The sequence below is a fragment of the Streptosporangium sp. NPDC004631 genome, from assembly GCF_053601935.1.
In genome coordinates this window covers 1-56,467 of record NZ_JBSGCR010000003.1, presented here as the reverse complement: position 1 = coordinate 56,467, position 56,467 = coordinate 1, and the positions used below count along the sequence as shown (strand labels likewise).

55 protein-coding genes (1 of these 55 cut by a window edge) are annotated in these 56,467 nt (G+C 70.0%); 29 read left to right on the top strand and 26 right to left on the bottom strand.

The window, feature by feature from the left end; all coding sequences use genetic code 11:
• Together ACWEF2_RS03580 and dprA are read left to right on the top strand one after the other, a co-directional pair.
• On the top strand, positions 1–1,403 hold the 3' portion of the coding sequence (locus ACWEF2_RS03580) for a YifB family Mg chelatase-like AAA ATPase (protein ID WP_453811535.1). Its footprint begins 166 nt before the window's first position; 1,403 of the gene's 1,569 nt are visible here — the last part of the coding sequence; the start codon falls outside the window, past its left edge; the stop codon is at positions 1,401–1,403.
• Positions 1,400–2,653 carry a DNA-processing protein DprA gene (gene dprA, locus ACWEF2_RS03575; protein ID WP_453811533.1) on the top strand — a complete coding sequence of 418 codons (1,254 nt, stop codon included), beginning with the start codon at positions 1,400–1,402 and terminating at the stop codon, positions 2,651–2,653. Before ACWEF2_RS03580 ends, dprA begins: the two co-directional genes overlap by 4 nt.
• Before the next feature lie 629 nt (positions 2,654–3,282).
• Here the strand turns inward: dprA and ACWEF2_RS03570 are convergent.
• Together ACWEF2_RS03570 and ACWEF2_RS03565 are read right to left on the bottom strand one after the other, a co-directional pair.
• The gene (locus ACWEF2_RS03570) at positions 3,283–3,669 is read right to left on the bottom strand and encodes a murein hydrolase activator EnvC family protein (RefSeq protein ID WP_453811532.1); all 387 of its coding nucleotides are present in this window, start codon (positions 3,667–3,669) and stop codon (positions 3,283–3,285) included.
• Positions 3,670–4,250: 581 nt separating this feature from the next.
• Positions 4,251–5,492, bottom strand: coding sequence for an MFS transporter (locus ACWEF2_RS03565; protein ID WP_453811530.1), 1,242 nt, complete (start codon positions 5,490–5,492; stop codon positions 4,251–4,253).
• Between the two features lie 94 nt (positions 5,493–5,586).
• On the opposite strand from ACWEF2_RS03565, the gene ACWEF2_RS03560 reads away from it, so the two are divergent.
• From ACWEF2_RS03560 to ACWEF2_RS03535, 6 genes are all read left to right on the top strand, one after another.
• On the top strand, positions 5,587–6,189 hold the full coding sequence (locus ACWEF2_RS03560; RefSeq protein WP_453811529.1) for an ArsR/SmtB family transcription factor: 603 nt from the start codon (positions 5,587–5,589) through the stop codon (positions 6,187–6,189).
• Positions 6,190–6,648: 459 nt separating this feature from the next.
• Positions 6,649–7,596: a 30S ribosomal protein S2 gene (gene rpsB, locus ACWEF2_RS03555; protein WP_453811527.1), complete on the top strand. Its 948-nt coding sequence runs from the start codon at positions 6,649–6,651 to the stop codon at positions 7,594–7,596.
• 115 nt (positions 7,597–7,711) lie between these two features.
• The gene (tsf, locus tag ACWEF2_RS03550) at positions 7,712–8,545 is read left to right on the top strand and encodes a translation elongation factor Ts (RefSeq protein ID WP_453811525.1); all 834 of its coding nucleotides are present in this window, start codon (positions 7,712–7,714) and stop codon (positions 8,543–8,545) included.
• Positions 8,546–8,666: 121 nt separating this feature from the next.
• Positions 8,667–9,365 (top strand): UMP kinase, encoded by a 699-nt coding sequence (gene pyrH / locus ACWEF2_RS03545; protein WP_355595469.1) that lies wholly within the window; start codon positions 8,667–8,669, stop codon positions 9,363–9,365.
• A 244-nt stretch (positions 9,366–9,609) separates the two neighbouring features.
• Entirely contained in the window at positions 9,610–10,167 is a 558-nt protein-coding gene (gene frr, locus ACWEF2_RS03540; protein ID WP_453811522.1) for a ribosome recycling factor, read from the top strand.
• A gap of 69 nt (positions 10,168–10,236) precedes the next feature.
• Complete coding sequence (locus ACWEF2_RS03535; protein WP_453811520.1) at positions 10,237–11,061, top strand: phosphatidate cytidylyltransferase; 825 nt, start codon at positions 10,237–10,239, stop codon at positions 11,059–11,061.
• 202 nt (positions 11,062–11,263) lie between these two features.
• Here ACWEF2_RS03535 and ACWEF2_RS03530 read toward each other — a convergent pair whose 3' ends face one another.
• A complete protein-coding gene (locus ACWEF2_RS03530; RefSeq protein ID WP_453811518.1) occupies positions 11,264–12,346 on the bottom strand; it encodes a suppressor of fused domain protein in 1,083 nt (360 codons plus the stop codon).
• 73 nt (positions 12,347–12,419) lie between these two features.
• On the opposite strand from ACWEF2_RS03530, the gene rlmN reads away from it, so the two are divergent.
• A complete protein-coding gene (gene rlmN, locus ACWEF2_RS03525) occupies positions 12,420–13,544 on the top strand; it encodes a 23S rRNA (adenine(2503)-C(2))-methyltransferase RlmN (RefSeq protein ID WP_453811516.1) in 1,125 nt (374 codons plus the stop codon).
• Between the two features lie 110 nt (positions 13,545–13,654).
• Here rlmN and ACWEF2_RS03520 read toward each other — a convergent pair whose 3' ends face one another.
• The gene (locus ACWEF2_RS03520; protein WP_453811514.1) at positions 13,655–15,043 is read right to left on the bottom strand and encodes a polysaccharide biosynthesis tyrosine autokinase; all 1,389 of its coding nucleotides are present in this window, start codon (positions 15,041–15,043) and stop codon (positions 13,655–13,657) included.
• 363 nt (positions 15,044–15,406) lie between these two features.
• Between ACWEF2_RS03520 and ACWEF2_RS03515 the strand changes: the two genes are divergently transcribed.
• Complete coding sequence (locus ACWEF2_RS03515; protein ID WP_453811512.1) at positions 15,407–16,624, top strand: O-antigen ligase family protein; 1,218 nt, start codon at positions 15,407–15,409, stop codon at positions 16,622–16,624.
• A gap of 74 nt (positions 16,625–16,698) precedes the next feature.
• On the opposite strand, the gene ACWEF2_RS03510 is transcribed toward ACWEF2_RS03515, so the two are convergent.
• The 4 genes from ACWEF2_RS03510 to ACWEF2_RS03495 form a co-directional block, all read right to left on the bottom strand.
• The gene (locus tag ACWEF2_RS03510) at positions 16,699–18,018 is read right to left on the bottom strand and encodes a lipopolysaccharide biosynthesis protein (protein WP_453811510.1); all 1,320 of its coding nucleotides are present in this window, start codon (positions 18,016–18,018) and stop codon (positions 16,699–16,701) included.
• 190 nt (positions 18,019–18,208) lie between these two features.
• Complete coding sequence (locus tag ACWEF2_RS03505; protein WP_453811508.1) at positions 18,209–19,357, bottom strand: glycosyltransferase; 1,149 nt, start codon at positions 19,355–19,357, stop codon at positions 18,209–18,211.
• A gap of 240 nt (positions 19,358–19,597) precedes the next feature.
• Complete coding sequence (locus ACWEF2_RS03500) at positions 19,598–20,269, bottom strand: hypothetical protein (RefSeq protein WP_453811506.1); 672 nt, start codon at positions 20,267–20,269, stop codon at positions 19,598–19,600.
• A gap of 49 nt (positions 20,270–20,318) precedes the next feature.
• Positions 20,319–21,041: an ATP-binding cassette domain-containing protein gene (locus ACWEF2_RS03495; protein WP_453811504.1), complete on the bottom strand. Its 723-nt coding sequence runs from the start codon at positions 21,039–21,041 to the stop codon at positions 20,319–20,321.
• Between the two features lie 154 nt (positions 21,042–21,195).
• Between ACWEF2_RS03495 and ACWEF2_RS03490 the strand changes: the two genes are divergently transcribed.
• A complete protein-coding gene (locus tag ACWEF2_RS03490) occupies positions 21,196–21,402 on the top strand; it encodes a hypothetical protein (RefSeq protein ID WP_453811502.1) in 207 nt (68 codons plus the stop codon).
• Positions 21,403–21,412: 10 nt separating this feature from the next.
• Here ACWEF2_RS03490 and ACWEF2_RS03485 read toward each other — a convergent pair whose 3' ends face one another.
• Together ACWEF2_RS03485 and ACWEF2_RS03480 are read right to left on the bottom strand one after the other, a co-directional pair.
• Positions 21,413–21,745 carry a hypothetical protein gene (locus tag ACWEF2_RS03485; RefSeq protein WP_453811500.1) on the bottom strand — a complete coding sequence of 111 codons (333 nt, stop codon included), beginning with the start codon at positions 21,743–21,745 and terminating at the stop codon, positions 21,413–21,415.
• Positions 21,742–22,134 carry a hypothetical protein gene (locus tag ACWEF2_RS03480; protein WP_453811498.1) on the bottom strand — a complete coding sequence of 131 codons (393 nt, stop codon included), beginning with the start codon at positions 22,132–22,134 and terminating at the stop codon, positions 21,742–21,744. Before ACWEF2_RS03480 ends, ACWEF2_RS03485 begins: the two co-directional genes overlap by 4 nt.
• Before the next feature lie 166 nt (positions 22,135–22,300).
• On the opposite strand from ACWEF2_RS03480, the gene ACWEF2_RS03475 reads away from it, so the two are divergent.
• The 5 genes from ACWEF2_RS03475 (at position 22,301) to ACWEF2_RS03455 (ending at position 26,850) form a co-directional block, all read left to right on the top strand.
• A complete protein-coding gene (locus ACWEF2_RS03475) occupies positions 22,301–23,542 on the top strand; it encodes a transcriptional regulator (protein WP_453811496.1) in 1,242 nt (413 codons plus the stop codon).
• 183 nt (positions 23,543–23,725) lie between these two features.
• Positions 23,726–24,673, top strand: a complete 948-nt coding sequence (locus ACWEF2_RS03470) for a hypothetical protein (RefSeq protein WP_453811494.1) — start codon at positions 23,726–23,728, stop codon at positions 24,671–24,673.
• 361 nt (positions 24,674–25,034) lie between these two features.
• The gene (locus ACWEF2_RS03465) at positions 25,035–25,442 is read left to right on the top strand and encodes a YciI family protein (protein ID WP_453811492.1); all 408 of its coding nucleotides are present in this window, start codon (positions 25,035–25,037) and stop codon (positions 25,440–25,442) included.
• A gap of 8 nt (positions 25,443–25,450) precedes the next feature.
• A complete protein-coding gene (locus ACWEF2_RS03460) occupies positions 25,451–26,596 on the top strand; it encodes an RNA polymerase sigma factor (protein ID WP_453811490.1) in 1,146 nt (381 codons plus the stop codon).
• Between the two features lie 29 nt (positions 26,597–26,625).
• The gene (locus tag ACWEF2_RS03455; RefSeq protein WP_453811488.1) at positions 26,626–26,850 is read left to right on the top strand and encodes a hypothetical protein; all 225 of its coding nucleotides are present in this window, start codon (positions 26,626–26,628) and stop codon (positions 26,848–26,850) included.
• 142 nt (positions 26,851–26,992) lie between these two features.
• Here ACWEF2_RS03455 and ACWEF2_RS03450 read toward each other — a convergent pair whose 3' ends face one another.
• Positions 26,993–27,487 (bottom strand): Lrp/AsnC family transcriptional regulator, encoded by a 495-nt coding sequence (locus tag ACWEF2_RS03450; RefSeq protein WP_355599858.1) that lies wholly within the window; start codon positions 27,485–27,487, stop codon positions 26,993–26,995.
• 193 nt (positions 27,488–27,680) lie between these two features.
• On the opposite strand from ACWEF2_RS03450, the gene ACWEF2_RS03445 reads away from it, so the two are divergent.
• From ACWEF2_RS03445 to ACWEF2_RS03415, 7 genes are all read left to right on the top strand, one after another.
• A complete protein-coding gene (locus tag ACWEF2_RS03445) occupies positions 27,681–29,138 on the top strand; it encodes a gamma-aminobutyraldehyde dehydrogenase (RefSeq protein ID WP_453811485.1) in 1,458 nt (485 codons plus the stop codon).
• A 26-nt stretch (positions 29,139–29,164) separates the two neighbouring features.
• Positions 29,165–30,310 carry an ABC transporter ATP-binding protein gene (locus tag ACWEF2_RS03440; protein ID WP_453811483.1) on the top strand — a complete coding sequence of 382 codons (1,146 nt, stop codon included), beginning with the start codon at positions 29,165–29,167 and terminating at the stop codon, positions 30,308–30,310.
• An 8-nt stretch (positions 30,311–30,318) separates the two neighbouring features.
• Positions 30,319–31,560: an ABC transporter substrate-binding protein gene (locus tag ACWEF2_RS03435; protein ID WP_453811481.1), complete on the top strand. Its 1,242-nt coding sequence runs from the start codon at positions 30,319–30,321 to the stop codon at positions 31,558–31,560.
• 13 nt (positions 31,561–31,573) lie between these two features.
• Positions 31,574–32,425: an ABC transporter permease gene (locus ACWEF2_RS03430; RefSeq protein ID WP_453811479.1), complete on the top strand. Its 852-nt coding sequence runs from the start codon at positions 31,574–31,576 to the stop codon at positions 32,423–32,425.
• Positions 32,422–33,273, top strand: coding sequence for an ABC transporter permease (locus ACWEF2_RS03425; protein ID WP_453811477.1), 852 nt, complete (start codon positions 32,422–32,424; stop codon positions 33,271–33,273). Before ACWEF2_RS03430 ends, ACWEF2_RS03425 begins: the two co-directional genes overlap by 4 nt.
• 174 nt (positions 33,274–33,447) lie before the next feature.
• Positions 33,448–34,842, top strand: a complete 1,395-nt coding sequence (locus tag ACWEF2_RS03420) for an NAD(P)/FAD-dependent oxidoreductase (RefSeq protein ID WP_453811475.1) — start codon at positions 33,448–33,450, stop codon at positions 34,840–34,842.
• Between the two features lie 272 nt (positions 34,843–35,114).
• A complete protein-coding gene (locus tag ACWEF2_RS03415; protein ID WP_453811473.1) occupies positions 35,115–36,284 on the top strand; it encodes a DUF418 domain-containing protein in 1,170 nt (389 codons plus the stop codon).
• Between the two features lie 47 nt (positions 36,285–36,331).
• Here ACWEF2_RS03415 and ACWEF2_RS03410 read toward each other — a convergent pair whose 3' ends face one another.
• Both ACWEF2_RS03410 and ACWEF2_RS03405 read right to left on the bottom strand, forming a co-directional pair.
• Positions 36,332–39,040: a PEP/pyruvate-binding domain-containing protein gene (locus tag ACWEF2_RS03410; protein ID WP_453811471.1), complete on the bottom strand. Its 2,709-nt coding sequence runs from the start codon at positions 39,038–39,040 to the stop codon at positions 36,332–36,334.
• Positions 39,009–39,485 carry a MarR family winged helix-turn-helix transcriptional regulator gene (locus tag ACWEF2_RS03405; protein ID WP_453811469.1) on the bottom strand — a complete coding sequence of 159 codons (477 nt, stop codon included), beginning with the start codon at positions 39,483–39,485 and terminating at the stop codon, positions 39,009–39,011. Before ACWEF2_RS03405 ends, ACWEF2_RS03410 begins: the two co-directional genes overlap by 32 nt.
• 384 nt (positions 39,486–39,869) lie before the next feature.
• On the opposite strand from ACWEF2_RS03405, the gene ACWEF2_RS03400 reads away from it, so the two are divergent.
• Positions 39,870–41,087, top strand: a complete 1,218-nt coding sequence (locus ACWEF2_RS03400; RefSeq protein WP_453811467.1) for an MFS transporter — start codon at positions 39,870–39,872, stop codon at positions 41,085–41,087.
• Here ACWEF2_RS03400 and ACWEF2_RS03395 read toward each other — a convergent pair.
• From ACWEF2_RS03395 to ACWEF2_RS03385, 3 genes are all read right to left on the bottom strand, one after another.
• Positions 40,987–41,385, bottom strand: a complete 399-nt coding sequence (locus tag ACWEF2_RS03395; protein WP_453811971.1) for a DUF4143 domain-containing protein — start codon at positions 41,383–41,385, stop codon at positions 40,987–40,989. The genes ACWEF2_RS03400 and ACWEF2_RS03395 overlap by 101 nt on opposite strands.
• A gap of 175 nt (positions 41,386–41,560) precedes the next feature.
• Positions 41,561–42,493, bottom strand: a complete 933-nt coding sequence (locus tag ACWEF2_RS03390; protein WP_453811465.1) for an acyl-ACP desaturase — start codon at positions 42,491–42,493, stop codon at positions 41,561–41,563.
• Positions 42,494–42,766: 273 nt separating this feature from the next.
• Positions 42,767–43,480, bottom strand: a complete 714-nt coding sequence (locus tag ACWEF2_RS03385; RefSeq protein ID WP_453811463.1) for a DUF998 domain-containing protein — start codon at positions 43,478–43,480, stop codon at positions 42,767–42,769.
• 490 nt (positions 43,481–43,970) lie between these two features.
• Between ACWEF2_RS03385 and ACWEF2_RS03380 the strand changes: the two genes are divergently transcribed.
• On the top strand, positions 43,971–44,369 hold the full coding sequence (locus tag ACWEF2_RS03380) for a lipocalin-like domain-containing protein (RefSeq protein ID WP_453811461.1): 399 nt from the start codon (positions 43,971–43,973) through the stop codon (positions 44,367–44,369).
• Between the two features lie 114 nt (positions 44,370–44,483).
• On the opposite strand, the gene ACWEF2_RS03375 is transcribed toward ACWEF2_RS03380, so the two are convergent.
• From ACWEF2_RS03375 to ACWEF2_RS03355, 5 genes are all read right to left on the bottom strand, one after another.
• Entirely contained in the window at positions 44,484–45,116 is a 633-nt protein-coding gene (locus ACWEF2_RS03375) for a DedA family protein (RefSeq protein WP_453811459.1), read from the bottom strand.
• A gap of 256 nt (positions 45,117–45,372) precedes the next feature.
• Positions 45,373–45,846, bottom strand: a complete 474-nt coding sequence (locus ACWEF2_RS03370) for a TspO/MBR family protein (RefSeq protein ID WP_453811457.1) — start codon at positions 45,844–45,846, stop codon at positions 45,373–45,375.
• Positions 45,847–45,999: 153 nt separating this feature from the next.
• On the bottom strand, positions 46,000–46,647 hold the full coding sequence (locus tag ACWEF2_RS03365; RefSeq protein ID WP_453811455.1) for a VC0807 family protein: 648 nt from the start codon (positions 46,645–46,647) through the stop codon (positions 46,000–46,002).
• Positions 46,648–46,981: 334 nt separating this feature from the next.
• Positions 46,982–47,671: a leucine efflux protein LeuE gene (gene leuE, locus ACWEF2_RS03360; RefSeq protein ID WP_453811452.1), complete on the bottom strand. Its 690-nt coding sequence runs from the start codon at positions 47,669–47,671 to the stop codon at positions 46,982–46,984.
• Between the two features lie 73 nt (positions 47,672–47,744).
• The gene (locus tag ACWEF2_RS03355) at positions 47,745–48,218 is read right to left on the bottom strand and encodes an Lrp/AsnC family transcriptional regulator (RefSeq protein ID WP_453811450.1); all 474 of its coding nucleotides are present in this window, start codon (positions 48,216–48,218) and stop codon (positions 47,745–47,747) included.
• A 302-nt stretch (positions 48,219–48,520) separates the two neighbouring features.
• Here ACWEF2_RS03355 and ACWEF2_RS03350 point away from each other — a divergent pair, with 302 nt between their 5' ends.
• The gene (locus ACWEF2_RS03350; RefSeq protein ID WP_453811448.1) at positions 48,521–48,700 is read left to right on the top strand and encodes a hypothetical protein; all 180 of its coding nucleotides are present in this window, start codon (positions 48,521–48,523) and stop codon (positions 48,698–48,700) included.
• A gap of 47 nt (positions 48,701–48,747) precedes the next feature.
• Here the strand turns inward: ACWEF2_RS03350 and ACWEF2_RS03345 are convergent, their stop codons facing one another.
• Positions 48,748–48,999, bottom strand: a complete 252-nt coding sequence (locus ACWEF2_RS03345) for a lipopolysaccharide assembly protein LapA domain-containing protein (protein WP_453811446.1) — start codon at positions 48,997–48,999, stop codon at positions 48,748–48,750.
• Between the two features lie 125 nt (positions 49,000–49,124).
• On the opposite strand from ACWEF2_RS03345, the gene ACWEF2_RS03340 reads away from it, so the two are divergent.
• The gene (locus ACWEF2_RS03340; RefSeq protein ID WP_453811444.1) at positions 49,125–50,516 is read left to right on the top strand and encodes a hypothetical protein; all 1,392 of its coding nucleotides are present in this window, start codon (positions 49,125–49,127) and stop codon (positions 50,514–50,516) included.
• Between the two features lie 132 nt (positions 50,517–50,648).
• On the opposite strand, the gene ACWEF2_RS03335 is transcribed toward ACWEF2_RS03340, so the two are convergent.
• From ACWEF2_RS03335 to ACWEF2_RS03325, 3 genes are read right to left on the bottom strand one after another with little or no spacing between them, the layout of a single operon-like run.
• On the bottom strand, positions 50,649–51,314 hold the full coding sequence (locus tag ACWEF2_RS03335) for a DUF6597 domain-containing transcriptional factor (RefSeq protein WP_453811442.1): 666 nt from the start codon (positions 51,312–51,314) through the stop codon (positions 50,649–50,651).
• A gap of 9 nt (positions 51,315–51,323) precedes the next feature.
• Entirely contained in the window at positions 51,324–52,001 is a 678-nt protein-coding gene (locus ACWEF2_RS03330; RefSeq protein WP_453811440.1) for an ABC transporter ATP-binding protein, read from the bottom strand.
• Positions 51,998–52,993, bottom strand: coding sequence for an ABC transporter permease (locus ACWEF2_RS03325; RefSeq protein WP_453811438.1), 996 nt, complete (start codon positions 52,991–52,993; stop codon positions 51,998–52,000). The genes ACWEF2_RS03330 and ACWEF2_RS03325 overlap by 4 nt, the downstream gene beginning before the upstream one ends.
• A 166-nt stretch (positions 52,994–53,159) precedes the next feature.
• Between ACWEF2_RS03325 and ACWEF2_RS03320 the strand changes: the two genes are divergently transcribed.
• The gene (locus ACWEF2_RS03320; protein WP_453811436.1) at positions 53,160–54,242 is read left to right on the top strand and encodes a sensor histidine kinase; all 1,083 of its coding nucleotides are present in this window, start codon (positions 53,160–53,162) and stop codon (positions 54,240–54,242) included.
• Positions 54,239–54,856 (top strand): response regulator, encoded by a 618-nt coding sequence (locus tag ACWEF2_RS03315; protein WP_453811434.1) that lies wholly within the window; start codon positions 54,239–54,241, stop codon positions 54,854–54,856. Before ACWEF2_RS03320 ends, ACWEF2_RS03315 begins: the two co-directional genes overlap by 4 nt.
• On the opposite strand, the gene ACWEF2_RS03310 is transcribed toward ACWEF2_RS03315, so the two are convergent.
• Positions 54,819–55,874, bottom strand: a complete 1,056-nt coding sequence (locus ACWEF2_RS03310; RefSeq protein ID WP_453811431.1) for an AI-2E family transporter — start codon at positions 55,872–55,874, stop codon at positions 54,819–54,821. The genes ACWEF2_RS03315 and ACWEF2_RS03310 overlap by 38 nt on opposite strands.
• Positions 55,875–56,467: the final 593 nt, after the last annotated feature.

Here is a 56,467-nt window from a genome sequence, read left to right as displayed (position 1 = left end):
GTCGCTGTGCCTGGCCCGACGCCCGGATCACCGTCAGCCTGTTCCCCGCCAGCCTGCCCAAGAGGGGGAGCATGTTCGACCTGGCGATCGCGGTGGCATTGCTCGCGGCGGCCGGGTTCGTGCCCGCGGCGAGGGTCGCCACGCCGTTCTTCCTGGGTGAGCTCGGCCTCGACGGCTCGGTGCGTCCCTTACGGGGCGTTCTCCCCGCCGTGCTGGCGGCTGTCGCGGCCGGTGCCCGTATGGTCGTCGTCCCCGCGCGCAACGCCGCCGAGGCCGGCCTCGTGCCGGAGGTGACGGTGATTCCCGCCTCCAATCTGGGGGAGCTGGTGAGCTGGCTGCGCAGCGACAATCCGGTGAACGTCCCCATGGCCGGAGGCGTCGCGCGGAGCGGGGCCGAGCTCGGCGGCACGTTGCCACCTTCTCCGGGGGAGGCCGGGGAGATCGTCCCCGACCTGGGCGACGTGGCGGGCCAGCCCTTCGCCCGCCGGGCGCTGGAGGTCTGTGCCGCAGGAGGACACAACTTCTGGATGCTGGGGCCGCCCGGCACCGGCAAGACGATGCTCGCCGAGCGGTTGCCCACCCTGCTGCCGCCTCTGGAGCGGGAGCAGGCGCTGGAGGTCACCGCGATCCACTCGGTCGCCGGGACGCTGCCCCTGGACCGCCCGCTGCTTGCCCGTCCACCGTTTGTGGCGCCCCATCACACCGCGACGGTCGCGGCCGTGATCGGCGGGGGCAGCGGCACGATCCGTCCGGGCGCGGTCTCGCTTGCCCATCGGGGAGTCCTGTTCCTCGACGAGGCGCCCGAATATCCGGCGATCGTTCTCGACTCGCTCAGGCAGCCGCTCGAATCGGGCAAGGTGACCGTCTGCAGGGCATTGGGCTCGGTGACGTTCCCGGCCAGGTTCATGCTGGTGCTGGCCGCCAACCAGTGCCCGTGCGCGCAGCCGTCCAGCCCCGGGGACCCGTGCCGATGCACCCCCACGGCCCGGCGTCGCTACCTCGCCAGGCTGTCCGGTCCGCTGCTGGACCGCATCGACGTCAAGACCATGCTGTACCGCTCGACCCGTCGTGAGCTTCTCGCCGACCGCCGATTCATCGAGCCGAGCCGGGTGGTGGCCGAGCGGGTGCGCGCAGCCCGCGCAAGTGCCGCAGAACGCTTCGCGGGCAGACCCTGGCGGTGCAACGCGGAGATGCCGTCGCGGGCGCTCCACACCGACTACCGGCCGGCGCCGAAGGCGATGTCCCCGCTCCTTCGCTGCCTGGACAGCGGGGAGCTGAGCGCTCGCGGACTCGATCGCGTGCTCAGGGTCGCCTGGAGCCTGGCCGACCTCGGAGGCCGGAAGGCGCCCGAGATAACGGAGACCAACGCCGCCCTCGGACTGTGGCTGGGGGAGGAGCGGTGAGCGAGAGGCTCGCGCGGGTCACGTTGATGCGGTTGGCCGAGCCGGGCGACGCGGTGATGGGCAGGCTCGTCGCCGTCCACGGCCCGGAGGCCGCCGTCGAGCAGATTCGCCAGGGGCGCATGGACCCGGAGTTCGTCCGCTGGTTCGCGAGATCCCACGGCCGTGGCTCGCCCGAGCCCCGGGAGAACAGATTTCCGGCCGTCGGCGACCCGTCTCCGGTCGAGGGTGACCGACCCCCGGCTATGAGCGACCGGCTCCTGCCCAAGCTCGAACGACTGCTCGCCTCCTGGACGGCTCGGCTGGAGACGGCCGACCCCGGCCGGGATCTGGCCGAAGGGGAGTGGAGCGGGGCCCGGTTGCTGATTCCCGGCGACTCCGAGTGGCCAACCCAGCTGGACGACCTCGGAGATTCCCGCCCGTATGCTCTCTGGCTCCATGGGCAGGCGAACCTGCGGTTCTCCTGCCTGCGCTCCGTCGCGATCGTCGGTTCCCGGGCCGCCACGCCGTACGGCACGCATGTCGCGGCGGAGTTCGGGGCCGGGTTGAGTGAGCGAGGCTGGAGTGTCGTGTCAGGCGGCGCGTACGGCGTCGACGGAGCGGCCCATCGGGGTGCCCTCGCCTGCGGGACGCCAACCGTCGCTGTGCTCGCCTGCGGCACCGATGTCACCTATCCCAGCGCCCACCATGACCTGTTCGCGATCGTGCGGTCTCAGGGCGTCCTGGTGAGCGAGTGTCCGATGGGCACCCGCCCGACCCGGCCGCGTTTCCTGGTCCGTAACCGGCTCATCGCCGCCCTGTCCAGGGGGACCCTGGTGGTCGAGGCGGCTGTGCGCAGCGGGGCACTCAACACCGCCGGGCACGCGACCTCGTTGAACCGCCTCCTGGCAGCCGTTCCGGGGCCGGTGACCTCTGAGACCTCGGCCGGATGCCATCGGTTGATCCGTCAGGGGGCGGCGATCTGCGTCACCACCTCCGAAGAGATGATCGATCTTGTGGGCGCGCTGGGAGACGACCTGGCCCCCGAAGCACGTGGTCCGGTCTTCCCACGTGATCGGCTGGAGCCGGAGACGCGCCGGGTTCTGGAGGCCATCCCCGTCCGGACCGGGGTGGGCCCGGCCACCATAGCCGTGGCCGCGGGTGTCGACCTGCAGACCGTGCTGTCCTGCCTGGGTGGTCTGGCCGCCGCCGGATACGTCGAGCGCGTCCCCCGAGGCTGGCGCCTACGCCCCGACAGCCCTCCCGCCCTGTAGAGGCCCCGCTCCCGGTTCCAGGCGGACTACCCACGGAGGTGGTTGACAACGACCACATACCTTTACCGGGTTGACCGCCCGTTCCGTATGCGGCTGAGCTGATTTCCCGTTCTTTTTCATCGGGTTGCCCGGCGGGGCTCCGGCGCGTTAGGGGTTTCCCGATTTGTGCCACACGTATGAGCGTGTGCGGAGGCCGAGAGCCGGGGCGACCAAGGGGGCGGTCACGGCGACGCGTAGGGGCCGTGCCGGCGAAACAGATAAAATGGTAACCTTCCGAGACCCTGGGGCGACTACCGGTTTCTGGGGCGATCGCGTGCTTCGCTCTTCATGTCTTGACCAGGCTGGCCGTTCACTTCGATTCTTCGCCGAGTTGGTCGTTTACCCTGCTTTTTCTGAGTCGCCTACGCTGTTTTTCCTGAGTTGGTTTCCCATATCCTCGCAGGATTGGTTGCCGCCCATTTGCCCGTCAGGCTGTCCACCCACTGGGTTGGTTGTCCACTTATCTGTGGGGTTGGTTGTCCGTTTACCGAGCCGGTGCGGTGAGGGGGTCACCGGCCCGCCCGGCGCCGGTGAATGATGCGTAACCCGGTGTACATCATCGGAGAGTCCTGTGGGGCGGCCGCCCCGGTTTATTCGTGGTTTCCTGGCCGGAGAGGCAGCAGTCTGACCTGACCTTGGCCCAGCAGGAGCAGCGGGTCGAGATACAGGTGGTCGCGGAGCAGGCCCCAGTGCAGGCAGGTGGCCGGGCAGTGGCCGGGGACGTCCTGAACGACGCCGATGACCTCGCCCCGGTCCACCACCTGGCCGCGCCGTACGGACGGCTGGACAGGTAGGTAGGTCGTACGCAGGCCACCGGGGTGGAGCACGGTCACCACACCCCGCTCCGCGAACGGTCCCGCGTAGCCGACCGTCCCGGCGCCCGCCGCGCGAACCTCCGCGCCGGGTGTCGCGGCCAGATCGACTCCACGGTGGCCGGTCAGCCACGGCTGCGCGGGAGGAGTGAAGCGGCGGAGCACGCTGGGGCTGCCTGCGAGCGGCCGGCCCCAGCGAGCCGGGGATGTCGAAGGTGCCGGGGATGGCGAGAGCGCCGTGGACGCAGGGGGCGTGGGGAGCGTCGAAGGTGCTGAAGATGCTGGGAGTGATAGGCGTGCTGGAGCCGCTGGAGGCATCGGAGTGGCTCGGGATGCCGGGGCCCTTCGATGGCGTATCGGGGCCTGACTCATCCGGGTGCTCGTGTCGTGTGCGCCTTCGGCGCCCGGAACGGTGAGCAGCAGTGCGGACAGCAGGGCTCGCGCCCCGAAGAGGCGTAGGAAACTCACCTGTCTGAGGGTGGGGGACCCGCGTCGGCTGTGAGTGGGCCGAACCGGATTCTGTGGATGGGCCGTACGGCCCCGCCGATTCTGGGGACAGGGATGTGGGGTTGGAATCTCTGGGGGGCGGTGCGAGGGCGGGGCCGGGGACAACTGCGGGGGCGGGGGACGGGGGACGTTACCCGTCTGCGGACGTCATGGAGTTCGGCTGATTGAGGTGAGGCTGATTGATCGAAGGTGGGAGGTGGCGGGTGCTCGCCGGTTTCATCGCCCTGCCGGTTTCACCGTCATCCCGCTGCGCCGGAACGGCCCAGTGGGGAGAGCCGGATCCACGGGACCGTGAGCAAAACCCCGGCCGCGCCGATCCACAGCACCGGTCGTAGCCCCAGCAGTTCGCCGAGTACGCCGCCGGTGAGGCCGCCGAGGGCGAGAACGCCCTGGATCACGAAGGTGTTGGTGGCGTTGACGCGGCCCTGCAGTTCGGCCGGGGTCTCGCGGAGGACGACGGCGCCGAAGCAGACGGCGAAGGCCACGATGGCCGCGCCGGTGAGCACCGCGCTGGTGGACATGAGCAGGAACGCGGCCCATGGCGGGCCGGAGGCGACCGCCGCGGTCACGTAGTTGAGCGGGAAGAACAGCACCGAGTGGACCAGAATCCGGTTCTCGCCGAACCGTCCGGCCAGGCGCGGGACGGCGGCGGCGCCGAGCAGACCGCCGACCCCGGCGAACGCGGTGAGCGCGCCGATCAGTCCCCCGCTCAGACCGAGCACGTTCAGCGCGTAGATCATGAACACGGCCATGTAGGCGGCGGCGAAGAAGTTGATCGTGATGCCGCAGCCGCAGAGGGTGCGGAGCGTCGGGTGGGTGGCCACCGCGTTCAGGCCCTCGCGGATCTCGGTCCACATGCCGCGCGGGGGAGCGGGGGTGTGCCGCTCCGGCGCCCTGATCTCCCGGATCAGGAACGCCGACACCAGGAACGACACCGCGTCACCCAGGATGGTGAGCGGCGCGCCGATCAGCTGGACGAGCAGCCCGGCCAGCCCCGGGCCTCCGACGCCCGCCAGGGAGTAGACCGACTGGAGGCCCGCGAGGGCTTCGGTCCGCCGGCTCTCGTGGACCACCGTGACGAGGTGCGGGAAGTTCGTGGCGCGGAAGACCACCGAGCAGGCGCCGATGATGAACGCCACCGCGATCAGCCAGGACACGGTCAGCGTCCCGGCGGCCCAGGCCAGCGGGACCGTGGCCGTCGTGGTGGCCGAGAGCGCCTCGCAGGCGACCATGATCGGCCGGCGGCGTCTCACCCGGTCGGCGAGCGCGCCCGCCTGGAGCCCGATCAGCAGATAGGGCAGCGAGGTCGCGGCGGTCAGCATCCCCATCTGGGCGGGGGAGGCGCCGAGCAGGACGGCGGCGGTCAGCGGCAGGGCCAGCCGGGAGATCTCGGTGCCGGTGTCGGAGATGGCGCGGGCCCCGAGCAGCAGCCGGTAGTCGCGCTCCCTCCACAGGGGGGCGGGGTGGAGCACGGGGATCATCTCTTTTTCCGAAGGAAACGTTTCATAACTGTAAAGGTAATCCTTCATAATTATGAAGGCAATCCTTCAGACCTGGAGTGGGTACGGTTTGCGCATGACCGAGGCACGCAGGCCGCTCACCGACCCCAAGGCGATGCGCGCGCTGGCCCATCCGGCGCGGCTGGCGATCCTGAACCGGCTCCAGGCGGAGGGGGCGGCCACCGCGACCGAGGTCGCCGAGGTCGTGGGGGTCACGCCCAGCGCGGCCAGCTACCACCTGCGAATGCTCGCCAAGTACGGCTTCGCCGAGGACGCGCCGGCGCGCGGCGACGGCAGGGAGCGGCTGTGGCGGTCCACCCGGGGCGACATGACCATCACCCCCGAGCCGGACGACCGGCCCGAGGTGCGGGCGGCCAAGGACCTGCTGATCAAGGCGGTGCGCGACCAGGCGGCCGACGAGGCGACCCGCGCCCTGAACAACCTCGACCGCGAGTCCCGCGAGTGGCGGGAGGCGGCGGGGTTCGGCCGTACGGTCCTGCTGGTGGACGCCGAGGAGCTGATGACCTTGAGGCGGCGGATCGACGAGTTGCTCGCCCCCTACTTGATCACCGCCAGGGACCGGGCGGGGGCCCCGGCGGGGGTAAGGATCTCCGAGGCGCAGGTGAACCTCTTCCCGCGCGTCGAGCGGCGGCCGCACGGCCTGCCGGGTGACGCGTGACCGCGCCCGGTGACGTGTGACCGCGCGGTCTGCCCTGTGATGCGTGGCCGTGTGGCGTGTCCTGTGGCGCGTGGCAGTGCGGCGGTTTCCGTGGTGCGTGGGTGTGTGATGTGTCCTGTCGTGTGTGGTCGTGCGGTGGTTTCTGTGGCGTGTGGGCGTGTAGTCGGGTTCCGTGGTGGATGGTCGTACGGATCTCCTTGTCGGCGCGGAGGGGGATCGGTTGACGCGCTGAGGCCGTTGGGGTCCTGTTGAGGTCAGGGTGCGGTCCGGCTGAGGGTAGACTTTTCGATGGCCTGTTACTCACAGGCCAACTTCGCATGCCCCTTCGAGAATCGTCCCCTCGGTCCGGGTGAGAGCCCGGCAGGAGCCGGTTCGGAGCATCAGGGCGGCGACCGCGGGTCGCCGCGCCAACCGAGAACAGCGCCCAGAGATGGGCGCTCCGACCTGGAGGACAATCACATGTCCACCCCCGTCGTCACCATGCGGCAGCTGCTGGAAAGCGGCGTCCACTTCGGTCACCAGACGCGTCGCTGGAACCCGAAGATGAAGCGCTTCATCTTCACCGAGCGCAACGGCATCTACATCATCGACCTCCAGAAGTCGCTGGCCTTCATCGACAGGGCCTACGACTTCGTCAAGGAGACCGTCGCGCACGGCGGCACGATCATGTTCATCGGCACGAAGAAGCAGGCCCAGGAGGCCATCGCCGAGCAGGCCGCCCGGGTCGGCATGCCGTACGTCAACCAGCGCTGGCTGGGTGGCATGCTCACCAACTTCTCCACCGTGCACAAGAGGCTCCAGCGTCTGAAGGAGCTTGAGGAGCTCGACTTCGACAACGTGGCCGCGTCGGGGCTCACCAAGAAGGAGCTCCTCATGCGCCGCCGCGAGAAGGAGAAGCTGGAGCGCACCCTCGGCGGCATCCGCGACATGTCCCGTGTTCCCAGCGCGGTGTGGGTCGTCGACACCAAGAAGGAGCACATCGGGATCAGCGAGGCCCGCAAGCTCAACATCCCGGTCGTCGCGATCCTCGACACCAACTGCGACCCGGACGAGGTCGACTACCCGATCCCGGGTAACGACGACGCCATCCGCGCCGTCGGCCTGCTGACCCGCGTCGTCGCCGACGCCGTCGCCGCCGGCCTCATGGCCCGCGCCGGTGCCGGCCGTGGCGACGACAAGCCGGCCGTCGCCGGTGGCGCCGAGCCGCTGGCCGAGTGGGAGCAGGAGCTGCTCGCCCGGGTTGAGACCGCCCCGGCCGCCGCCGCTGCCGAGGCCCCCGCAGCCGAGACGGTCGAGGCCGCCGAGGTCGTCGAGGTGGCTGAAAGCGCCGAGGCCGCTCCGGTCGCCGAGAACGACGCCGCCGAGGCCGAGGCTCCGGCCGCCGAGGTCGCGGACGCCGGCAAGTAGGTCCAGGCCCTTCTCGTACGGCGCAGCCGTACGACCCGCAAGGCCCTTTCCGGGTGGGTGCGCTCGTCACGAGCGCACCCACCCGATCCACGACGATTCCCACGAGGAAAAGACAATGGCTTCCGTGAACATGGCCGACGTCAAGCGGCTTCGTGAGCTGACCGCCGCCGGCATGATGGACTGTAAGAAGGCTCTTGAGGAGTCCACCGGCGACTTCGACCGCGCCGTCGAGCTCCTGCGCCTCAAGGGCGCCAAGGACGTCGGCAAGCGTGAGGCCCGCACCGCCTCCAACGGCCTGGTCGCCCTGAAGCAGGACGGCGACTCCGCCGCCGCGCTGCTTGAGCTCAACTGCGAGACCGACTTCGTCGCCAAGGGTGAGCGTTTCCAGGAGCTCGCGGCCCAGGTCGTCGCGCACATCCTGGCCGCCAAGCCGGCCGACGTGCCCTCCCTGCTGGAGTCCGAGCTCGACGGCAAGACCGTCAAGGAGCACCTGGACGAGGCCAACGCCGCGCTCGGCGAGAAGATCGAGATTCGCCGGTTCGCGCTGCTTGAGGGCGGCTTCGTCGGCGCCTACATGCACAAGACCGACCCGCAGCTCCCGCCGACGGTCGGCGTGCTCGTCCAGCTCGACAGTGCGAACGCCGAGGTCGCCAAGGACATCGCCCAGCACGCCGCCGCGATGGCCCCCAAGTACCTCAGCCCCGGCGAGGTCCCCGCCGACGTCATCGAGAAGGAGCGCGCGCTCTTCGAGGAGATGACCCGCGAGGAGGGCAAGCCCGAGGCCGCCGTCGGTAAGATCGTCGATGGCCGGATCAACGGCTGGTACAAGGACTTCACCCTGCTTGAGCAGGCGTTCGTCAAGGACAACAAGAAGTCCATTGCGAAGTTCGCCGACGAGAACGGTGTTCAGGTCCAGGCCTTCGTCCGCTTCAAGGTCGGCCAGGCCTAGGTTTGACCCAGCTTCTCTCATCAGAGTGCTAAACGAGGAGGCCGCCGCCGTGCAGGAGAATCCAGGACCCGCTACGTCGGCGGTTTCGTCGTATTCGGGTCCGCTCCGCTGGAAACGCGTCATGCTGAAGCTGTCCGGCGAGGCTTTCGCCGGCGGTGAGCCACTGGGCATCGATCCCGGCGTCGTCGGCCATCTGGCCGACTCGATCGCCGAGGCGGTCCGCGAGGGCGTTCAGGTCTCGGTCGTGGTCGGCGGTGGCAACATGTTCCGCGGCGCCGCCCTGTCCGAGCGGGGTATGGATCGCGCCAGGGCCGACTACATGGGCATGCTCGGTACGGTCATCAACTGCCTGGCCCTCCAGGACTTCCTGGAGAAGCGCGGCATCGACACCCGCGTCCAGACGGCGATCACCATGCAGCAGGTCGCCGAGCCCTTTCTGCCCCGCCGCGCCATCCGCCACCTTGAGAAGGGGCGCGTGGTCATCTTCGGGGCCGGGCTCGGCTCGCCCTTCTTCTCCACCGATACCTGCGCCGCGCAGCGCGCGCTGGAGATCGGCGCCGAGGCGTTGCTCAAGGGCACCCAGGTGGACGGTGTCTACGACGCCGACCCCCGGAAGAACCCCGATGCCGTCCGGTTCGACCACCTCGAATATGGTGAGGTGCTGACCCGTGGTCTCGGCGTCATGGACGCCACCGCGATCAGCCTGTGCATGGACAACGGTCTGCCGATCGTGGTCTTCGACCTCATGGGTGAGGGCAACATCCTGCGGGCGGTGCGTGGTGAGAAGATCGGCACGCTGGTGAGTCCGGCAGGGAAATAGGAAGCGAGCCCGACCGCGGCGAGCAGAGCGGGGGCGATACGTGTCCGCCGGGGGAGTGCCTCCGGTGGGAGGACACCCCGCGAAGCCGCCGGGGAACGGCGCGCGACCCAAAAGACGGGGAGCGAGCCTGACCACGGTGAGCGGAGCGGGGGCGACGCGTGTCCGCTGGAGCGTGCCTCCGGCCGGAGAACACCCCGCGAAGCGAGTGTGCAATGGTGAGTGACCGAGAAGGCAGGGAGCCGCTGTGATCGACGAAACCCTCCTCGAAGCCGAGGAAAAGATGGAGAAGGCCGTTGTGGTGGCGAAGGAGGACTTCGCAGCCATCCGCACAGGCCGAGTCACCCCGTCGATGTTCAACAAGATCAGCGCTGAATACTACGGGACACCCACTCCCATTCAGCAGCTGGCCTCGTTCCACGTCCCCGAGGCTCGCATGGTCATCATCCAGCCCTTCGACAGGAGCTCGATGGCCGCGATCGAGAAGGCGATCCGCAACTCCGACCTGGGCGTCAACCCCGGCAACGACGGTCAGGTCATCCGGGTGGCCTTCCCCGAGCTGTCGGAGGAGCGCCGCAAGGAGTACATCAAGATCGCCCGGACCAAGGCGGAGCAGTCCAAGGTCTCCATCCGGAACATCCGCCGCCATGCCAAGGAGACCCTCGACAAGATGGTCAAGGACGGCGAGGCCGGCGAGGACGAGGTGCGTCGCGCCGAGAAGGAACTCGACGACCTCACCCAGAAGCATGTCGCCAAGATCGATGAGCTGCTCAAGCACAAGGAAACCGAGCTGCTCGAAGTCTGAGCCGTGATCCTTGTCCCGTGCGGGTCCTTCCGCGCGGGACAGGGATTTCGCGTATGAGAGTAGGACCCCTTGGAATCTGCGGCGGGCGGTAGCCGAACCGGCCGGAACCTTCCCGTCGCGATCGCGGTGGGCGCCGGTCTGGGAGCGGTCATCATCGCCTCCCTCTATCTCGTCAAGGTGCTCTTCCTGGCCGTGCTGATCGCGGCGGTGGGCATCGGCGTGACGGAGCTGGTCAGATCGTTCGAGGCCAGGGACATCAAGGTGCCGATGATCCCGGTCCTGGCCGGGATGGCCGCCATGATCGTCGGCGCCTACCTGGGCGGGGCCGCCTGGCTGCTGGGCGTCTTCGCGGCGACCGCGCTGGTGATGATGGTCTGGCGGATGTTCCAGGGCACCGAGGGCTACGTCCGGGACGTCTCGGCCACCCTCCTGGTCACGATCTACCCCTCCATGCTCGCCGGGTTCGTGGCGCTTCTGCTCGCCGATCCGCGCCACGGCGCGGACCTGGTGGTCGTCTTCATCGCCACCACGGTCGCGAGTGACATAGGTGGATATTTCGCAGGAATATCCCTCGGTAAGCACAAGATGTCCCCGCTGATCAGCCCCAAGAAGACCTGGGAGGGCTTCGCCGGGTCGGCGCTGGCCTGCATGGCCGTGGGAGGCTGGCTGGTGGCGTGGCTGCTGCACGGCGCGGTCTGGAAGGGCGTGCTGGTCGGCGCGGTCGTGGTGGTCTTCGCCACCCTCGGAGACCTCGTCGAGTCGGTGATCAAGCGGGACCTCGGCGTCAAGGACATGGGCAGCGTGCTCCCGGGCCACGGCGGTCTGATGGACCGCCTTGACTCCCTCGTCGCCGCGCTGGTCCCGGTCTGGGCGCTGCTCACTCTCTTGCTCTGAGCCCTCACGCCCTGGGCTCCGCAGGGTCCCGAGCTCCGCGGGGGCCCGGCCCGGAGGTTTCGCCTTCTCGCCGTGCGCGGGGCCGGTCCTGACCTGGAGCCCCATCCCCCACCGCGAGCGGGGCGGCTGTCACCGGCACCGAGGCCCTGCCGCGGATGACTCACCTCCTCGCCGCGAGCCGGGAAGGTCCGGCCCGGCGGCCTCACCCTCCCGGTGTGAGCCGGTCGGCCGACAGCCGGGGAAGCAGCGCCCGGTAGTCGGACTCGGCGACCAGGCGCAGCTCCTCCGCGGTGATCGGGACCAGCCAGAGCCACTGCACGGCCTCCCCTCCGAAGGCGAAGCCCGACAGGTCGGGCAGGCCCGGCAGCCCGGTCAGCATGACGACGCCGCTGTAGCCGGAGCCCAGCGGGAACGTCTCAGGACGGTGATACCACTTCGCGGTGTGCCCGTGGCCCAGCCAGGTGACCGAGTGCCAGGGATACTGGCCCAGCCACAGGAAGAGCCTGGCCGCGTCGCGCGGGTCGCCGGGGGTGGCCACGGCCAGCTCCACCCGGGCGTGGGCCTCCGGCTGCTCGATGTACTGCTCCACGGTGGGCATTCGCTGGCAGCTCATTCCCACGGTGGACAGGATCGTGTGCTCGCGCCCCCGCTCCGGCGGCCGTTCGGTGATGCCCACCGTGGGCATCCGCTCGCCGCCCGCGTCCCAGAACCTGCCCGCCGTACCGATCTTCCGGTCCAGATGACCCATCACGAACTGCTGGAACGTCGCCCAGGTGCCGTCGCCGCCACGCCAGTCCCAGTAGGCCCGCGCCTTGGCCAGCCGGGGCGCCAGCCCCTCCAAGGCGTCCTCCAGCGACCAGGCGAAGGGCCACTCGCCCACCGCGTCGAGGGAGTAACCCGGCATGTCCCTGCTCATGTCGGCCCAGCCGGGAATGACCGCCAGCAGCTCGTCGTTCTCGTACAGGGCGACGCCGTCGCCCTCCTCGAACCAGAGCGTCCGCAACCCGGCCGGCGGCGGCCTGCCGCCGGGACGCCGGGTGTTCGCCCGGGGAGCCACCGGGGGCAGCCCGGAGGCCAGGCGGTCCGGGTCGGCGGTCTCCGGGGCCTGGCCGTGATTGGCCAGCCACACGGCTCCGTGCACCGTGCCCTCCGGCCCGCACAGGTAAGCTACCGATGAGGTCTCGTCGCCTTCGACCACCAGGGTGCGGCTCCCATAGGGATTGACGTCGGTGAGCACGATCTCGACGCCGTCTCCCCGCTCACCCCTGGAGCGGATTGTCGCCATACCTCCGGACTCTAGAGCAGGGGCGAGCGCCGCTCCGAGTATTCGCACAACCGTCGAGAGAAGGCTTTTGGACGTGTCGACTGCCAGCCCGACCGGGGCCCCCGTACCCGGCCAGCTCACTTTTGTGGCGCCCCGCAGGGCCAAGCCCGCGCGTCACCTGGCCGACCTGACCATGGCCGAGCGCCGGGCGGCCGTCGCCGAGCTGGGCGAGAAGCCGTTCCGCGCCGACCAGCTCTCCCGGCACTACTTCGAGAAGCTCAACGGCGACCCCGAGCTCATGACGGACCTTCCGGTCGCGGCCAGGGAGAAGCTCGCCACCGCGTTCTTCCCCAGGCTGCTGACCTCCGTCCGGGAGATGACGACCGACGGCGGCACCACGCGCAAGACGCTCTGGCGGCTGTTCGACGGCGCGCTGGTCGAGTCCGTCCTCATGCGCTACACCGACCGCACCACCATGTGCGTGTCCTCCCAGGCCGGCTGTGGCATGAACTGCCCGTTCTGCGCCACCGGCCAGGCGGGCCTGACCCGGAACATGACCACCGCCGAGATCGTCGAGCAGGTCGTCGCCGGAGCGCGGGCCCTGGCCGCCGGCGAGGTCCCGGGCGGTCCCGGCCGGGTCGGCAACGTGGTCTTCATGGGCATGGGCGAGCCGCTCGCCAACTACCGGGCCGTGATCGGAGCCGTGCGCCGGATGGTCGAACCCGTCCCCCACGGCCTGGGCATCTCCGCCCGGGGCGTCACGGTCTCCACCGTCGGCCTGGTCCCCGCGATCGGCAAGCTCGCGGACGAGGGCCTGCCGGTGACGCTGGCGCTCTCCCTGCACGCGCCCGACGACGAACTACGTGACACCCTGGTTCCGATCAACACCCGCTGGAAGGTCGCCGAGGTCCTCGAAGCGGCCTGGGGATACGCCGCCAAGACCGGGCGCCGGGTCTCCATCGAGTACGCCCTGATCAAGGACATCAACGACCAGGAGTGGCGGGCCGACCTGCTGGGCAGGTTGATCAAGAACAGGCTCGTGCACGTCAACCTGATCCCGCTCAACCCGACCCCGGGTTCGAAGTGGACCGCCTCCCGCCCCGAGGACGAGCGGGCCTTCGTCCGCCGCCTGGAGTTCCACGGCGTCCCGGTCACCGTCCGCGACACCCGGGGCCGCGAGATCGACGGCGCCTGCGGCCAGCTCGCCGCCGCCGAATAGGCCCGGTTCAGGTGGGAACGGCGTAGGAGACGACGCCGGTGAGGGGGGACGGCCGGTGCCGCTTCCCCTCCGTTTCCCAGCCGGTCGTCTCCGCGGCCGTCCGCGCTGACTCAGAGGTCCTTCGGAGGCGGAACGGTGGTCAGGCCGGGCTCCGCCGGGGCGCGGGCGGTGTAGTCACGGGCGTCGTCCCGGCGGTTGGGCACGGCGTTCAGCACGGTCCCCACCAGGCGGGCGCCGACGGCGGACAGCAGGTCCAGCGCGCGGGCGATGTCCTGCCGGCACGGCCCGCCGTACCCGGCCACCAGCAGTGTCCCGTCGCAGATCGCCGCGAGCGCCGCCGCGTCGGTGACCGACAGCAGCGGCGGCGTGTCGACGATAACGATGTCACAGGCCCCGGCGAGTTCGTCGATCAGCAGGCGCATCGGCGGGGAGCTGAGCAGTACGCTCGGGTTGGCCGGCAGCGGCCCGCTGGGCAGTACGGACAGACGGCCCGTCGGCCCGTCCCACCGCCGTGTCACCGTGGGCGCCTCGGCTCGACCGGCCAGAACGTCGGTCAGTCCGGGCCGGTCGCCGACCTCCAGGTAGTCGCCGACGCTCGGCCGCCTCAGGTCACCGTCGATCAGGGTTACCCGCCACCCCGCCTCGGCCAGGGTGACGGCGAGGTTTCCGGAGACCGAGGAGACGCCCTCGCCGGGGAGGCAACTGATCACCACCAGCGACCTGGGCCTGTGCTCTGCGTCCATGAACTGAAGGTTCGTCCGCAGAGTGTTGAATGCCTCGGCCCGGGTGGAGGGTCGGTCGCGTCCGGTGATCAGCGGGTACCGCCGGGCGCTCTGCTCGTAGCCGATCTCTCCCAGCACCGGTACCCCGGTGGCCTGCCGCAGCCCCTCATGGGTCTTGATCGTCGTGTCCAGCAGGTCTCTCGCGATGATCGTGCCTCCGGCGACCACCAGGCCGATCAGCGCGCCCAGCGCCACGTTGACCGGCAACCGGGGTCTGACCGGCGCGGACGGCACCTGCGCCCGGTCGACCACCGAGACGCTCACCCTTGCTCCGTCCGGATACTGAGCGGGGCGTTCGAGGTCGTCGATCAGTTCCGCGAAGGCTCGGCTGAGGGAATCGGCCAGCTGCGCCGCGCGGTGTGGATCGCCGTCGGTGACGGTGGCGCGCAGCAGCACGGTGTCGGGTACGGCCTCGGCCACGATGTTCTTACGCAGCTTCTCCACGTCCCCGCCCCCGGCGATGGCCTGGAGCACCCTTCTGCTGGTGAGCAGGTTCGCGTATGACTGCATGCGCTGCTGGGAGAGCAGGGCGGCCTGGTAGGCGGTGACCGTGCCCCCCTCCTGGTTGCTGGCGGAGACCATCATGGAGACACTCGCCGCGTAGGCCGGGGGCATGACGGCGGTCAGGGCCAGCGCCGCCACGATGGACAGCGCCAGTGTTCCGGTGATAAACGGCCAGTTCTTCCGTATGAGCCACAGATAGGAGAGCAGATTCACTGCGGAACTCCGTCTCTCGGGATGGTTGCCGGCGGGAAACGGTGGTGGCCGGAACGAATTTGCTGACACCTATTCCGCTGGTATCGGGTATTCGGTGTTTACCGCGTTTTTCGTGCGCCTGCCGCCGATTGCTCACCTGGCCACACCCGGCGTTGCATTCGTGGTGTGATAGATCGACTGCGATACGTTATAGATCATCGCTTGAGGGCTCCCAGGCAACACGCTGTGTGTGAGCACTCTTTGCGGCGAGATTGACACGGATGAGGAAGGCGTCGAGGCGGTGAAATACCGGCCGTGGTGACAGGAACTGTGCCGCCGAAACGGCCTTTGCCGAATTCCGTCATCATGTCGGCGATATTCGCCGTGCCTTTCCTCATCGCCGGAATGATGTGGTACCCCTGGCCGACGGTCGCGGTGATTCTCGGACCCTGCGTGCTCGCGTTCGTATGGCGTCCGTGGCGCGGCGGGCTGCTCCTGCCGCCGCTGGCCGTCGTCGGCGGCGTGGTGGGGCTGCCCTGGTGGACCACTCCGCTGCTGGCGTTCGTGACGGCTGTCATGTGCCTGAGGTTCCCCGCGCGGGTCAGGGGTGGCCCTGAGCATGTGATCGTGGCGCTCCTCGCCCTGCTGCTGGTGGTCAGCTGGGTCTTTCCCGCCGGAGCGCGGGCCCCGGACTACGACGCCTTCCACAACATGGCGCAGGTGGTGGCCGGACTGCTGGTCCTCGCCGTCTCCGCCGCGGCGCCGCCCTCTCCACGCCGGCTCCTGACGGCGATCGTGATCTCCGGTACGGCTGTCGCGGTTGCGGCGCTCTTCGTCGGCGACGTTCAGACCGGGAACCGGCTGCAGGGGTTCGGGCTGAACCCGAACTATCTGGGGGGCCTGCTGGTCTTCCCCACGGTGGTCTCCTTCGCTGTCGCGGCTCTCCGGCGCGCGCCGCTCTGGGCGACTCCCGGCGTGATCACGCTGTCCGCGCTCATCGCCACCCAGTCACGGGGCGCGCTGTTCGCGGCCATGGCCGGCCTGGCGGCCGTGGCGCTGCTGCGCGGCTCGCGCCGTGCCCGGTTCCTGCTCGTACCGGCGATCGTGGCCATGACGGTGGGGGTCGCCGCCGCGCCCGGGACGCTCAACGTGAGCGGCGTCCGCAGCATGACCGAGCTGGAGCGCAACAACGAGGTCAGGGGGGAGTCCGCCGTCCTCGCCGTCCGGCTGGCCGCCGAGTACCCACTCCGCGGAATGGGCTACGGCAGCTTTCCCGGGCAGGCCGCCCGCTCCCCGGAGCTGGGCATCTTCATCAACACGCACAACGACTACCTGCGGCTGGCCGCCGAGGCGGGCATCGTCTCGGCGCTGCTGCTGGCGCTGGTCATCTGCCGGGGGATCCGCCGGGCCGAGGGCGCGCACGGGCACATTCTCGCCGGGGTGGTGGTGGGTTACGCGGTCGTGCTGCTGTTCGGCAACCCGCTGGCGAATCTGATGGTCAGCACGTCGGCCTGGGTCTGTCTGGGGGCACTGCTCGGCGCCCGGCATTCCGGAGCGGCATACGAGGCACCGCCCGGGACATCGCCGCGCCCGCGCGTATGACCTCGTTCTCCTCCACCTCACGACATGTGGAGGCGGGCCTGGCCGTGACGGGTACGTGTTCCGGCGGGGCCGGGTCAGTCGGCGCGCAGGAACCCGCGGAGCCGACCGATGATCTCGCGCGTCTCGGCGGCACCCGGGCTCAGCCGTCGCAGCGGAACCCCCGTCGAGCGTGCGAACCAGCCCACCTGGGTCGCGGCGAGTGCCGTGTAGGCGGCCGTGGACGCCAGGGCACACCCCGCGACGCCCATCCCGGGGATCAGCAGGATGTTCAGGACGAGGTTCACCAGCAGCGCCCCGCCGTACATCAGCGAGGTGAGAACCGGCAGGTTGAGGCGGAGCAGGTAGACCGCGGCCGGGCGGGTGGCCGCGATGGCCGCCAGGCCCGGCGCGAGGACCAGCATCGGGGTGACGCACTCGGCGAAGGCCGGTCCGGCGGCGGCGATCACCAGGAACGGGCCCGCCAGGCAGAACAGGACGATCGACACGGCGGCGAGGAGAACGGTGATCCGGATCGTCCGCGCCGTGTACGCCGCGGCCGTCTCCTCGCTCGACTCCATCTGCCGGGGCAACGCGACCTGGGCCACCGCGTCGGTCATGGCCCGCAGAAGCTCGGCCGGCGTCACCGCCATGGAGTAGATCCCCACCGCCGCCGACGTGCTCATGGCGTTCAGGATCAGGACGTCGAGCCGGAGCAGCAGAAAGTGACAGACGGAGCCCAGATGGTAACGGAGCCCGCGCGACAGCGTCAGGCGGACCAGCAGCGGGTCGCGCGGGCGGCACACGGGCAGGGACGGCAGCAGCAGCATGAGGTTCGCCGCGGTGGAGACGGTCCAGATGATCACGACCCATTCGACGGTGAGACGCCCGAGGAGCCCGAGCGTCACCAGCGCGGAGCACTGGAGCGCCGCCCCGGCCAGCGAACCCCGGTTGACCACCCCGGTCCGGGCGTGCAGGACGTGAACGTTGTTGACGTAAACGATCGCCATCATGAGAGGCACCGCGGCCAGGCCCCAGACCAGCGAGGACCGGTCCGCGGTGGGCACCGTACCCGGACCGGTAAGAAGCAGGGCGGCGAACGCGGCCACCGCGCCCACGGCGAGTCCCAGCCACGGGGCGTTCGCCGTGATCGCCGGGCGGTTGCCCTCCTGTGCCCACAGGGCCGTCTGCGACTGCTCCACCGACAGGTTCCCCATGGCCGTCGCCGTGGTCGCGATGGTGACGATCACCCAGTAGGCGCCGCGGTCACCCGGCCCCAGGGCGCGGGCCACGATGACACTGGTGAGGCCCCCGGCCACGACGAGCGTCAGGCGGGTGAGGAGCAGGTGGGCCAGGCGGGTGGCGGCTCCGTCCCGCTGGTGTCCGGTCGCGGTGGGAGGGACCGCCGGAGCGCTCACGCGGGCCGCTGTTCCGGATGGCCGCCCGCGGTCGGACGCATGGGAGAGTGGGTCCGGTTCCGGATCATTCCGGCCACCGGGAGGCCGGGAAACGCCACCGAGCCGGCGAACGGTTGCCGAAGTGCCTGGCCGGGGGAGAGGTGGTGAGGGCCCTCTCCGGATTCCCCCCCGAGGGAGGAGACGGCTCCCGCTATCTCGCGCATCGCTTCTCCAGGAGGCGCCGGTAGAGAGCCAGGTGCCGACCGATCATGGAGTCCAGGGAGAGGTTGTCCAGCGCCCAGGCGCGGGCGGCGGTGCCGAGCGAGGCCGCCAGAGAGGGGTCGTGCAGTACGCGCTCCAGGGCGTCGGCCAGCGCCCGAGGGTCCGCCGGAGGCACCAGCAGGCCGCGCCCGCTCAGCAGTTCGCGGGTCCCGCCCACCTCGGTGGCGACGATCGGCCTGCCCGCCGCCATCGCTTCCATGATCGCATTGCTCATCCCCTCGTAGAGTGAGGCGAGTACCACCGCGGACGCCCGGTTCATCAGGGCCTTGATGTCCCTGCGCCGGCCGAGAAGGCGCAGGTCCACGCCGTAGCCCGCCGCCTGTCGTAGGAGGGTGTCGCGTTCGGGACCCTCTCCCGCGAACACCAGCGTGCACGGTGTGCCCCGGGTGGCGAGCAGGGCGGCGGCCTCGACGAGGAAGCGGTGCCCCTTGTGCGCGTTCAGGCCGGCCGCGCAGAACAGGACCGGCAGATCGGTGACGATCTGGGCCGTCGTGCTGGGGAGGAAGGCGGCCTCGGGCAGGCCGTTGTAGATCACGCTGAGTTTCCGGGGGGCGATGCCCTCCACCGTCCTGGCGTCCTCGGCGACGGCCGCGGCGTTGGCCACCACATGCCGCGTCAGCCGGGTGGTGACGTGCTCCAGCGCGTAGACCCAGCGGCTGTCCCGCTTGAAGTCGCTCAGGCTGCGCCGTCCGGCCACCACGACAGGAACCCGGGCGAGCCGGGCGATCGGCGCGCCGATCACATAGCCGTGGTACAGAAAGGCGTGCAGTACATCCGGCCTGAGCCGCCGTAGCAGTCTGACGAGGCGTGCTGCCGCGAGCAGGTTGTGGGGGAGGAACTTAAGGGTGGAAAACCCTCTGAACCCGGCATGGTGCACGGGGACACCCGCGAGGTCGAGTTCATCACGGTAGGGGCCGCCCGAGTGCAGCGTCACCACATCGACCGCCACGCCGCTGCGGATAAGACCCATGGCCAGGAGGAAGACCTGTTTCTCGGTGCCGCCGAGCCCCAGCTGTCCGATCAGCAACAGGACACGGCGCGGTCCGCCGGGCGCCGCTCTCGTGAGCGGGACCACCATCCGACTACTCTTCACTTTCGTGATCTTACTTTCGGTGATCAGCGGTTGCGGGCGGGGAACCGTGATAACCGGCGGGCGTGTCGGCCTCGGTCCGGTGAACACGGCCGTGCCCGAGATGGTCTGTCGGGGGTGGTCGTGTCGGGGGGGGCGTCCGTCGGAGACGGCCGCGGCGAGGCAGGTTCACCGTCCTACGGCCGTGCGCGGGGTTGTCCGCTGTAGAAGCCGGATCAAAGGGCCGGATCAGGGGCGGGTACGGCGCAGCCGTACATAGACGGTCATCCCCGCCGAGGCCCAGAAGAGTGTCGCGGCGGTGAGCGGGAGCAGGGCCGCGTCGAGTCCGCCGGTGTTGGCCGCGCGCATCCACGGCATGATCGGCACCGTGAAACCGCCCACCGGAGTCAGGCTGAGCAGCAGCATGGCGAGATAGCCGCCGAACAGCACCAGCAGCGAGACGGCGGGGGAGGGCATGATCGGCTTGCTGGTCAGCGCGCCCAGGGCCGTTCCGACGCTCAGGCCGAGCAGGTGCAGTCCGATGCCGAGCAGCAGGTCACCCGGGGTCGGCAGGGCGGTGAAGCCGTGGACCAGGGGCAGCGCCACCGCGATCGCCGTCAGGCCGAGGTTGACGGCGAGGGCGGCGAGCAGCCCGGCCCTCACCTCCCGGCCAGGCCGACCGGCGGCCGTCATCGAGATCAGCCGTTGGGTGGGCGGCTCGGTGTCGAGCAGACTCCGGGCGGCCCAGGCGAAGACGAGGATGAGCAGCCCGGCCGAGTCGCCGTAGGAGGACAGCTCCTTGCCCGCGGGGATGGGCGAGGAGTAGAAGACGACCATCATCGCGAACAGTGCGATCACCGGCTGGAGCAGGCGGTGCGACCGCGCGTAGGCGGCCAGCTTGAAGCGGACGAGGGGGATCATTTTCCTCCGGCCTCCTCCACCGCGGAGACTTTCGGCAGCGGGGAGGAGGTCACGCCGTCCACCGTGCGGTCCGCCGGGTGGTGTAACCGTCCGCCTGGAGCCGCTGCTCGACCTCGTCGGCCCGGTCGGCGTCGACGAGCACCTCTATGACCGCCTGCCGGGGCCGTTCCCCGGCCTCGACGGCGACCGTGCCACCGCCGACCAACCAGTGCTCGGCGCCGGGGAAGGTGTCAAGCTGATTCTGATGGTCGCTCACCACGACCGTTCCGCCGGCCGCCGCGATCTCGCCGATGATCGCGGGGAGTTCGCCACGGGTGTGCGCGTCCAGCCCGGCGAAGGGTTCGTCCAGGATCAGCAGGTCCGGCCGGGCCAGCAGCGACTGGATCAGCCCGACCTTCTGGGCACTGCCCTTGGACAGGTCGCCGAGCTGCCGGGCCAGCAGCGGGGCCGCGTCCAGCCGCCCGGCCAACTCTCCTATCCCCTGGGGCGAGACCTCCCGGATTCCGGCCAGATGGGTCAGGTAGGCCATGACCGTGAACGGCTGGTTCACCGGGAAGACATCGGGGGCGTAGCCGACGGTCCGGGGCTGTCCGGAGATCGAGCCTCTGGACGGCGGGACGATCCCGGCCAGCAGCCGCAGCAGCGTTGACTTACCGGCACCGTTGCGGCCGGTGACCTCGACCACGGAACCGGGACGGAGCGCGAGCTCGACGTCCCGAAGAACCCAGGGATCCCGGCGGGAGTACCGGAAGCAGACCTCGGAGAGCCGCATGTGTGGAAACCCTACCGTGATCACCCATTCTGTCACCGACACTTTTCCGACCCCGGAGAGAGGGTGCGGGTCCCACCGAGACCTCCGGCGGGTCCTGGTCGCCCTCGCGGACCGCATGGACGGGGATGCCCGGCGATCCCGTGGTCAGGGCCGGGTGGCCCACCTCCCGGGCATGGTGATCTGGACACGGTGGAGTCTGGTCGGGTACGGCGACGCGGAACGGGGGAAGGCCGCGCTGCCGTACCGGCTCTATGGGGTGGGCCGACTCACCCGGTTCCGCAGTCGGCCCAGCCCAGCCCAGCCCAGCCCGGTCTGGTCTGGTCTGGCTCAGCTCGACTTGACCCGGCTGAGCCTGGCGTGAGCCGCCCCGGTCATATCGGGTCCGCGCGGAGGGGCTGCGGCGGGTGGGGGTAGGGGTGCTGGGCGCGGAGCCGGGCGTAGTAGCGGGCGACCCGGTCGGCGGCCTGTTCCGGTTCGCTCGCCCGGTGGGAGGCGTAGATCGGCCGGTGCCACCGGGTGTCCCAGCCCTCGCACCACCAGAGGCGGTCGCCGTTGGACCAGACCACCAGGCCCGCCCAGACCGAGACCAGCGCCAGCCCGTACCCGCCGTGCACGTCCACCGCGATCCCGTGGCGCGTCAGCGCGTGCCGCAGCCTCTCGGCCGCCCGCACCGCCGGGCACGGGCCGGGAACCGGCGCCGTCACGTCGCCCTCTTCGGACCGGCGGCCAGGATCAGCTCCACCACCTTCTCCGGCCGCTCCTCCCCGACCGTCCGAGGATCGGGGGCATCGCGCAGGCAGACCAGGTAACAGCCCGGCCGAGGCCCGACGGTCACCGTCGCCTCGCGCCACCCCCGGGAGCCGGACACGATCAGCTCGGGCGGATACCGCTCCGTCCACGACCGCAGGGCGGGCCGGTCCGGCCAGACCACGCCGTCCATCCGATTGGCGTAGAGCCCGAGGCCGATCGTGTGGTGACAACGTGCCCGGATTCCCCGCTCCTGGAGAAGCCGCTGCACCACGGCCAACGCCCTGTCCTGACTTTCCGCCGTGGCCTCATCGACGGGAAGTGGAACAGCCTTAAAGTTGCCCAAGGTCGCACCTCCATTATGCGATTGAGGGACCCGTACGGTGTGTCAGCGCCTGCGGGTCCCGCCTTTTGGGTCCTCCCATGACATCGCCTTATCTGTACGCGCGGACAGGGAGGAATAGGGGAGACTGGGGGAGAGAACAATCCTGGATACCGTCCGAGGTGCCATAATGGATGAAATGTCGGGCTGGGCGTTGCGGTTGCGCGCTGAACGACGTAACCGGCTCTGGTCGCAGAAGCAGATGGCCCGTGCGCTCGCCGAAGCGGCGGACGAACGTACCCGCGCCCATATGCCGACTCGGGAGTCTCTGGCCCGCATGATCAAGGACTGGGAGGCGGGAAGGCATCAGCCCAAGGATCCATATCGTCTTCTCTACTGCCGCGTATTCGACCTGAGTGAAGCCGAACTTTTTCACAATGGGGACATGCCATCGCGTAAGACCCCTGCCCAGGTGCTTGCGGGAATAATGCCGGACGACAATCCTCTCGCCCAAATTCCCGTTCAGGCGGGCCGCCGGGTTGACATGAGCACAGTCAAAGATCTCTCCGCGCGCATCCACGCTTTGAGGCTCGCCGATGACGTGTTTGCTGGAAGTGACCTGATTCAACCGGCTTTCCGCGAACTTGACGCGGCGGTGCGGCTCTATCGCAGAAGCACACACACCGAGGATGTGGGTCGAGCTCTGCTCGGGAACATAGGTGAGCTGGCGCAGATCGTCGGCTGGATCGCCAGTGACGCGGGCCAGAACGAACAGGCCGTACAGACCTATCACCTCGGTGCCTGTGCGGCGAGGGAGGCCGGTGACGGCACCCTTGAGGCTAATATCCTCGGGTCTCTGGCCTACCAAATGGCCGATGTGGGTAACGCCGAAGAAAGTGTTGTAATCGCCTACGCGGCCCTGCGCGCAGCCGGCCCCCACGCATCCCCGCGTATACGCGCGCTGTCCTGGGATCGCGTCGCCTGGGCACATACTCGCGCGGGAGAGGCCCAAGCCGCAATGAAGGCGCTTGGTGAGGCGACTGCGGCTCTGGTCGGTGACGTCGGAGACGACGAGCCCGCCTATCTGTACTGGGTGAACGCGGACGAGTTGCAGATCATGGAAGCGCGCGCCTACACCGAACTGCGACGCCCGCTACGGGCCGTTCCTCTGCTTAGCGATGTGCTCAGCCGGTACGACGCCACGCACGCGAGAGAACTCGCGCTGTATCTGTCATGGCTCGCCGTCGCCCTTGTCGATGCCAACGAACCCGAGGAGGCGGCACAAGCGGCCCAGCGAATGCTGGACCTTTCCACGGTTGTCACCAGCGATCGGACTACCCGGCGCGCTCACGTGGTCTTGGCACGGCTGAAACCGTATGCGGACGTGCCTCAGGTGCAGGATCTCCTGAGTAGGTATCCGATAGGCGCTTGAGGGGAAATGCGCTCTTGATTCACCCCAGAGGGAAACCCGGTTCATGGGTACTCGTTTTGGGATCCAGGGAAATCACGCTGGCGAGGACGTGAATGCGCCGCTCGTGCCAGGGCAGGCTTGGGAGGTAAGACAACGAAGCGACGCACGTTCATCAAGAGCGCGGCGCTTGCCGCAGGAGTCGGGTTGACCGATGGGACGGGACAGCCGGACCAGAGCGCGACAGCTGTTGCGCTCCTGCGTGACGCCCTCATTCCCAACGCCCACGCCTCGGCGGTCACCTCCACGCCCGCATCGTTTGCCCGTGCTCTCACCCGTGCCCGGAGAGATTTCACTGCCGCCCGCTATACCGATCTCGCCGACAGTCTTTCCGAGTTGATTCTCGTTGCCCGCGGTGCCTCAGACCCGGCCGACCTGGCTACGGCCGCACAGGTCTACCATCTGACGACCCGAGTGTTGATCAAGCTGGGCGCCTCGCCGTACGCGTGGATCGCCGCACATCAGGGAGAGCAGGCTGCGCGCGCCGGTGGCGATATCCGGGCCATTGGCGAAGCACGCCGAGATCTGGTCAGTCTTTTTCATCGAGCCATGGATTACGGCAAGGCGCGGGACATCACGGCGAGTACGGCGGAGCTGCTCCGCCCCCGCCTCTCCTCCGCCTCTGCCCCCGCCTGGGGCGCATATGGAGCGCTGATGTCCACGGGTGCCATTGCCGCGGCTCGACTGGAAGACCGTGACAGCGCGCTCGGAATGCTTGAGGAGGCTGAAGAAGCCGTGCGACATGCGCCTAAGCTCGTTCTCAGCCTTGGCCATGTGGTCACTTACAAGATCGGTGTATCTATTGTTCTCGGTGATGTGGGAACCGCCATAGAACGCGCCAAGAAAGTTGGTCCGGAAGAGATTCCGACCTTGGAACGCCGCGCCAGTTACTACACGGGAATTGCCGAGGCATACACCGTTTGGGGAAAGACCGATCGTGCGGTGCGTGCATTACTGATCGCCGAGAAAGTCGCCCCTTCGGAGATGCGGCGGACGGGTTCCCGGAAGGTGATCGCCGATCTTCTTCACCGGGACCGCCACAGCAGACTTTCCGGTTTGCGTGCTCTCGCGCGTCGCTCCGGGGTGAGCCTCTGAACGACTCCTCGGCCTCATCCCCCGTCCTTCGAAGACGGGGAGGATGGGAGAGGCGCGTGACCGAGTACTGGCTGTCCACTCCACCGCTCGACTGGTGACATGACGGGTCAGGGCCACACCTACGGTGACGTCCGCGAGGCCCTCTCTCGATTCGGTCGCCCGGTCGCTGCTGATCTTGGAAGGCCTCGCTCCGTCTCGCCCTCGCGCCACGGCGTGGACCCGGACACCGCGAGACGGCTCACCCGGGTTCGTCTACGAGACCCAAAAAGATTCGGACGGCGATGTCGAGAACTCATGACCGGCTCCGTCCCCGTGGTGAACGCGACCACAATGGGTCGCACCAGCATCGAGGAGAAACACGATGGCCAAGTATTTGCTGCTCAAGCACTACCGCGGCGCCCCGGCTCCGGTCAACGACGTGCCCATGGAGCGGTGGACGCCGGAGGAGATCTCGGCCCACGTGCAGTACATGCACGACTTCGCGGCCCGGCTGGAGGGGACCGGCGAGTTCGTCGACAGTCAGGCACTCGCCCCCGAGGGGATGTTCGTCCGCTACGACGGCGAGGGTCGCCCGCCGGTCACCGACGGCCCGTTCGCCGAGACCAAGGACCTCATCGCCGGCTGGATGGTGATCGACGTCGACAGCTACGAGCGCGCCGTCGAGCTGGCCGGGGACCTGTCGGCCGCCCCCGGGGCGGGTGGGAAGCCGATCCACGAGTGGCTTGAGGTGCGCCCGTTCCTGACCGCGCCGCCCACCATCACGGAGTGAGCTCCGAGGTGAACGAGGTCCTGCTCCGGAGCCTCACGCCGAGCGTGCTCGGAATCCTCGTCCGCCGCGGAGCCGACTTCGCGGCGGCCGAGGACGCCGTGCAGGACGCGCTGGTCGAGGCGGTCCGCGTCTGGCCGGCCGACCCGCCGCGGGACCCGAAGGGCTGGCTGGTCACCGTGGCCTGGCGCCGGTTCCTCGACGCGACCCGGGCGGACGCCGCCCGCCGCCGGCGTGAGGACCTCCTCGACGAGGAGCCGGCGCCCGGGCCCGCGCCCGCGGTGGACGACACGCTCCGTCTCTACTTCCTGTGCGCCCACCCGTCGCTGACACCGTCGTCCGCGGTCGCGCTCACACTGCGCGCCGTTGGCGGGCTGACCACCCGCCAGATCGCCCAGGCATACCTGGTGCCCGAGGCGACCATGGCGCAGCGCATCAGCCGGGCCAAGCGCACCGTCTCCGGCGCGCGGTTCGACCGGCCCGGCGACGTCGCCACCGTGCTGCGCGTCCTCTACCTGGTCTTCAACGAGGGCTACTCCGGCGACGTCGACCTCGCCGCCGAGGCCATCCGGCTCACCCGGAAGCTCGCGGCCGCGATCGACCATCCCGAGGTGGCGGGACTGCTCGCCCTCATGCTGCTCCACCACGCCCGGCGCGCCGCCCGGACCGCGCCCGACGGCGGCCTGGTGCCGCTCGCCGAGCAGGACCGCGGCCAATGGGACACCGAGTCGATCGCCGAGGGCGTCGAGATCCTGCAGACGGCCCTCGCCCGCGACCGGCTGGGCGAGTTCCAGGCCCAGGCCGCCATCGCGGCACTCCACGCCGACGCGCCCACCGCCGAGGAGACCGACTGGGTGCAGATCGTCGAGTGGTACGACGAGCTCGCGCGCCTGACCGACAGCCCGGTCGTCCGGCTCAACCGCGCGGTGGCCGTCGGCGAGGCCGACGGACCGCGCGCCGGTTTGGCGGCGCTCGCGGCGCTGGACAGCTCACTGCCTCGCCGCGCCGCGGTGGCGGCGTACCTCCACGAGCGCGACGGCGACCTGGCGACGGCGGCACGGCTGTACGCCGAGGCGGCCCAGAAGGCACCCAACCTCGCCGAGCGCGACCACCTGACGCGCCAGGCCGCCCGGCTCAACGCCCGCCTGTGCCGCTGACGGATCGCGCCCGGATTTTCCCGCAGCACTTGGAGGAGCTGATCGTTTTCGGGCGGCTCGTGCCAGGCGAGTACGGAGAGCGGATCTCCTGTGGCCGTACCGCGGCCGAGGCCTGGATCGGCTTTGGCCGCTCCCACGACGTCTCCGAGGACGCGGTCGCCCGGCATGTCACCGACGATGTCCGGAAGGCCCTGACCGCCGCGGGCCGGTATCTCGGCTTCGGCCCTCTTCCGCCGATCTCCGCCCTCGGGTGAGGCGCCGCGGGGACGGCCGGGCCTCCGCGCCGGCAGCGTGCCGCTTGACCGCCGGAACCCCTTGGCCCCTCGTCTGACCTGCGCCCTCGGTCAGCCCGCCGTACAGGATCCGCCGTGCGGACAGGCGCTACAGGGCGGACGGTCAGCGGGTGCCCCAGGAGTAGGTCTGTTTGTGTAGTTTGAGGTAGACGAACGTCTCGGTGGCGCGGACGGTCGGGATGGCGCGGATCTTGCCGAGGATCTCCAGGAGATGCTGGTCGCTCTCGCAGACCACCTCGACCATGATGTCCAGCGACCCGGCGGTCAGCACCACGTAGTTGATCTCTTTGATGCTCGCCAGCTCGTCGGCCACCACCTCAAGGTCGCCCTCGCACTTGATACCGATCATGGCCTGGCGGGGGAAGCCCAGGGTCAGCGGGTCGGTGACGGCGACGATCTGCATGACCCCGTTGTCGAGCAGACGCTGGACCCGCTGGCGTACGGCGGCCTCGGACAGGCCGACCGCCTTTCCGATGGCGGCGTACGGCTTGCGCCCGTCCGACTGCAGCTGCTCGATGATCTGTTTGGAGATCTCGTCGAGGACGACGGGGCCGGACTTGGCGTTGTTCTCACGGCGTACCTTGGGCGGCGTCGTCATCCGCACTCCCTGGCCTCATGGTCTGTGGGCGCTGCCGCCGGGTGACGGCTCCGATGCGTCATGCTGTCAGTTCTTCCACCTCTGTCAAGCGATTTCGTAGCAATTTGGTATATTAACAACGAAATCCCTTGTCCTGAGGTCACTTCTCTGTAAGAGTCGCGACAACTCAGCCCAATCCCCTAGGAGGTCGACGGTGACCACCCCGGTTGAGAACACCGAGTTCCCCCGTCTGCGCAACTATGTCAACGGTGAGCTCGTGGACGCCAGGAGCGGCCGGTTCTCCGATGTCATCGACCCCTGTACCGGCGACCCCTACCTCCAGGCGCCCGTCTCCGGCCCCGAGGACGTCGACGCAGCCTACGCCGCGGCGGCCGCCGCCTTCGAGTCGTGGAGTCAGGTCACGCCGGGCGAGCGCGCCAACCTGCTGCTCAAGGTCGCCGACGCGATCGACGCCAGGGCCGGGGAGCTGAACGAGGCCGAGTGCCGTAACACCGGCAAGCCCTGGGCCCGGATGGCCGAGGACGAGACCCCGGTGGCGGCCGACCACTTCCGGTTCTTCGCGGGCGCCGCGCGGACGCTGGAGGGGCCGACCTCGGGAGAGTTCCTCGCCGACCACACCTCCGTCATCCGGCACGAGCCGATCGGCGTGGTGGGCCAGGTCACGCCCTGGAACTACCCGATGATGATGGCGGTCTGGAAGATCGCCCCCGCGCTCGCCGCGGGCAACACCGTCGTGCTCAAGCCCTCCGACACCACCCCGGTCTCCACGGTCAAGCTGGCCGAGATCGTCGGGGAGATCCTGCCGAAGGGCGTCTTCAACGTCGTCGTCGGCGACCGCGAGACCGGTGCCCTGGTCGTGGGTCACCCGACCGCGCAGATGGTCGCGATCACCGGTTCGGTCGGCGCCGGAATGGCGGTGGCCAGAGCGGCCGCCGACGACCTCAAGCGGGTCCACCTGGAGCTGGGCGGCAAGGCGCCGGTCATCGTTTTCGACGATGTCAGGGACCTCAAGGCCGCCGCCGAGACGATCGCCACGGCGGGCCTCTACAACGCCGGTCAGGACTGCACCGCGGCCTGCCGCGTGCTGGTCCACCAGGACGTGCACGACGAGTTCGTCGCGGCGCTCACCGAGGCGGCCGGGAACACCGTGACCGGTGACCTGTCCAACGAGGACGCCCTGTACGGCCCGCTCAACAACGCCGCCCAGCTGACCCGGGTCGCGGCCTTCTTCGACCGGGTCCCCGGTCACGCCAAGGTCCTGACCGGCGGCCACCGGGTCGGCGACAAGGGGTACTTCTTCGCCCCCAGCATCGTGGACGGCCTCCAGCAGGACGACGAGATGGTGCAGAACGAGATCTTCGGCCCGGTCATCACCGTGCAGACCTTCTCCGACGAGGCCGACGCCGTGGCCAAGGCCAACGGCGTGCGGTACGGCCTGGCGAGCTCGATCTGGACCTCCGACCACGGCCGGGCGATGCGGACGTCGAAGCGCCTCGACTACGGCGTGGTCTGGGTCAACACCCATATCCCGTTCGTGTCGGAGATGCCGCACGGAGGCTTCAAGCACTCCGGCTACGGCAAGGACCTGTCGGTCTTCGGCCTCCACGACTACCTCCGCGTCAAGCACGTCATGCACTACATCGGCGAATAGCCGCGAACAAGAGGGATAGGCCTGGTATGACGAAAATCCAGGCGGGCACGGAGGCGGCCCTCACCGCCTCCGACTCCCCCCCGGTGCCCGCCATCGAACTCACCGGAGTCGTCAAGGAGTACCTCGCCCATGGGGAGGTCGTCCAGGCGGTCAAGGGGGTCACGCTGGCCGTGGCCGAGGGGGAGTTCTTCTCGCTCCTCGGCCCCTCCGGCTGTGGCAAGACCACCACCATGCGTATGATCGCCGGATTCGAGGATCCTTCGCGGGGGACGGTGCGCCTGCACGGCAGGGACGTCACCGACGTCCCCCCCAACAAGCGCGACGTGAACATGGTGTTCCAGTCCTACGCGCTGTTCCCGCACATGAACGTCTGGGAGAACGTCGCCTTCGGTCTCAGGCGCAAGAGGGTGGACGGCGCCGAGATCAAGCGGCGGGTCGGCGAGATGCTGGAGATCGTGGACCTCACCGGGCGTGAGAAGCGCCGCCCGCGTGAGATGTCCGGCGGCCAGCAGCAGCGGGTGGCCCTGGCCCGCGCCCTGGTCAACAACCCCCGGGCGCTCCTGCTGGACGAGCCGCTCGGCGCCCTGGACCTCAAGCTCCGCCAGGCCATGCAGATCGAGCTCAAGCGGATCCAGCGCGAGGTCGGCATCACCTTCGTCTACGTCACCCACGACCAGAGCGAGGCGCTCACCATGAGCGACCGCATCGCCGTGATGAACGACGGCCTGGTCGAGCAGCTCGCCGCGCCGCGCGAGATCTACGAACGTCCGGCCACCGCGTTCGTGGCCGGTTTCATCGGCACCTCCAACCTGCTCAGCGGCACCGTGGACCGGGTCGTCTCCGGCTGCGCCGTACTGAAGGTGGGGCAGGAGGGCCGGATCCTGGTGGCGGAGAGTCCCCGCCAGGTGGGGGACCCCATCGCGGTCACCGTGCGCCCGGAGAAGATCACGATCTCCACCGAGGAGCCGGCGGGGGAGGTCAGCGCGGTGCGCGGCACCGTCTCCGAGGTGGTCTACCTGGGTCTTTACAACAGCTACGCGGTGGGCCTCGCAGATGGCGCGGAGATCACCGTCTTCCAGCAGAACGCGCTCGACAGTACGAGCACGGCTGAACGCGGCGACGCCGTCTGGCTGTCGTGGCAGTCGCGCCACTCGTACGCGATCGGAAGTTGAGTATCCCCATGCACTCTCCCACCAACCCGGCCCTCCTCCGAGGGATGACCCAGAGCCGTTCGGTCACCCGCCGCGACGCCTTCCGCCTGGCCGGTCTGTCCGCCGCCGGTCTTGTCCTCGCCGGCTGCGGCGTCCAGGGCAAGAAGGTCGCGGCGCCCCAGAAGGACGCGACCGCCGAGTACTGGGCGTCCCACAAGAAGAACGGCGTCCTGCGCTTCGCCAACTGGCCGCTCTACATCGACAAGGACGGCAAGAGGTATCCGTCGCTGGAGATGTTCACCGCCGACACCGGCATCAAGGTCTCCTACCAGGAGGCCATCCAGGACAACCCCACGTTCTTCGGCAAGGTCCAGCCGCTGCTCGCCGCCGGCAACGACATCGGCTTCGACGTGATGGTCCTGACCAACGGCCTCCACCTCGGCAAGGCCATCGACCTGGGCTATCTGGTCCCGCTCGACCACTCCAGGCTGCCGACCTTCGCCGCCAACGCGGCCCCGAAGGTCAAGAACCCGATCTGGGACCCGGGTAACGCCCACACCGTCCCGTGGATGGTCGGCCTGACCGGCATCGCCTACAACCCGAAGTACGTGGACGAGGTCACCAGCATGCGGGACCTGTGGAACCCCAAGTACAAGGGCAAGGTCGGCATGATGGTCGACACCCAGGAGATCGCGAACTTCGGCATGTTCGCGCTGGGCATCGATCCCGACACGTCCACGGAGGCCGACTGGCGGCAGGCCGGGGAGAAGCTCAAGGCGCAGCGCGACGCCGGCCTGGTGCGCAAGTACTACGAGAACGACTACGTCGACGCGCTCGCCCGGGGCGACGTGTGGATCACCATGGCCTGGTCGGGTGACATCTTCCAGCAGGTCGCCGAGGGCAAGGACCTGAAGTTCGTGATCCCCCAGGAGGGCGGCACGATCTGGACCGACAACATGTGCATCCCCAAGACCGCGCAGAACCCGGTGGACGCGCTGACGCTGATGGACTACGTCTACCAGCCCAAGATCGCGACCATGCTGGTCGAGGCGGTCAACTACATCACCCCGGTGCCCGCCACCAGGGAGCTGGTCCTCGCCGACGCGGCCAAGGCCACCGGGGAGGCCAAGGCGTCGCTGGAGCAGATGGCCGGCAGCCCGCTGGTCTTCCCCGCCGAGTCGGACATGGCCCGGCTGCGGTCCTACAAGTCGCTGACCGCGGCCGAGGAGAAGGTCTTCGAGTCCATCTTCCAGCCGATCACCCAGGGCTAGCGGTGAGCCACCGGTGAAGCGCCTCGCCCCCTACCTGCTCATCCTGCCCGGCGGCCTCTGGCTGCTGATCTTCCTGGTGGTGCCGATGGTCTTCATGGCCTCGGTCTCCACCCAGGAGGGCGACATGCTGAACGGCTTCGTCCAGACGTTCAACCTCTCGACGTACGGCGACGCCCTGGTGCAGTACAGGACACAGTTCCTCCGCTCGGCCGGGTACGGCCTGATGGGCACGGCGATCTCCATCGCGCTGGCCTACCCGATGGCCTACTGGATCGCCTTCAAGGGCGGCGCGCGCAAGTCCACCTACCTGCTGCTGGTGCTGCTGCCGTTCTTCGTGTCGTTCGTGCTGCGCACCGTGTCGTGGAAGTTCCTGCTGGCCGACGACGGCATGCTGCTGTCGCCGCTGAAGTCGATGGGCCTGGTCCCCGGCGACTTCCACGTGCTGCAGACCACGGTGGCGGTGATCGGCGGGCTGGTCTACAACTACCTGCCGTTCATGATCCTGCCGATCTACGTGGCGCTGGAGCGGGTGGACCCCCGGGTGGTCGAGGCCGCCCAGGACCTGTACGCCCCCAGGCGCGAGGCGTTCACCAAGGTCGTGCTGCCGCTCTCGCTGCCCGGCGTGTTCGCCGGGGTGCTGATGACGTTCGTCCCCATGACCGCGGACTACGTCAACGCCGGCATCCTCGGCGGCCCGGAGAACACGATGATCGGCAACATCATCCAGACCGAGTACCTGACCAACAGCGACTATCCGACCGCCGCGGCGCTGTCGTTCACGCTGATGGCGGCGATGCTGATCGGCATCTTCGCCTACGCCAAGGCGCTCGGCACCGAGAACGTGCTGGAGGCGGCGGCCCGATGAGCGCATCCGACACGGCGACCGCATCGGCCGGGCGAGGAGCGGACAGGCCCGGCAGGCGGGTCCGCCCCAGATCCCGGCTCGGCGACCGGCTGCTCAGGGCCTACGTCTGGGTGATCATCGCCTGGCTCTTCCTGCCGATCGCGGTCATGGTCGTCTTCGGGTTCAACGACACCCGGAGCAAGTCGAACGTGAACTGGCAGGGGTTCACCCTCAAGTGGTGGACCCGGCTGGGCGACTACCCCGAGCTGACCGCGGCGGTGGTCAACTCGCTGAGGATCGCCCTGCTCGCCACGCTGATCACGACGGTGATCGGCACGCTCATGGGCCTGGCCCTCGGCCGCTACCGGTTCCGCGGGCAGGGCGCCACCAACCTGGTGATATTCGCCGCGATCGCCTCGCCGGAGCTCGTCATGGGCGCCTCGCTGCTGTCGCTGTTCATCAGCACCGGCGTGGAGACGGGCTTCGCGACCGTGGTCATCGCGCACGTGCTGTTCTCGCTGTCGTTCGTGGCCATCACCGTACGGGCCCGCGTCATCGGCCTCGACCGGTCCGTCGAGGAGGCCGCGCGCGACCTGGGCGCGTCCACCTGGACGACGTTCTGGCGGGTGACGTTCCCGATGATCCTGCCCGGGGTCGTCTCCGGCGCGCTGCTGGCGTTCGCGCTCTCCATCGACGACTTCGTGATCACCCAGTTCACCAGCGGCTCCCTCCAGACGTTCCCGCTCTGGATCTGGGGAGCCACCAGGATGGGCATCCCGCCGCAGGTCAACATCCTGGGAACGCTCATCTTCGCGATAGGCGTCGCGGTCGCCGTGGTCAACACGCTGACCGCCCGCCGCCGCACCTAGCTGCCGTCAAGCCCCGCGCCTCCGACGGACGGCCCGGGGCTTCGGTGTATCCACGATCCCCGGCAGAGAACAGGGAGGCGAGATCGGATTCAGGCGGGGGGAACCCGCGCGTGATCTTCATGATCCCGCGATACACAACACAGACAATCTGCCTCACGTAGGGAAGTGAGATTTGTGGATCCGCTGAAGGCTCTTGCTGACGCGGAGCGCAAGCCGTACTGGCTCGACAGTCCGGCGAAACCGGAGCCGCTGCCGCGGCTCTTCGGAGAGACGACCGCCGATCTCGCGGTGGTCGGGGGAGGCTTCTCGGGGCTGTGGACCGCCCTGATGGCCAAGGAACGCGATCCGTCGCTCGACGTGGTCCTGCTCGAAGGGCGCAGGGTCGGCTGGGCGGCGTCCGGCCGTAACGGCGGCTTCGCGATGGCGACGCTCACCCACGGGATCGCCAACGGCCTTGAGCGCTGGCCCGAGGAGATCGCCACGCTCGAACGCCTGGGAACGGCCAACCTCGACGAGATCGGCCGGACCGTCGCCGACCACGGCATCGACTGCGGCTACGAGCGCACCGGCGAGCTGCACGTGGCCACCGAACCCTGGCAGCTCGCGGAGATGAACGAGAGCGTCGAGATCGCCAGGGAGCTGGGGGCCCGCTTCGACGTCCTCGACCGGGAGCGGATCCGGGCGGAGGTGAACTCGCCCACCTACATCGGGGGCCACTGGGAGCGTGACGGCTGCGCCATGCTCGACCCCGCCCGGCTGGCCTGGGGGCTCCGCCAGGCGTGCCTCTCGCTGGGGGTGCGCATCCACGAGCGCACGCCGGTCAGGCATGTGAGGGACACCCCGGCGAGCATGGATCTGCTCACCCCGCACGGCACCGTGAGGGCGGGCAAGGTCGCCCTCGGCACCGGCGTGTTCCAGCCGCTGCTACGGCGGCTGAAACACCTCCTGGTGCCGGTCTACGACTACGCGCTGATGACCGAGCCGCTCTCCGCCGAGCAGCTCGCCTCCGTCGGCTGGCGCAACCGGCAGGGCGTCGGCGACGCGGCCAACCAGTTCCACTACTACCGGCTGACCGCCGACAACCGCATCCTCTGGGGCGGCTACGACGCGGTCTACTACAACGGCGGAAAGATCAAGCCGGAGTACGAGCAGCGCGACGAGACCTTCGTCAAGCTGGCGGAACACTTCTACACGACCTTTCCCCAGCTGTCGGAGGTCCGCTTCACCCACAGGTGGGGCGGGGTCATCGACACCTGCAGCCGGTTCAGCGCCTTCTACGGACTGTCGCACGGCGGGCGCCTCGCCTACGCGGCCGGCTACACCGGCCTGGGGGTCGGCGCCACCCGCTTCGGGGCCAACGTCATGCTCGACCTGCTCGGCGGTGAGCCGACCGAGCGGACCGGGCTCCGGATGGTCAGGGAGAAGCCGCTGCCGTTCCCGCCCGAGCCGGTCCGCTCGGTCGGGATCCAGATGACGCGCTGGTCGATCGCCCAGGCCGACCTCCACCAGGGCCGCCGCAACCTCTGGTTGCGCACCCTGGACCGGATGGGCCTGGGGTTCGACTCCTAGGGGCGCGCCCCCGATCCTCGCCCGCCGGGCGAGGATCGGGGGTATCCCGTACGGCTCGCCTCCGGTGCGCGGGCCGTACGGGCCCGGGGCCGTGAGCGGGAGGGCGAGCCCGACGCCGACGGGGTCACCACGGCACTCCCTCGCGGGCGCCTCCGAGTGGCCGGCGTGGTCCCGTGCCGACCGAAGTCGAGGGCCGTACATCCATCGATGTACGGCCCGAATGGGTCTGCGTGACGATGCCCGGCCGCCCGGTACCGGACATCGTGGATACCGTGACGACGCGACGCATCGACGTGCTGGACGTGCTCAGGGGCGTGGCCATCATGGGCACCCTGGGCACGAATATCTGGATCTTCACCAGCCCCGCGGGCCCGGCCGGGGCGCTGGACGCGCTCGGGCAGACCGGCGCGGTGGAGACCTTCCTCCGTTTCCTGACCAACGGCAAGTTCCTGGCACTGCTCACCCTGCTCTTCGGGGTCGGCCTGGAGTTGCAGTACCGCTCGGCCGAGCGGCGTGGCACCCCCTGGCCGGGGCGGTACCTCTGGCGGGCGGCGCTGCTGTTCACCGAGGGACTGATCCACTATGTGCTGGTCTTCGAGTTCGACGTGCTGATGGGCTACGCCCTGACCTCGATCGTGGTGGCCTATCTGATCGGCCGGAGCGACCGGGTGGTCAGGGCCTGGATGATCACAGTGGGTTCGACGTTCACGGTGCTGATCGCCCTGGCCACCTTCGCCATGCTGTACGGCCGGGCCGACGCGACCCCGTCCACCCCGGCCGGCTCGGCGCTCTTCACCGACGGCTCCTACCTGGACCAGGTCGCCGCCCGCGTCCAGCTGATCGGCGTCTACCGGATGGAGGCCGTGCTCATCGTCCCGCTGGGCATCGTGCTGTTCCTGCTCGGCTCACGGCTGATGCGCGGGGGAGTGTTCGACAACTCGGACCGGGGCAGGGCCCTGCGCGGGAAGCTCATGATCATCGGGTTCGGCGCGGGCGTACCGCTCAACCTGCTGACCTCCTTCGCGGGGGATGCCTGGTTCCTGGTCGACCGTTACCTGCTGCCGCCGCTGATGGCGCTGGGCCTGCTCGCCCTGACGACGACGGTCGTGCACCGGATGAGCGGTCCCGCCGGACCGGTGCGGCGGGGCCTGACCTCGGTCGGCCGTACCGCGCTGAGCTGCTACGTCTTCCAGAATCTGGCCGCCTCGGCGCTCTGCTACGGCTGGGGTCTCGGGCTGGCCGGAAGGTTCGACGGAGTGCGGCCGTGGTGGGTGGTGGCGGCCTGGGCGGGCATCTGCGCCCTGTTCATGACGCTGTCCACGCTCTGGCTGCGCCGTTTCGAGCGCGGACCGCTCGAACTGGTCTGGCAGTGGGCCTACACGGCACCCCGGTCCCGCCCGGCGGCGGACGCCAGGACGCCCGACGACTCCCTCCGGCGCTAGAGGCCGGTCTGCCGGGGAGTCGCGGCGGAGCCGCACGGTAGGCGGCTTCAGGGGGTGGCGATGGCCACGGTGCCCGAGGTGCCGTTGACCGTGATCCTCTGGCCGGTGACGACGTGCTCGGTCGCGTGCGGGACGCCGACCACCGCCGGGATGCCGTACTCGCGGGCCACCACGGCGCCGTGCGAGTTGGCGCCGCCCATCTCCATCACCAGGCCGCCCGCGGTGAGGAACAGCGGGGTCCAGCCGGGGTCGGTGGAGGGGCAGACCAGGATCTCGCCGGGTTCCAGGTGGGCGCCGACCGGATCGAGCACCACCCGGGCGATCCCGGTCACCGTTCCGGCCGAGGCCGGGGTGCCGGTCAGCGCGCCGTCCACCGGCACCACGGCGGCGGCGGACTCCGGCTCGGTGCCGTCGGACAGCATCACCCGGGGGATGTGCCTGCGCCGCCGCTCACGTGCGGCGTCCTCACGCCGCGCGGCGACGAGCGCCCGCGGCGCACCCGTACCCGTACCCGTACCCGTACCCGTACCCGTCACGGTGGCTCTCACCGTGGCCCTGACCTCGTCGAAGGACAGGAAGAACACGTCGTCGGGGGAGTCGAGGAGACCTCGGGCGGTCAGGTCGGCGCCGACGGCCTTCAGCTCGGCGCGCATCGCGGCCAGGACGGTCACCATGAAGAACTTGGGCAGCTCGCGGAGGCCGGCCAGGGCCCTGGTCCGGCCGAGGGCGAAGCGGACGATCCGGCCGCGCAGGCCGCCCACCCTGGCGCTCAAGGTTTTGATCATCATGGCGGCCTCGCCGGCTCCCCTGGCGAACAGGGCGTCGGGAGCCGGTGCAGGACCCTCCAGCCGGAGATAGTTGGCCAGGACACCGATGATGTGGGTGGGCTCCTCCGACCAGCGCGGAACCCCGAGGTCGATCTCCGCGACCGCCCGCACGCCGTAGGCGGAGAGAAACTCCTTGAGCCCCCGCTCCACCACGGCGGGCAGCGACCCGTCGTGGAAGCGCCCGGCGAGCTCGGCCGCCGGGGTGCCCAGCAGCAGGGACGCGGCGTCGGCGTCGGCGCGGATCCGCTCGGCCAGGTGCCAGAGGGCCAGGTCCATCTCCGTGGTCACGTTGTGCGGCAGGCCGCGCAGGACGGTCGAGAGCTCACCGGGCCGGGCGTGGTCGCCGAGAAGCCAGGAGGCCAGGCCGAGCATGGCGAACCCGACCGCGGGGCCCGGCACGATCCTGGGGAGCAGCGTGACGGCCCGGTCGCCCAGTATCCGCTCGACCCGGTCGAGCCGCTGCGCCGGTGTGGCGTTCGCGGGGGAGGCCAGCCGTACCCGCAGCACCGCCCCCAGCCGGTCCGCCCGCCTCCGCGTGGACGCCGGGCTCAGCACGGCCTGTACGGCCCGCGACGGAAGGTGGAAGCGGGCCGCGACCCTGCGGATCCGGCGCGCGGCGGGCCGTACGGAGCGCTGGGTCACGCTGAAGCGGGGGTCGTCGAACAGACCGCGCAGCACCGTGGCCGATCTGGCCTCCATCACGTCGAGCAGGCGGGGAAGGACCGCCCGGCCCACCCGGCTGCGCATGATCCCGGTGACGTCGAGGAACATCCGCCCGGCCGCCTCGGTGAACTGCGGCGCCCCCTCCACCGGGTCGGCCACCGGGGTGTTCAGCAGCGCGGCCCCGGACGACGAGAGCAGCCGGAAGGCCGAGAGGCCCATCGGGGTGATCGGCGCGTAGATGCCCTGCGCCACGCTGAGACAGAAGTGGATCCGCGTGTCCCCGGGCTCCTGTCTCCCGATCGGGTCCGGCCGTGGGGGGAGGTGGCGGGGGATGGGGAAGAGGGTGGTGACCGGACGCGACTGGGTCAGCCAGAGCGTGCCGTCGGCGTCGATGGCCCACTCGGTGTCCTGCGGGGCTCCGTAGTGCTCCTCGACCCGGCCGCCCAGCTCGGCCAGCGCCCGGATCTGCGCGTCGGTGACGCAGGCCCCGTCCATTTCGGTCTCGACGTGCTCGACACCGCCGTCCGGCAGGGACCGTACGGCCAGCCGCTTGTCGCCCAGCCGCCGCTCGCCGATCCGCCCGGTGGCGATGTCCACCACGAAGTGGTCGGGGTTGACCGCGCCGGAGACCACGGCCTCGCCGAGTCCGGGACCGGCGTCGATCACCGCCTCGTGCCGCCGCCCGGTGACCGGGTTGGCGGTGAACATCACCCCGGCGACCTCGGACTGGACCATCTCCTGGATCACGACGGCCAGTAGGACGGTCCGGTGGTCGATGCCGTTGGCCGCCCGGTAGGCCACCGCCCGGTCGGTCCAGAGCGAGGCCCAGCAGTGCCGGACCGCGTCCAGTACGGCGTCGGCGCCGATCACGTTGAGATAGGTGTCCTGCTGTCCGGCGAAGCTGGCGTGCGGCAGGTCCTCGGCGGTGGCGGAGGAGCGGACCGCGACGGGGCCGTGCGCGCTGCGCCGTACGGCGTCGGCGATGTCGCCGGGCACGGGTGCGGAGAGCACGAGCTCGCGGGCCCGGCTCGCCAGCTCCTTCAGGACCCCGAGGTCCCCGGCGGGAACGGCGGCCAGTGCGTCGAGCACGTCCTCCAGCCCGGCCCGCTCGGCGACCCGGCAGTACCCCTCGGTGGTGACGCAGAGCCCCGGCGGCACGGGGAGCCCGGCGGCGGTGAGCACGCCGAGGTTGGCGGCCTTGCCCCCCACCAGGGGCAGCGAATCCGCTCCGATCTCAGTGAATGTCAGGATCAGGGGAGTGTCCATGGATGCGTCTCCTTGAGGCTTCGCCGAGCAACGCCATGGCCCGGGTGACGAGCTCGCGTTCCTCGGCGGTGAGATGGGCCATGACCTGGAGCTGCGCGTCGGCTCTGGCCTGTTCGAACCCCCGCAGGAAGTCCGTGCCGTCTTTGGTGAGGACGATCCGCCGGACCCGCCGGTCGCCGGGATCCTCGCGGCGGTCGGCCAGGCCGCGCCGTACCAGCTGGTCGACCAGGCGGCTGGTGGCCGAGACGGACCGGCCGACGCGCTCGGCGAGCTCGCGGAGCGTGGGGGCGGCCGGGCGGTCGAGGACGTAGAGCGTGGCGACCTGGATCACCGAGGGCTCGTCGCCCTCGAATCCGCGGAGCAGCTGAAGGATGAGGCCGGGGAGGAGGGCCCGCCGGAAGTCGCCGATGTCCTCGGCCAGCCGATCGCGCTCCACGCCGTCCACGGAACAACTCCTTGCATGCCTGCAACCAGTGCGCCCCCGCAACGGTAAGCCGCCACAACCAACAAGTCAACAGTCGATGAAATAGCGGCGAGGGGCGGGCGAGGGGAGCGTCCTCGGACGGACGCGGCCGGCCCCGGCGGCGGCGATCCCCCCTGGCTCCATGTGGTTTCGCGCAGGTAGGCGGATACCGGAGAAAGGAGAGTTCGGGATGAGCGGCCTGGTTTGGTGGGATTACTGGCTTAATATGGATGACTGTGCGTTCTGAACGGACGCATGCTTGACCGCACGGCGGCCGCGACACGCGGTATCTACCCCGGTCGAAGCCCACCACGACGGTGTGCTCCCCGATCGGGGCAGCGCTCCGTCTGGACTCGGACGGAGACGGTGAAGTCCTACCTGGCCGTGATCGGCTCACCCGGCGCCTGGCGTTTCCTCGTCCCCGCCTTCGTCGCGCGCCTGCCGTACGCCATGTTGCAACTCGGCATCCTGCTGCTCGTGCAGTGGTCCACCGGCTCGTACGGCGAGGCCGGCCTCGCCGCCGCCGCGGCGGCCGTGGCACAGGCGCTGGTCGGCCCGCAGACCGGGCGGCTCGCCGACCGGTACGGTCAGTCGAAGGTGCTCGTCCCACAGGTCGTCGCGCACGCCGCCGCGTTGGGCGCCCTGCTCGCGCTCGCTCTGTCCCACGCCCCGATCGCCACCCTGTCGGCCCTGGCGGCGCTGGCCGGCGCCACGGTGCCGCAGGTCGGTTCGATGGTCCGGGCCCGATGGGCACACCTCCTCGGCGGTTCCGGGAGGCTGGGTACGGCCTTCGCCGTCGAGTCCATCACCGACGAGCTGACCTTCACCCTCGCCCCGGTGCTGCTGGTGACCGTCTCCACCCGATTCTCACCGGCCTGGGCCCTGCTGGTGGCACTGATCATGGTGGTGACCGGGACACTGGTGTTCGCCGGGGTCCGCGGGGGAGCCCCCGAGCCGGCGCCGGTCCGGGTCCGCTCCCGGCGTGGGGTGCTGCGCCTGCGCGGCGTGGCCGTGCTCGCGGTGGCCTTCGCCTCGCTCGGCACCGTCTTCGGCAGCCTCCAGATCGGTATCACCTCCTACACGGCGGCCCACGGCCAGGCCGCCTCGGCCGGGCCGATCTACGCGGCCTTCTCCGGGGCCAGCCTGGCCGGCGGCGTCGTGTACGGCGTCGTCCGCTGGCGGGTCACCGCTCCGGCCAGGCTGCTCGGGGCGGTCGGCCTGCTCTGCGCGGCCACGGCCACCCTGACGTTCGCCGGATCCGTCCCCATGCTGTACGGCGGGGCGGCGCTGGCCGGACTCGCCATCGCCCCCGCGCTCATCACCGGCTACACCCTCGTCGAGGCCCTGGTCCCCGCCAAGGTCAGGACCGAGACCTTCACCTGGCTCAGCGGCTCGATCGGTCTGGGCATCGCGGGCGGCGCCTCCGTGGCCGGACAGCTCGTGGACCGCTTCGGAGCCCCCACGGCCTTCCTCGTCCCCCCGGTCACCACCGGCCTGGCGGCACTGCTCGTGCTCGTCTTCCTCCGCAGACTGCACCCCGGCGCCGGGCAGCCCTCCCCTCACCGGTCGGCGGCCATCCCCTGATCCTCGGGTCCGCCGGTGACCATCCGGCCTCCGTCGTCCATGGGGCGGAGATCGGTAGGCAGGTGAGCCCGTCGCCGAAGCTCAGCGACTCCTGCCCGCAGTACAGGACGGACCCCGCTCGGAATCGGTCTCCGAGTCGCCGCTGTAGAAGACGCAGACCTCGGAAATCATCCGAGCGTACGGTCTCGGAGGCTTTGACCTCGATGCCGATGATCTCGCCCGTGTCGTTCTCCAGGACGCCGTCGACCTCGGTCTGATCCCGGTCGCGGTAGTGATAAAGCCGTGCGGATGTCTGTATAACTGCGGATGGTGGGCGCTGAGATGCTCAACTCGGAGCCGAGCCGTTTGAGGTTGAGCAGTCCTGCGCTCTGAGCGGCGAGGAGCGCGATGAGCCTGCGCATGTCGGTGGCGCGTTCGATCGGGAGCCGGGGACCGTTTCGGGCGGCCCCCGGAGAGCGGTCGGGGAGCGGAGGTCAGGCGGTGGCGGCCTGGCGGGCGCGGCGGGCCTCGCGGCGTTCGACGAAGCGCGAGGCGGAGGCCTCCAGGCGGGCGAGGAACTCGGCGAGCTCCTCGCGGGCCTTCTCGCCCTCGGCGTCGAGGTCCTTCATGTCGAAGACGGCCCACTGGCGCAGGACCGGCATGAGAACGTCGTCGATGTGCAGGCGCAGGTCGTAGATCCCGGCGTTGGCGATGGTCATCGCCTTGCGGGTGAAGCCCTCGATCCCGGTGCCGGGCATCTGGAAGGTGGTCACCACGTCGGTGACGGCGCGCATCGTCTGGCTCGGGGTCAGCTGGAAGGCCGCGTCGAGCAGGTTGCGGTAGAAGAGCATGTGCAGGTTCTCGTCGGCGGCGATCCTGGCGAGCAGCCGCTCGCAGTTCGGGTCCTGGGAGGCCTTGCCGGTGTTGCGGTGTGAGATGCGGGTGGCCAGCTCCTGGAAGGAGACGTAGGCGAGCGAGTGGAGCACACCCTCGTAGGCGTTGCTGAAGCCCTCTTCCATGTGGGACATGCGGGCACGTTCCAGAGCGACCGGGTCGACCGCGCGGGTGACCGTCAGATAGTCGCGGATGGCGGTGCCGTGGCGGCCCTCCTCGGCGGTCCACCGGTGAACCCAGGTGCCCCAGGCGGCGTCACGGCCGAAGGCGGTGGCGATCTCGTAGTGGTAGCTGGGGAGGTTGTCCTCGGTCAGCAGGTTGACGATGAGGGAGATCCGAGCCTCCTCGGGAAGCTTCGAGTCGGTCTCAACCCAGGCGTCGCCACCGAAGAGGCCGTCGTAGTCCCTGCCCTCGGACCACGGGACGTACTCGTGCGGGAACCATTCCTTGGCCACCTTGTGGTGCCGGTCCAGCTCACCGGCGACGACGGGCTCAAGCTCAAGCAGTAGCTCGGTCTGGCTGAACTCTCGCATACGGCCTCTCCCTTACAGACTACGGAACCGTAACCTACGTTAGCGTAGGTTGGTGGCGATTCGGTAAGTGGGACAGACCGTCTTGTCAGCAGGAAACCGGCTTTTTCCGCAGGCTTGCCATAGGCCCCGTACGGTGCGGAGCCGGTGTTCACGGAGCCGTACCAGGCGCCTACGGAGCCGTACGCGCACGTCCGCGCGGCGGGGACTCGCTCCGGCCCGGTGCTGCTGTGATCTTGATCCGTACGCGCGCGCCCGCTTGGCGGGAACAGCCGGTTACGGAGCCGAGGCCGGGGCGCGGGGGGCGGGAACGGCCGCGCCGGCGCCCGGCCGCGGCTGGAAGGGGAGGCGCGCACCCTCGCGAGTCCGGCCGTTCAGCCCCCGGGCCGCCAGGAAGACCAGCGTCATGTCGGTCAGGAGCAGCAGACGCTCGACGAGGCCGTAGTAGTCGGCGCCGTCCATCAGGTTCGAGACCGCCGACCCGGGGTGGGCGGCCAGGAACGCCGCCAGGAGCGCCACCGACAGCACGCTGACGACCGGCAGAGACCGCCTCCCGAACCGGCGGCCCAGCATCCAGCCCGCGCAGGGCAGCGCGGTGAAGACCACGGCCGCCGACCAGCGGTGGATCTCCCCGCCGATCGAGGCGGCGCCGAGGGCCGGGTCGGCGGGGAACGCCGCGGTGAGCAGCAGCCCCAGCGCCGCGGCGAGGAACAGCACTCGCGCCGCCGCGCTGCGCGCGGGGTCCACCCGCGCCAGGCCGTACGCGGTCCACACCGAGCCCAGGGCGAGCGCGATCGTGCCCGTGGTCATCGCCCAGGCGCCGGCGTCGAGCAGCGCGTAGTCGCCGACCAGGTTCCGCATCGGATCCACCGCGCCACCGGCGGTCACGTGCGCGCAGCCCACCAAGATCAGGGCCAGGACCGCCCCGGCCATCCCCGGCCAGCGCCACACGGCGTCGTCCTCGGCCTCCTCCACGGCGTCGCCGTTCACCGCGCCACCTCCCGAGGGTGGGGGCCGGCGTCGATCAGGATCCGCCTCGGCCGGACGGCGAGGGGGGCCGGGGCGAGGTCCGGTGCGGCTGACATGACCATCGGTACTCCGTTCAACGGGCTGTCGGGTGGCGGGTGAGGCCCGCCGGGTGGCGGCCCACAGGACGCCGGAGGCGGTGGCCGCCCCCGTGGCAGGGCCACCGCCCCCGGTGTCCCACCGTGGATCGCCGGGGTGCTCGGGCACGACCGGCACCGGGCCGATGAGCCCGATCGGCGATCACCGCCGCGGCGGCGGGTTCGCCGGTCGCGGGCCTGCGGCGCCGCAGGGCGAACCGCGGGCCGGCCACGCCCATCGTCCGGAGGCCACTGGCAGCGTCCCGTGTCGCGGACGCCGGGGCCATAGGGGTTCTCCCTGACTTGACAAGGAATTCCCCGAGATCGGGGTCGGGGACTGTTGACCCGTCGGCTCCGTTGCTCGTAGCTTCGCGGGCATGGATGTGGTCGGTGCCTGGCGGCTGGTCGAGTGGCGGATCACCCGCCCGGACGGGCGAGTCTCCCATCCCTTCGGCCGGGACGCCGTGGGGCTGCTCTGCTACACGCCCGACGGTCACATGAGCGTGACCGTCTCGCGGGCCGGGCGCCCGCCGCTGCCCGGAGAGGATTCCCCGAGCGCCTGCCAGGCGCAGGCCGAGGCGTTCACGTCGTTCCTCTCCTACTCCGGTCGCTACGAGATCCGCGAAGGACATGTGGCCCACGACGTCGAGATGGCGCTCAACCCGGCCTGCGTCGGCACCACCCAGATCCGCGAGGCGAACTTCGACGGCGAGCGGCTCGTCCTGGCGGCCCCCGAGGGGGGCAGGTGGCACACCCTGTTCTGGAGGCGCCCGTAAGGCGCCCCGGGGGTGGGGGTGAGGCGCGATCGGCGCGAGGCCGGGGCCCGGTCACGCGTTTTCCCCCGGTCCCGGCGCTCGGTCACGCGCCCCCACTCCTCCCGAGACGGACGCTCAGTCGCCCGACCTGACGAGCTCCGGGGCCGGCTGCGGCTCCGCGGCGTCGCGGCGCCGTAGGTGCCGGACCACCTCGACCACCACGGTGATCGAGACGGCGATGCCGAGGCCGAACAGCAGGCCCTTGATCGGGTCGTGTTCGAAGGCCGCGCCGCCCAGGTAGCCGATCAGTCCGGAGTAGACCGCCCAGGACGAGGCGGCGACGGCGTCGAAGAACGCGAACGAGCGCCGGGGGTAGGCGACCGCGCCCATGGTCAGGGTGCAGGCGGTCCGGCCGCCGGGGATGTAACGGGCCACCACCAGGACGAGCCCGCCCCGCTCGGCCAGCGCCCGCTCCGCCCAGGCGATCGCCTTCCCGCTCCGTCTGCCGTTGCGCAGCCGGTCGTTGGTGGTCCGCCCGATGGCGTAGGAGATGTGGTCGCCGACGAACGCCCCCAGTGCCGCCACCACGATCACCGGCACGATGTCGGGCGCCCCGGTGGAGGCCGCGAACACGCCCGCGGTGATGACGGACGTCTCCGCGGGCACCACCGGGAAGAACCCGTCGAGCATCGCCAGCGCGAACAGCGCCAGATAGATCCATGGAGAGGTCATCGCCTGCTGGACGGCATCGAGGATGGCCTGTGTCACAGCTTTCGCTCCTGTCGGTGTGGAGATTCCTCACAGCACGGTGACGAGCTGCCGACCTCCGGACATCGGGGGAGCTCCCCGAAGTTTTCCGGTCAGACCCCTGAGATCTCTCAGGGTCCGCCACATCGGCGACAGGAACCGGGCACCGGCCGGCACATCCCTCGACCGCCTCCCGGCACCCCTTGCCTTGGCAGGGACGGCCGCCACCCGAGGTGGAGACGTGCCGGCCGGGCACTCGGGCCGGGTCCCGCGTGGTTCAGTTGAGCAGCCAGACGGCGAGGTTCAGTGAGGCCGCGTAGGTGACCCAGAGCAGGTACGGCACCAGCAGCCAGGCGGCCGGTCGGCTGATCGGCCGGAACATGACGACGGTGGCCGTGATCGTCCCCCAGAGGACGACGATCTCGGCGAAGGCCAGGCCGTACCGTCCGGCGCCGAAGAAGAGCGGGGTCCAGGCCGCGTTGAGCAGGAGCTGGGCCGCGTAGACGCCGAGCGCCGGGGTCCAGCCCCGCGCCGACCAGGCGAGCCAGCCGGAAACGGCGATCATGATGTAGAGCACCGTCCACGCCGGCCCGAACAGCCACTGCGGTGGTGCCCAGGAGGGGCGTTCCAGCGCGAGGTACTCCGCGCCGGCGTCGACCGCGGCCAGCGCTCCGACCGCCGCCACCAGCGCGAGCGTGACGGCGAAGACCGGAAGGCCCGCCCAGCGTCTCCGTTGTCCTGCGATGACCATGAATCCTCCCTGCCCTCTCCTTCGTGCCCTGTCACCATCCGGTTTCCCCACGCGGGGAGGGATCGGGAGGGGGCGCGGGCGAGATCCGCGGGGCCGGCCGGAGGCTTCACACCGGCCGGGCGGAGACGTTCCCCAGGGCGCGCGGTCGCAGATTCAGGCGGTGAGGACGGCGGGAGCCGGATCGTGGTGCAGCCGGCCCAGGACGCGGCGGAAGGCGTAGACGGAGACGGCCGCGGCGAGGCCGCTGATCAGCGCCACGACCGAGGTGCGGACCAGCAGGTAGGTGCCGATCGACTCGTGCAGCAGGAGCCAGATGCTCACCGAGGAGTTGGCCAGCAGTACGAAGGCCCAGAGCAGGGTGATCCGGGCGAAGAACCGGCGGACCCGCTCGTGCCTCAGCACCGTCGAGGGCAGGTGGATGTAGTCGAGGGCCAGGCGCTGCGCCAGCGGGCGGTTCAGCCGTACCGAGGCCAGGAAGGCCATGCTGATGCAGATCGTGCCCAGTTCGGGCTGGAGGAAGTAGACCACCGCGCTCCCGCTCCACAGCCCCAGCAGCGCCCGCACGGTGATCGCGATGGCGGCGAGGATCATCGTCCCCGGCACGGGGATCCGCCGGATCAGCCGCCATCCCACCCCCGCGTACACCCAGGTCACCGCCGCGATCAGCGCGCCGGTCAGGCCGAGGACCGCCAGCGCGGTGTAGAAGACGGCCAGGGGGGCGACCACACCCTCAAGGAGCCTCGGCACCGCCTGCCGGACCAGGGCGGCGACGCGGGGGAGGGCGACAGGTGCATGGCTCATAACGCTCCACGGGATGGTGGAATGACCGGCACCGGGGCCCGTGCCTGCCCCGGCAGGAGACCGTCAGCCATGTCAGGTTTGTCGTATGGGCTACAGAGGGGAAGCTCCGGCGATGACCGGCCCCTTACCGTACCTGGGCCGAGTGCATGCCTCGGCTATACCCTGCCGGTGTCCACGGTCGCCCCCGTAACCGGGGTCCCTGTTCCCGCCCGCCCCGCGGCCCCGCCGCCGGTGCGGCGCCGAGGCCGGTCAGGGGGGCGAAAGCAGGCCGGGAGGCAGGATCTGGCAGGCGAAGGCCTGCAAGCCGGGTCAGCCGAGGGCCTGCCGGCCGGGGTCAGCCGAGGGTCGCGGTGGCCAGTCTCGCGCCGAAACCGATGAACAGCGCGCCCACCCCGGTGGTCAGCCCGGCGGACAGCTTCCTGCGGGCCCGGAACTGACCGGCGAGGAAGGTCCCGCCGAAGATCAGCACCGACAGGTAGAGCACGCTGAACAGCTGGCAGATGGCGCCCAGGATCAGGAACGACAGCGCGGGCGCGCCGTAGGCGGGGTCCACGAACTGGATGAAGAACGAGATGAAGAACAGAATCGCCTTCGGGTTCATCAGGCTGATCACCAGGGCCTTGCGGAACGGGCTCTCCCCGGCGCGCCTCTGCCCGGTCCGCCTCCCGTCGGCCTGCCGCGACGCGGGAGCGGTCTCGGCGGTCCCGGGCCTTCCGGGCGCCCGCCAGGAGCGCCAGGCCCCCCGGAGCATCTGGAACCCGACCCACGCCAGGTAGGCCGCTCCGGCGTACTTGACGAGGTTGAACAGGATCGGCGTCGACCTCAGGAGCGAGGCGACCCCGGCCGCCGCGAGGACCATCAGGACGGTGTCACCGACGAAGACCCCCGTCGCGGCGCGATACCCCTGCCGTACCCCGTGCTGCGCCGCGGTGGCGAGCACGTAGAGCGAGTTCGGGCCGGGTAGCAGGATGATGAAGAAGGCGCCGATGACATAGGTCCATATATCGGTGATGCCGAAGAACATAGCGGTGCTCCAGGGGGCGTTACGAGGTGCTCCATCACGGTACTCCCCGTCCGCCGTCCCACCGCCGTCCGGCCTAGTCCCGGTCGGCGAGTGGCTGGACCCGGTGCGGGACCAGCGTGGACAGCGTGATCACCGTGCTGCTCCGCCGTACGCCGGGGATGGCCAGGGTCCGGTCGATGACCTGCTGGATGTGTTCGTGATCGCGGCCGGCGATCCGGCACCAGACGTCGCCCGGGCCGGTGACGACGTGGGCCTCCAGGAGTTCGGGGATCGCCTCCAGCGCGGCGGAGATCTCCTCGCGGGAGACCTGTTCCACCTCCAGGGTGGTGAAGGCCTGCACCGGGTAGCCCAGGGCGCGCGGGGAGAGGGTGGGGCCGAAGTCGGTGATCACACCGTCGGCGACCATCTTGTCCAGGCGGGCCTGGACTGTCCCCCGGGCGACGCCGAGCAGGCGGGAGATCTCCAGCAGGCCGGTCCGGGGGCGCTCCCTGATCAGCTGGAGCACCTTGCGGTCGAGTTCGTCCAGGCCGTTCCGTCGAGCTGTCAATGTGTCCACCTCCAGAGTGCCTGCTGTACGCGATGCTGACGATATGGCAGTGAATTGACCGGTGCGTTGCCCACTCTGATCCTATAGTTCACACTACGCCGACATATATGTCATATAGGGCCATGATGGAGGCGAAATAGTGCGGCAGCATTCCCATCCATTCATCCCCTACCGCCCCACCCGCCATCCGGAGCCGGAGATGCCGGAGCGGGGGCGGCGGTTCCACGAGCACATGGACCTGCGGCGGAGTGTGCGGTTCTTCGGTGACGAACCGGTGCCGCGCGAGTGTGTGGAGCCGGCGATTGGTCCGCTTCGCGGAGAAGTACGGCGTGCGCCCCGACGGCACCGGGGTCAAGCACTGCTACGTCAACGAGAGCGTCGGCATGGCCTGCGGGTTCTTCATCGCGGCCCTGCACGCCATGGGCCTGTGCACACTCACCCACACCCCCGGCCCGATGGCGTTCGGGGGCCAGTCCCCCTGACCGGCTCCTTTACGGTCCCGGGCCGGGCGCGGTGGCGCCGGAGCCGCTCATCCCCGGTGAGACGAACGGCGCCGGATCAGCAGGCCGATGAGCACGCCGATCACCATCACGGTCAGCAACGCCGTCCAGAGCGGCGAGGTCACGCTGATGGTCAGCCAGCGGATCCGGACGGGCTGGCGGTTCTGCGCGATGAACGCCACCCCGAGCGCCAGCAGCACCAGCGCCGCCCACACCCGGGGTGGCACCGCCGCGATCCGCCTGCCGAACGACCGTGGCCGATCCGCCGGTGTCGAAGCCATAGCCGCCTCCCCCGCTTACCAAATGTTATGTTTATACTACTTTAAGCTATAAAAGCTGAGAGACTGGTCTCGTTTTTGGGAGCCGGTGGGTGCTGGGCGAGAGGTTCCGGCAGGCTGTTAACGTCATGGACTACGCAATTCTCACGGGGTTTGTCCTCGTCACAGGTGTCGTGCTCGCTCTGGTCGCTCAGTGGAGGGGCTGGCGTCCATCGCTGCTCGTCGTGTTGGCGGTCGGAATCGGGTTCCGGGTGCTCATCATGACCACCTCCGCCATCGACGACTGGCAGCCGGTGGATTTCATGAAGAGCTTCAAGCCCGCGGGCGAGGCGATTCTGAACCGTGAGGACCCCGTTCTCGGCAGCGCGGGCGGCTGGCACTTCCTGCCGACCATCCCCTACGTGTACGGCCTGCTGCTCTGGCTGGGCATCCCGTGGGAGGTCGGCGGCCGGCTGGTCACCGTGGTCGCCGACATCGCGCTGATTCCGCTGGTCGGCAAGCTCGCCGGTGGCCGCACCGCCTCACTGCGGGCCTTCCAGTACGCCTGCAACCCGCTGGCCATCCTCGTCGCCTCGGTGCACGGCCAGGTTGAGCCGGTCGCACTGGTCTTCGGCGTGGCCGCGTTCGTGGTCGCCCGAGGCCCCGGCCGCCCCGACCGTCCGGGCGTCACGACCGACGTGGCCGGGCTGGTACGGCGGCGCGTGTCGGACCTCGGCGTCGGCGGTGCGCTGCGGCACGCGGTGGGCCCCGGCGGCGTGGCCCACCGGGCACTCATGCCCCGGCCCGGAGACAGGGCCTCCCTGCGCCGGGCGCTGTTCGCCGGTCTGCTGATGGGCCTGGCCCTGTGCGCCAAGAGCTGGCCGATCTGGCTGATCCCCGGGATGCTCCTGCTGCTGCCCACCGTCCGAGCCCGCGCCGTCGCGTTCGTCGCCACGGGCATCGCCCCGATCTTCTTCCTGGTCACACTGCCCGTCTTCGCCGGCACCTCGCTGAGCCAGATCCCCGAGGTCATCCGGGTGATCCAGGACATCCGCCCGATCGTCGGGGAGTGGGGCTACAGCGCGATCCTGGTCGGCGGGGACTGGACGCTCCATCCGGGGATCGCCACGTTCGGCACCCGGCTGATCTACGTCACGATGGTGGCGGTGGCCCTGCTGTGGCGCCGCGCCGACCCGGTGGACCTCACCACGGCCCTGCTTCTGGCCTTCATGGTCGTGACCCCCCGCCTTGGCGCGCAGTACCTGCTCTGGTTCATGCCGTTCCTGATCGCCCGGCCCACCCGCTTCGCCTGGCCGGCCATCATCGGAGTCTCCCTCTGGGCCGGATACGGCTACCTCTACATGACCCAGTTCGACACCGACACCTGGTGGGCGCTGCACTCCGTCTGGGCGCGGTGCTCCATCGTGCTCCTGCCGATCCTGGCCCTGGCCATGCCCTGGGATCGCCTCACCTTCAAGGCCCCCGCCGGGCCGATGGAGCGGGTCCCGCGCACTCCCGTTCCCACACCCGCCTCCGTCTGAGACCGGCCGCCCCGGGACTCCGTCCGAGAACGGCCGACCCGCGGGTCCGCCTGAAACCGGCGGGCCTGTGGTCCGGTCCGGGACCGGCCCGCCCGCGGGGACGGTCCGGGGCCCGGCGATCCGCCGGTCCCGCTACCGCCGGCTCACCAGCCGGCCCAGGGACATCCCGGCCAGCCGCCGGACCTCATTGGCCATGTGCGACTGGTCGGCGTACCCGCTGGCCGCGGCCACCTCGGCCGGCGCGACCCCGCGCCTGGCCAGCCGGAGCGCCCGCTGGAACCTGACCACCCGCTGCAGCGTCTTCGGCCCGTACCCGAAGGCCCGCAGCGACCGCCGGTGGAGCTGCCGCTCCCCGAGCCCCAGGTCCCAGGCCACCTGCCCGACACTTCTGCCGGTCCGCAGCGCCGCGGCGATCGCCGGCGCGGCCGGGTCGGGGCCGGGCGTCGCGCGCAGCCGTACGGCCAGCGCCTCCTGCATCGTCCGGGGCGTCAGACCGGGCAGCACGTCCAGCTCGGCCAGCGGCACCCGCCTGTCCCGCAGGGCCTCGACCGGCACGCCGAACGCCTCACCCACCCCGCCCGGCCGGAACCGGATGCCGGTGTAGCGGTCACCGGGGGACATCCGCACCGGCACCGGGCCGGTGTCGGGGCCGGCGACCTGCGGACCATCGGGCCCCCAGATCAGATCGACACAGCCGTCCGGGACCACCAGCTGCGTCATCGGGGAGGTCGCGACGTTCGTCCAGACGCGGGCCACCCGCCCGGCGAGCGCCGGATCCGGGGCCCACTCGCGGTACATGCCCCCAGATTACGGCCGCAGGCCGGGCTCGCGCTCCAGCAGGCGGCCGTCGTCCATCTCCGCCACCCGGTGCGCGTGGCGGATCTGCGCGACGTCATGCGTGACCAGCAACGTCGCCACCGCGCGTTCCCCGGTCAGCCGCGCCAGCAACTCCATGATCTCCCCGCCCCTGGCGTGGTCCAGCGCTGAGGTGGGCTCGTCGACCAGCAGCACGGCCGGATCCCCCATCAGCGCGCGGGCGATGTTGACCCGTTGCCGCTCGCCCCCGGACAGCTGGTGCGGGCGCCGGTTCTCCTTGCCGACCAGCCCCACCGCACGCAGCAGGTCGGCCGCCCGGCCGGAGGTCCCGCCCCGCATGTGGTCCATGGCCTGCAGCTGCTCCAGCGCGGTGAGCGAGGCGATCAGGTTGGCCTGCTGGAAGACGATGCCGATCCGGTCTCTGCGCAGCGCCGTACGCTCCCTGTCGTTCAGTCCCGACGCGTCGACCCCGCCGATGACCACCTGGCCCGAGTCGGGCCGGATCAGGGTTCCGGCGACGGCCAGCAGGCTGGACTTGCCGGACCCCGAGGGGCCGATCACCGTGACCAGCTCACCGGGTTTCACGACCAGCGACACGTCGTCGAGCACGACCAGCCTGGCGTCGCCGTCGGGGTAGCTCAGGCGCAGGTCGGTCAGTTCCAGGCTCATCGGGCACTCCCCAGGGCGATCAGCGGGTCAACGGAGGTGATACGGCGTACGGCGAGCACGGCCCCCGCCATACCAAGGACGATCATGGCCAGCACCGGCACCAGCGTCGTCGAGAAGCTCAGCACGAACGGCATGATCCGTTCGGCGAGCGCCCCGACCCCGAGCCCCACGGCCCCGCCGATCCCGCCGCCCACCGCCAGCACGATCAGCGCCTGCGACAGCGCGTCACGCATCAGGTAGCCGCTTGAGGCGCCGAGCGCCTTCATGATGGCGATGTCGCCCTGGCGCTGGACCGTCCACACGGTGAAGAACGCCCCGATGACCAGCGCCGAGATGACGAACAGGAAGCCCTGCATCAGCGTCAGCGAGCCGTTCTCCGAGGTGTAGGAGCCGATGCCGGCCAGAGACTCCCTCTTGGTGACGGGGTGCGTGCCCAGCGTCCGCGCGGGGGCGTCGCCGTTCAGCACCACGACGGTCGCGGTCTCCGGCTTGGCGTGCGCGACGCGCTGCCAGTCGGTGAGCGTGGACCACACCACCGGCGTGTGACCGTAGGAGTCGTCCGGCCCGAGGGCGGAGACCCGGTACGTCCGGTCGCCGATCGTCACGGTCTCCCCGACGGCCAGGTCGAGGTCCGGCGACACGACCAGCTCGCCGTCCGCCGGCCGTACCGACGCCAGCGAGTCGGAACCGAAGACCGCGATCGCCTGGTTCGAGCCGTCGTGAGTGAGACGCGTCTGGGTGATCCCCAGCGGTTCGCCACCCAGGCCCCTCCACTGCTCGGCGGTGACCGTGCTGTCGGTGAAGGAGATCTTCTCGCTCCCGAAGGCGATCTGGTCGCCCTTGAGGTTCTCGATGGCGGAGATGTTCTCCCCGGCGAGTCCCGAGGTGAGCCCGGACAGCAGCACGACCAGCAGGGTGATGAGCGCCACGACGGACCCCATAAGGGCGAACCGTCCCTTGGCGAAACGGATGTCTCTCAGTGCGATGAACACGGGAATCTCCGGTCGATTGTCTCTTGACTGCTCCCAGGCTCGCCGATCCCGCTCACCCGGGGCATCGCGCCTCCGATCGGTACCCGAATCAACCAAAGGTTGGATACGAGCCCTCCTCACCCCCTCCTAACCTGGACATATGACAAGGGAGGTGGAGATTCCTACGGTGCGGCTACTGCGGTACGGCCTACACGGCGTGTTCTACGTGCTGCTCGCGGTCGCGCTGGGCCGATCCGCCGGTTCGTCCTCCGATTCGTGGATGGCCCTGTCCGGGGGGATCGGACTTGGCGTCGTCTACGCGGCCGGACTCATCACTTTCGGCCGGCGCCGCACGGCGCTGCTGGTCTGGCTGGCGGCCGTCACCCTGATCTGGGCGGCGCTCTGCCTGCTCAGCACGGACTTCGTCTGGCTGGCGTTCCCGCTGTTCTTCATCTGCCTGCACCTGCTGCCGCTGCGCGCCGGGGGCGCGGCCGTACTCGCGCTCACCGGCGTCTCCGTCGGCACGCTCGCCCTGCACGAGGGCGCGCTCACCCCGGCACTGGTGGTCGGCCCGGTCATGGGGGCGATGGTCGCGATCCTCACGGTCACCGGCTACGCGGCCCTGTACCGGGAGAGCGAGCGCCGCCGCGCGCTCATCGACGAGCTGACCCGCACCCGTGCCGAGCTGGCCGAGACACAGCACGAGGCCGGAGTGCTCGCCGAGCGCCAGCGGCTGGCCAGGGAGATCCACGACACCCTCGCCCAGGGACTGTCCAGCATCGTCCTGCTGCTCCGCGCCACCCCGCCGGACCCGGCCGGATACGTCGGAGAGGCGATGCGCGCGGCCGAGGACAACCTGGCCGAGGCCCGCCGCTTCGTCCACGCCCTGGCCCCACCCGGCCTGGACGGCTCCCTGGAGGAGGCGCTGCGGCGCCTCTGCTCCAGGCAGGGAGCCGCCTTCCAGCTCGACGGCGAGCCGTACCCGCTGCCTCGCGGGGCCGAGATCGCACTGTTCAGAATCGCCCAGAGCGGCCTCGCCAACGTCTCCCGGCACGCGCAGGCGAGCAAGGCCGCCCTCACACTGACCTACATGGAGGACGAGGTGGCGATGGACATCGTCGACGACGGACGGGGCTTCGACCCGCTCACCCGATCCGGCAACGGCCTCGGCTTCATCAGGGACCGCGCCGCCGAGCTCGGCGGCGTCGTCACCGTCGAATCCGCCCCCGGCCTCGGTACGGCCCTGGCCGTCACCCTGCCCGTGCCATGATCCGTCTGCTGCTCGTCGACGACCACCCCGTCGTCCGCAAGGGGCTGCGCGCGGTCTTCGACCAGGCCGCCGACATGACCGTCACCGGCGAGGCGGCCACGGGCGAGGACGCCGTACGGCTCGCGCCCGGCGCGGACGTCGTGCTGATGGACCTGCGCCTGGGGGCCGGGATGTCCGGCGCGGAGAGCACCCGGTTGATCGGCGAACTGCCGGACCCACCCCGCGTGCTGGTGCTGACCACCTACGACACCGACGGCGACATCTTCGCGGCGATCGAGGCCGGAGCCGCGGGCTACCTGCTCAAAGACGCCCCCACCGACGACCTGCTCGACGCCATCCGGGCGGTGGCCAGGGGGGAGACCATCCTCGCCCCGCCGGTCGCGGCGCGGCTGGTCACCCGGATGCGGTCACCACAGGTGGCGCTCTCCCCGCGCGAGGTGGAGATCGTGGCCCTGGTGGCCGACGGTCTGTCGAACCGGCGGATCGCCCGTGAACTGTTCATCAGCGAGGCCACGGTGAAGAGCCATCTGGTGCACATATACGCGAAGCTGGAGGTGGACAACCGCACCGGGGCGGTCATGGTCGCCCGCCGGCAGGGGCTTCTCCGGAGATGAGAGCCGCGGCCCACTCGCCGTCGGGGTCGCTGTCGATCAGCAGCGCGCGGGTCAGCAGGCTGAGGGGGATGGCGAGCAGAGCCCCCAGCGGGCCGAGCACGAACGCCCACACCAGCAGGGACAGGAACGTCATGGTCGTGGAGAGTCCCACGGCGTCGCCGAGGAACTTGGGCTGGACCAGTGACTGGACCACAAAGTTGATCACCATGTAGGAGGCGATCACGAGGAGCAGGGTCTTGGGACCGCCCTGGAGCAGGCCGAGCAGGGCGGGCGGGATCAGCCCGATGACGAAGCCCACGTTCGGGATGTAGTTGGTGATCAGCGCCAGGACTCCCCAGAGCAGCGGGAGCGGGACGTCCAGCACCCAGAGGGCGCCCACGTCCAGCACCGCGCAGATCAGCCCGAACGCCGTCGAGACGACCAGGTAACGACGGGTCTTGTCGGCGAAGGAGCCGAGCGCCTGGATGAGCCTGGGCCGTCCCGTCGCGGCCTGAGAGGAGAGGACCTGCGAGAACGACCGCGCGTCCAGGCACATCGCCAGCACCACGACGACGATGAGCAACAGGGCGGAGAAAACCCCGAGCAGTCCGGAGGCGAACCCCGAGAGAAGTTCGAAGATCTTGCCGGGATCGAGCGCCTTGAGCGCCTGGTTCATCTGCTGGGTGCCGATGCCGAGTCCCGCCGCGAACCGCTGCGCCTGGACGACGAGCTGGTCGAACTGCCGGCCGTAGGTGGAGGCGAGGGTCGCCATCTGCGCGACCGAGAGGGTGAGGATCGCCACCATGCCGAAGAGCAGGAACAGCACCAGGGCCAGCGGCACCGCGACAAGCGTCCAGCCGGGCGCGTGGCGACTCTGCAACCAGGTCCTGACCGGGGCGACCGCCAGGACGAGCACCAGTGCCAGCAGTACGGGTCCGATGATCGACCCGACCGCTCTGATGCCGGCGAGGGTGACCACGGCGCTCGCGGTGCAGAGCAACACGATGAGGGCTCGGGGGAGCGATCTTTGGTCCGTCATATCGGGTCTCTACCCGTATGACGGGAAACGCGTCAGTGCCGAGGGGGGTCATCGCGGAGACCCTTGCCGCGTTCCCGGTGCTCCTGACCTTCTCGGTGGAGGCCGTCTCGATTTGACGGGGGGCGAGGCCGTACATAGAGTTCACAGGCCCGAGGGGGTTGGCGGAGATCGCCAAGGCCTCGGGGACCCCTTCTGATCGGATCCCCCTGGTGAGACGCGTGCGTGTCGGCAGGATTTGGTTTGACACGAGCCAAATGCGGGAGTAAGTTGGAAGGGTTGCTCCGGAGACGGAGGAACGAAATTCGAGGATGGTTCGCCGGGTCGCGTCAATTTGACTCGGGAAAGCGGGCCTGAAAGAATAAAGGCACGACGAAGTAAACGAAACGCCCTGGAAGCTCCGGCCGATCGGCTGGGCAGATGGTGAACGCGTCCGTTTCTTGAGAACTCAACAGTGTGTTAAAAGCCAGTGCATGATGCACAACCCCGCCCCTGTTCCGTGCTGTTGTGGTGTGGAGGGGGAGGGATTCCTTTGGTTGACGCACCCGGTCCTGTGTGGACGGGTGTTTTCAGCCGGGGTGAACTTTTTCAGACAT

Bases quoted from the DNA above. Each gene is read 5' to 3' on its own strand.
- ACWEF2_RS03380 (WP_453811461.1), top strand. From the start codon at position 43,971: ATGGATGTGGTCGGTGCCTGGCGGCTGGTCGAGTGGCGGATCACCCGC.
- ACWEF2_RS03425 (WP_453811477.1), top strand. From the start codon at position 32,422: ATGAGCGCATCCGACACGGCGACCGCATCGGCCGGGCGAGGAGCGGAC.
- ACWEF2_RS03450 (WP_355599858.1), bottom strand. From the start codon at position 27,487: ATGACGACGCCGCCCAAGGTACGCCGTGAGAACAACGCCAAGTCCGGC.
- ACWEF2_RS03345 (WP_453811446.1), bottom strand. From the start codon at position 48,999: ATGGCTTCGACACCGGCGGATCGGCCACGGTCGTTCGGCAGGCGGATC.
- ACWEF2_RS03565 (WP_453811530.1), bottom strand. From the start codon at position 5,492: ATGATCCCCGTGCTCCACCCCGCCCCCCTGTGGAGGGAGCGCGACTAC.
- ACWEF2_RS03530 (WP_453811518.1), bottom strand. From the start codon at position 12,346: ATGGCGACAATCCGCTCCAGGGGTGAGCGGGGAGACGGCGTCGAGATC.
- ACWEF2_RS03505 (WP_453811508.1), bottom strand. From the start codon at position 19,357: ATGGTGGTCCCGCTCACGAGAGCGGCGCCCGGCGGACCGCGCCGTGTC.
- leuE (WP_453811452.1), bottom strand. From the start codon at position 47,671: ATGTTCTTCGGCATCACCGATATATGGACCTATGTCATCGGCGCCTTC.
- ACWEF2_RS03370 (WP_453811457.1), bottom strand. From the start codon at position 45,846: ATGGTCATCGCAGGACAACGGAGACGCTGGGCGGGCCTTCCGGTCTTC.
- ACWEF2_RS03335 (WP_453811442.1), bottom strand. From the start codon at position 51,314: ATGTACCGCGAGTGGGCCCCGGATCCGGCGCTCGCCGGGCGGGTGGCC.
- tsf (WP_453811525.1), top strand. From the start codon at position 7,712: ATGGCTTCCGTGAACATGGCCGACGTCAAGCGGCTTCGTGAGCTGACC.
- ACWEF2_RS03495 (WP_453811504.1), bottom strand. From the start codon at position 21,041: ATGCGGCTCTCCGAGGTCTGCTTCCGGTACTCCCGCCGGGATCCCTGG.
- ACWEF2_RS03440 (WP_453811483.1), top strand. From the start codon at position 29,165: ATGACGAAAATCCAGGCGGGCACGGAGGCGGCCCTCACCGCCTCCGAC.
- ACWEF2_RS03435 (WP_453811481.1), top strand. From the start codon at position 30,319: ATGCACTCTCCCACCAACCCGGCCCTCCTCCGAGGGATGACCCAGAGC.
- rpsB (WP_453811527.1), top strand. From the start codon at position 6,649: ATGTCCACCCCCGTCGTCACCATGCGGCAGCTGCTGGAAAGCGGCGTC.
- ACWEF2_RS03340 (WP_453811444.1), top strand. From the start codon at position 49,125: ATGGACTACGCAATTCTCACGGGGTTTGTCCTCGTCACAGGTGTCGTG.
- ACWEF2_RS03475 (WP_453811496.1), top strand. From the start codon at position 22,301: ATGGATGAAATGTCGGGCTGGGCGTTGCGGTTGCGCGCTGAACGACGT.
- ACWEF2_RS03315 (WP_453811434.1), top strand. From the start codon at position 54,239: ATGATCCGTCTGCTGCTCGTCGACGACCACCCCGTCGTCCGCAAGGGG.
- ACWEF2_RS03465 (WP_453811492.1), top strand. From the start codon at position 25,035: ATGGCCAAGTATTTGCTGCTCAAGCACTACCGCGGCGCCCCGGCTCCG.
- ACWEF2_RS03560 (WP_453811529.1), top strand. From the start codon at position 5,587: ATGACCGAGGCACGCAGGCCGCTCACCGACCCCAAGGCGATGCGCGCG.
- ACWEF2_RS03310 (WP_453811431.1), bottom strand. From the start codon at position 55,874: ATGACGGACCAAAGATCGCTCCCCCGAGCCCTCATCGTGTTGCTCTGC.
- ACWEF2_RS03500 (WP_453811506.1), bottom strand. From the start codon at position 20,269: ATGATCCCCCTCGTCCGCTTCAAGCTGGCCGCCTACGCGCGGTCGCAC.
- pyrH (WP_355595469.1), top strand. From the start codon at position 8,667: ATGCTGAAGCTGTCCGGCGAGGCTTTCGCCGGCGGTGAGCCACTGGGC.
- ACWEF2_RS03330 (WP_453811440.1), bottom strand. From the start codon at position 52,001: ATGAGCCTGGAACTGACCGACCTGCGCCTGAGCTACCCCGACGGCGAC.
- ACWEF2_RS03410 (WP_453811471.1), bottom strand. From the start codon at position 39,040: ATGGACACTCCCCTGATCCTGACATTCACTGAGATCGGAGCGGATTCG.
- ACWEF2_RS03365 (WP_453811455.1), bottom strand. From the start codon at position 46,647: ATGAGCCATGCACCTGTCGCCCTCCCCCGCGTCGCCGCCCTGGTCCGG.
- ACWEF2_RS03390 (WP_453811465.1), bottom strand. From the start codon at position 42,493: ATGCGAGAGTTCAGCCAGACCGAGCTACTGCTTGAGCTTGAGCCCGTC.